A 57,671-nucleotide genomic window follows, 5' to 3' on the forward strand; every position below is an offset into this window, starting at 1 on the left:
TTGTTCTTCTAATTCTTCTGTTGTTTCCCAATTTTCTTCTAGCGTTTCTTCTTTACCTTCGTGTATCTTCACATTTGTAATGTCATATCCATTAACTTTCGATTGATATCCCGATACTGGTTGTTCTTTCACTTCATACTTATAAGCTTTTCCTGCAGAATCAAATACTCGTAAGTTTTCAAACTCATATTTCCAATCACTTGTTTCCGTTACTTCTTTCGTTTCAATTACTTTACCATTTTGTATTAAATCTACTTTAATTGCTTTTGGACGATCATTTACTTTGTCGCCTTTCCACGTTTTCGTTCCTGCAATAGATGTAGTTGCATTTAAATCCCCTTCAGCGCCACCTTCAGCTGTAATATTTTCAACTTGGGCAACTTGTGAATCAGAAACTGGTTCATTATCTGCTACCTGATATTCAATCGCATACTTATTTTCCAGTTTATTAATTTTCTTTCCATTCTCTGTTATATCAGCTTTGTAAGAAATCGAAAACCTAGTACCATTAGCTTTGTCTTTATTGAAAATAGCTTTAAGAGTCATATCATTCACAAACTCTATTGTTCCATATCCTTGACTCTCAAAATCTTTTAATGAAAGTGATTTTTGGCCTGCTGCATTATCGATACTGATAGAAAAGCTATCTTTATTAAATTTTTGGCCTTCTTGCAGACTATCGGATAACTTAATGTCTGTATTTAAAACTTCTTTGTTATAATTGACCATTAAAAACCAACGGACCTCATCAGTATTATCTGGTTGAATATCCCCAGCTTTATAAGAAAATGGCCCTTTATGATTTTCTCCACTACCTCCACCACTGCTTGGTCCAGTAATCGTTACTTTTTGCATTTCTAAATTTGTTCCTAGGTTAGTTTGAATTTCTTTCTTTTGATCTGTTTCCACATTTGTAGCTTGAACATTTATAGTAAAGTATCCTCTAATATTATTACGCGTACTTACTTTTTCATTAAATATACATTTTGCAACACCTGCGGATACTTCACAAACACCATAATCATCTAATGGTATTTTCCCATTAAATCCTTTAAGTTCTGGAGGCAATGTTAATGTCAATACATCTCCAGGCTGTAGCTTATAACCATCTTTTTCACTAAAATTGACATTGATTTTAGTTCTTTCTCCATAATATAAATCTGTTTTTTCAATGTTAAAACTATCTACAAATCCCATTGCATTTAACTCTTGTGCTTTTGCAATTGTTGGTACTAAGCTTTGAGCCATAACAACCACAAAAATTAAAAAAGTTGAAATCCATTTTTTTGAATTAATATTCATATTTCCTCCTATTATCATTAAATAATTATTGCTCCTTGCTACAACAATCGAACGAACTTACACTCCCCTCCTTAAAAATATCGCAACAAAAAGTTTTATATAAACTCCTTTTAAAAATATTAAAAAAGAGTTTTTCCTTTTCTTATCCTTTAATGCATAGCATTCTGAACTAGTAATTAAACACATTAAGTGAATTGATTCTATACGATTGTATAGACAACTTACTCTCCAAATTGATAACACCTCTCTAATTAATTAGAGAGGTGTTATCAACGTAATTCTAGCTATTCAAACATAAAGGAAATAATAAAAACTAGTTATTTTACTTCATTACAATTTTAATCATTTATAAAAACAAAAAACGGACCGAACCGTTCGGTCCGTTTTTGATTCTACCATTTGTTCTACACTATTACAATATTATTCATTAAAATACCTTTGAATATTTTAATGTAATCTCTATTTCACCAAAATAATTCTCCATATTCACTGACTTGTAGGATAGTACTACTTTTCATAAATAATTGCTATATAGCCTTTTATGTTCCCAAAAGCACACAGATCCAACGCATTTTCTTCTTTATTATTTAACAATTTTGATTACTATTCCTCAAAAGATAATTTTATCCTTAAAATCATTTTTACATAATAACCCCAAAAGATATATATTTACTCCTATACACACTATTTATTATGTATAGGAGTAAAAAATACAGAATCCATTATATTTACAAGCTTGTAACTTGCTTTAAATAAATATGTATATAATAATATGTAAGTGACGTTTACTTCTTGTAGCATGAGAGCAGAAAAAACTTATGGCTTGCTATACATTTATCATTTTAGAGTAAACATATATAACAACAAATAATCTAAAAAAACTAATTTTGAGAATATAAAAAATCCAAAAAAAGATTAATAATTTTAAATTTGAGAGGTACATTGATTATGGTTAAAGTAGATAAGGTAAAAGAAACAATAATTGAAAAATCTGTATATCTATTTAACACGCAAGGGATTTCCCGTACATCAATTCAAGATATAATGGATGCTACTTCTCTGCCTAAAGGTGCTATTTATCGACGTTTTAAAGGTAAAGAAGAAATTGCATTGGCTGCATTTCATAAAAGTGGAGAAATCATATGGAAATATTTTTATGAAGCTATAGAAAATAAAGAGAAAGTCATCGATAAAATCATTGCTATTTTCCTTGTATACCAAGATGCAGCCAACAACCCTCCAATCCCTGGCGGGTGTCCTTTACTTAATGTTGCAATTGAAAGTACAGATGTCTTTCCTGAGTTACATATGGCAGCTGCAAAGGGATATGATAATACAGTAGCACTAATGGAGTCTCTTATTAAAGAAGGAATAGAAAAAAGGGAATTTAATGATGATATAGAGGTTCTATCACTTGCTTCTTTTCTTTCTTCTTCTATGCAGGGAGCTATTATGGCTAGTCGAGTATCAAAAAATAATATACACCATCATTATTTTCTAGAACAAATAAGACAACTTCTTAATTCATATTCAATTTAAAAAGAGACACAACATATATATTATTAAAATTAAGATGGTTCAAGTCGTAAGAAGGCACCTGATGGTGTCTTTTCTTCCATCTTCAATGGAAGGAGCTATTATGGCTAGTCACTTGTTCAATAAAATAATGAATACTATCATTATTTTATTGAACAAGTGAAATATCTTCTGACTTCTTATTCTCACTTTACATCAAGTTGTAGTTGACCGCCTATCTCTGAAATAGAGTAAAACGACTACATTTTTAAAAGTAACAAGTTAGAAACACTATACATGTCCATCAACTTAAGGATATAAACTACTACAAAAAGTATAAAACGTTATTCTTTCTATATAAGTTAGAGAGAATAACGTTTTTTGTAATTGAGGGTATTATAAAATCTCTTAAGTTGTCGATGCCTTTTTATTTAAACTTCAACCGATTGATTTTCAGAAATATTTCGAAAACGTCGTTTATGCATCCATGTTAACGAAGCAATTGTACCTAGTGATAATAAAACGATAAAGATCATTAATATCCCTATATTTTGCCACATGAAGTTATAATCCCCGCTCGATACGACTGCTTTAAATCCTGATACAGAGTATGTCATCGGTAACCAAGCATTAAAGTGTTGTAAAAACTTCGGAATTAATTCTAGTGGAAATGTTCCAGCACTAGTTGTAAGCTGCATAATTAATGTTAAGATAGCGATGAAACGCCCTGCATCACCAAACGCTGTTACTAAACATTGAATTAATGCGATGAACGCTAAACTTGTAACGATGCTAAAGAGTATGAAATATGGAATGCTTTGTACTTCTACACCTAATCCGAACAGTAATATGACATCTGCTACTATTGCTTGAATAATACCGACTGATAGTAAAACGCCGAACTTACTAATAAACCAACTAAATCCTGATTTCGGAACACCAACTGTATCGCGTAATGGGTATACGATAGATAATAGTAATGCCCCAACGAATAAACCGAGTGATAAGAAGTACGGTGTAAATCCTGTTCCGTAGTTTGGAACTTCCGCCATTTTCTCTACCTTTACTTTTACAGGACTTGCAAACATATCATACGTTTTATCCGTTCCTTTTACTTCCCCTGTTTTTTCTGCACCTTCACCAAGTTTCTCAGCAAGTTCACTAGATCCATCGTTTACTTTTACGAGTCCGTCTGTCACTTTTCCTGAGCCGTCTGTTAGTTTATTTACGCCTTCGATTAGCTGGGTTGAGCCAGTTGACATTTTATTTAGACCACCATTTAGAGTACCTAAGCCAGTTGTTACTTTACCCGATCCATCTGCTAATTGATTTACGCCGCCTATCATTTGGTTTGTTCCTACAGATAATGTACCTAAACCGCCTGTCACTTGGCTTGAACCATCTACTAATTGATTTACACCACCTGCCATTTGATTTGCTCCTGCAGATAATGTGTCTAAGCCACCTGTTACTTTACCCGATCCATCTGCTAATTGATTTATCCCATCAATTAATTGACCGGATTCGTTTTTAAATTTATTTGCGCCTTCTTTAGCAGCATTTAATTTCTTACCAAATCCTTGGAAATTTTCAACAAATCCTTTTTGTGCGCTGGCTAATTTCTCAATACCATCCGTTAAAGATTGCAATCCCGCTGTATTCGGTAGTTTGTTTTGCGCATCACCTGTTGTTTGATTTATTCCAGCTTTTAATTGTTTTACTTCTTCATTTAATTTATTTGTTCCACCTGCTACTCCAATGGCTTTCTGCTGAACTGTCGCTGTACTTTTTGCCGCATTTGCTATATATGGTTGTAGCTGCTCTTGATATTCTTTTGGTAAACTCTCGATTTGCTTTTGCAAATTAGCTACATCTTGCGCTGCAGTTTTTGCATCTCCTGCTGTTGATTGAGTGAATTCATTTAACTGACTTACATTTTCTCCAGCTCCATCTATTTTCTCATTTAACGTATTTAATATAGTAGGAACTTTCGACTGCATTTCCCCTAAATTTTTCACTGTACTATTTAACTCTTGCAAACCCTTTTCAATTTTTTGAGAATATCCTTCTAATTCACTTTGTCCGCCAGCAAGTTTTTCCATACCGGTTGATAATTCATTCGTTCCTGTTTTTAATTCACCTGTTTTACTTACTAATGTATTTAAACCTGCTGTTACTTTCTGAGATCCATCTTGTAATTTCCCTATACCTGTCTGCATCTCACCTGTTTTGCTATTTAACGTATTTAAACCTGCTGTTACTTTCTCGGATCCACCTTGTAATCTACCTATACCTGTCTGCATTTCGCCTGTTTTACTATTTAATGTATTTAAACCTGCTGTTACTTTCTCGGATCCATCTTGTAATTTATTAGATCCATCTGCTAATTTCTGAACTCCATCTTTCATTTCTCCAGACTTCCCTTGAAGTGTATGAAGGCCATCCGTCACTTTACTTGAACCATCATGCAACTCACTAGCTCCATCATGTAACTTATTTGCCCCGTCCGCTCCATCTGCTAATCCTTTTGAGACGTCTTTAATAGAATCAAACATTTTCTCTGCATATGTTTTCGTTAACGTGCTTGATACTTCACTTTTAATTTTTTCAATGGCTGTTCCGCCAATTTGTGAAGATAAGAAGTTCAAACTTTCATTTGGAATATATTCTAAGTTCAATGGTTTCGGATCGTCTTTTAATAACGTTGTAGCGTTACTTGAGAAGTCATCTGGAATACGTACTAACATGTAATACTTTCTGCCTTCCATTCCCTCTTTCGCTTCTTTTTCACTTACAAATTCCCATTTAAAACTTTTATTATCTTTTAAGTTATCAATGAGCCCTTTTCCGACCTCAATTGGTTTCCCATCAAGTTCTGCACCTTTATCTAAATTGACTACTGCAACTGGTAAGTCATCTAGCTGTTCATACGGATCCCAAAAAGCCCATAAAAACATACCCGCATATAAAATCGGTACAAATAAAACCGCAATGATTGGGATTAATATTTTTTTACTTTTTATAATCTCTGCAAATTCTTTGCTAAGTAACTTATGCCATTTCATAATTTATCCCCCTTTTTAAAAATGACCAAAATCAATATTCGGTCATTTTCATGCAAATAAAAAGGCTATATTCTGTTCATACATATGCCTCATCCCCAAATTTATACTATGCAACTTTTCCTCATTATGAAATTTCTTTTTCTATTCCTCCCCTCAATTAAACTTATGACCATTTCGTTCAATCAGTCATTTTTTATAATAATAAAAGGATTATCTTAGTTTGACAATCCTTTTAATAAATAAAGTTCAAATAATTCTGCAATTTTTTCTTTTTCTAGCGGTTCATGATTTTTTTCCCAATCAAAAATAAGCGATACGTATAGGCGTAGCATAATAAATGCTGTAATTTCTGGATCACATTTGCTAATTTCACCTTTTTCAATTGCAATCTCTAAATAAGATTGAATGACAGAAACGATTTCCACATCTACTTGTTGCATCACTTCTTGTACTTCTTTCGTTCCCATATCACGCTCTTCTTGAATTAATTTAATCATGAGCTGATGGTCTTTTCTAAATTCTAATATGCTATATAATGCTCTATGTACATTTTCAAAAAATGAAATATCTGAACGAATCGCATTTTCTGCAACTTGCTTCATTTCTGTAATTAAATTAGAAATAATTTCGCCAAATAGTTCTTCTTTATTTTTGAAAAAAGTATAAATTGTTCCTTTTCCTACATTCGCTAACTTCGCAACTTGATCCATCGTCGTCGCCTTATAACCGAATGCTGAAAAAGACTTTGTTGCAGCTTCAATAATAGAACGTTTTCGATCTATCGCCACATCATCACCTCCAAAAAATGACCAATTGGATAATATAGTAAATCAGTACATATTTGATATTACCACACGCTTACATTCTATACAAGTTCTCTTTTTAGTTATTCCCAGTATAAAAACATTCCAGTCAATGTATATAATACTGTCATAGTGTATCAGAAAAAAAGGAGAAAGGAAAAGATGTTCTTCAGATATAATTTTTATGAACACCTTTTTCTTATTTCAGCGTAGAAAGCGTAATTTTGTCTAAACTAGAATTCCATATGCCCTCTCTTTTCCTTTCACTCTAACAATCTTCTTCTACAGTTAAACCTTACTTAGCAACAACAAAATTCCTCTTTTTCTAATAACCACATAAAAAAACAAGAAAATCCTTACAATTAATAGTAATATAGAAAGTAGACAGATTGATAAAAATAGTGGAGGCTTTTTCAGTCATGATGCGTGCACTTCGTTTAAATATAAAGCAAGCTTTTTGTAATCGTGTTTCTTTAATTATTATGTTTAGTGGATTAGTTCTTATTTCTATTTATCATTATTATTATGTAATTCGTTATTTAGGAGACGCAACGAACGAGACTATGGCAACTGCTTTTAAATGGATCGGGTTTCGTGATAATGAAATGGATGTTTATTTATTATTACTTCCTGTTATTGCAAGTTTACCATTTAGTACAAGTTACAATTCCGATAAATCCGATGGTTTCAAATCTTTTATAAGTAAGGAAATTTCCCTATTCTCGTATTCCTTTACGAAGTATATCGTTACATTTTTCTGCGGTGGATTTCTTTATACTTTACCGTTCATTCTTTCTTTATTACTTTGCAAATTAACAATTCCAAATGGAGATCCCACCGTTGGTACTAGCATGATAAACGGCAACGGAATGTTCGCAGAGTTATATTTCTCTTCTCCCATCACTTATATTTATCTATATATTGGGATTAATTTTTTATTCGCTGGTTTAATGGCCCTCTTAGGTTTAGCAGCGTCCACATGGTCACAAAAGGATTACATGGCACTTCTATTTCCATTTGCAGTTACTTCCATTCCTTTCGTCCTACTAAATACAATGTTCCCTACAATAGGTGGAGCACCTATTCACTTATATGATCCGAAACAACCATTACACGGGATGTCACCATACATTTTACAATGTACATTTTTCTTCCTTGTCAGCTTATTCATGTACATAAAAGGATTACAACGGGATAAAAAAAGATATATGAGAAGACTTCAAAAACGAGATCGGTGTAGAAAAGCTTTTCAAGCAATTTCAGACTAAGTGATAAAAACGAATAAGAGCGTAATTCCCTATGTGAGATGGGAATTACGCTCTTATTCGTTTACATGTATCAAATGCATACTTTCACTACTCATCTAATCACCTATTCTTTTACGGCGTACCAGCCAATCCCCACAAAATAACAACCGCCGCAAAATAAATTGCTTTAATAGCTACCACTAAACATAATGAAATAATTGCATATTTACTTAATTCTCTTCTTGCACCTACTAAAGTAAAAATAACCGCCAAACTAAACGTTATATAGGAAGTTGCTGTATTTATTAAGTAATACATACTATCTAAATTCTGGGTAAGCCCTGTTATATCGGCTACAAACTGAAGCATGACGATCGTACTAAAAAAAATTGCAAGCTGATTCATTAATTTCCCATTTATTCGTGCTTGCATCGCTGACCATCCCTCTATCAAAAACTAAATATTCGATTAATTTTATCGTGAATTTTATAAAAAGGGGTATCTATATATAATCTCCAGTAATTAGTTATATTCTCTTTTTTAAATAAAATGATCAACAATTTAAACCGAATTAAAAATTTACAATATCGTAAAAACATTTTTTCCAGTTATGATTTACATATGGATAAACATAAATAGTCCACATTACCTCGGAAAGGGGCGTTTTGATCATGCAACCTAAAATTCATACTTGGAAAAGTTATATGTTTTTAACCTTTAGCCTATTCAGTACTATTTTAATGTTTTCACTTGTTCCTGTCTTAGATCGATTTGGTCCCAATACAGTTACTCCTATGACGTACGCAATATTATGCGGAACCATTTTATCTATAATAATGGCTATCATTTCATTTATTAGTCCTTCTGAAAAGAAAGTGTTACCTATTATAGCTTTAGTGGTCACTCTTTTGAATATTTTACTTATTAGCTCTGTTCTCTTATTTGGCTACCTTTTTACTAAATAAGCATATAACATTAGCAATTGGAGGTATTTCATTATGCAACCTAAAAAGAACGCTTAGCTACCTAAGCGCTCTCCTACTTTAATAAGCCTTCTTCAAATCAATTTGAGCAAGTACTGGATCGTGGTCACTTACACGCCCATGTTCTTTCATAATGTTTGAGTTTAAGTGTACTGGGTCTACAATTGTGTGCGGTGCGATGTTATTTGTTACTAAAATATGATCTAACACTTGTGCGTTACCTTCATGAATGTACGTGTAGCGATTCTCTTTCGGCACTGTGTTTAACATATCTTGTAATATCGTTCCTTGCAGTGCTTCTAGTGGTTTAGAGAACTCGAAATCGTTCATATCACCTAATACAACAACTGGTGCATTCGTATTCTTTTTCTGAATACCTTGTACGACTTGATTCACTTCTTGTGCTAATTGAACTCGTTTTTCTTCACTCTTTAATACGAGCGGCTGCACTTTTCCAAATGGTGTTGCATCTCCTAGTTTTGAGTTTAAATGATTTGCAACGACAACGATGTTTTGTCCTTGGAACGTAAATTCTGCCGCTAACGGTTTACGTGTACTTTCAAATAAAGGATTTTCGTCTCCAATACGAACAACATTTTTATCAAGTAACTTCGGTACTGTCGCTAATTTCACACGTGATGGGTTATAGAAGAAACCGACGCGAATATTAGCTCCAGGTGCTCCCCCGTCTTGATTGTTGCTTGGCGCAATTTCTACATACTCATACTTCGGTCCACGAATTTCTAATACAGCATCAATGATACGTTTTGCGCTTAAAGATGCATCAGTCGTACCGTCATTGATTGCTCCATTATTATCTTGCATCTCTTGTACACCGATAATATCAGGCATTTTTAAATTATATTTAATAGAATAAGCTAACGCTTTTACTTTTTCATCTGTTGTTTCTTTTTTGTTCGCTGAGAAGTTTTCAATGTTATATGTAGCAACTGTTAACTTATCAAGACGCGGCTGAATATTTGCCCCTACTTGCTTAAATCCACCGTCTACTGCAGATGGTAATTCCGTTACTGGCGAAATGCGGTATGAACCGTAGTCATATCCTACTACTCCCGTTATATCTCCAGTGAACGTATCGCCTACTTTCGCGACATAATCACGCGGTACTTTTACAGAAAGGCGCTCTGGATTTAATTGCTCTTTATCTAATAAAGGTGTACCATACTTCGTTACTACTTTATCTCCGCCATTTTTTACTGTTACATATAAATTACCGTTTTTCTGCGGAGCGATAATTTTTGGCGTTGGCATCGTAACGCGCATACCTTCTACACTTTCATAAAAATCGATTGCATCTTCATTTGGATCAAATAAACCGAATGCATCATTATCGATAATTTGATCAGGGATTTTCACACCGTTTTCGCCTAATACAATCGGTGCTGGTAAAGGTTGATCTTTTGCGATTACAGCAATGCGACTCGCCTTAATTTCCGTCGTCGTTAAGTCTGTTTCAAATCGCTCTGCATATCCAGGTCCAACATATTCTTCTACTTCTCCATCAACTTGAATAAGATCTCCTACCGCTACATTCGCATCTTTTTTGTATACATACATACCTTCTGAAGTAGCTGGATCATTATCCGGCTGATTATCTTCTATATAAAAACCATTTTTATCAAGCGCTGTTACAACGCCTTCCACATTGTATACTTTCTTCCCTTTGTAAGGAGAAATATGTGATTTGCCTTGAATATCATGAATACGAACCTGTTCATTATTTACGATAATAAATGAAAATGTTGAAATGGCTGAAGAAGTAAACCCTTCTTTTTCTGCGATTGCTTTCACTACACTATTTTCATTCACTATAATTTGTCCGTTATAACGAACACTTTTATTTGTAGGATTAGAGCCATCTAACGTATAGTAGATTGTTGCTCCTTCTGTGCTCGTTGTTAATGTTACCGCTGTTCCTTTCGCAACTTCTCCGCCGCCTGGTGACGCCACTACATCGCTAACACGGTTTTGTCCTTCCCCTTGAAACTTATGAGCTGTTACCGATTTTAAACCTGGGCTACTAAAATATAATTCAAGCGTCCCTGTTAAACTAACTTTCTTCCCTATATTTTCAGGATGATCTTTCACGTTTACTGCCGATCTCACATCGCCTTTTGGCAACTGAACAGGCATGATTTTGTCTGGATTCGTTTCGTTTGGCGAATCGGCAATTGCTACGTTTGTGTCATCAAACTTAGCCGGATCCTTCGTGTATTTAGAAGGACTTTGCGTATATCCAACAATATATCCTTCCACTGCCCCCTTCGTTTTCCCTTGCTGCTTAAATACTTGAATTGCTTTCTCTACTGACATAGAAGTAGTTTCTTCTGCCTGCGCTAAAGTCCCAGTAAATGAAAGCAATAGCAAGAATGATAAAAAGACACTTAACAGTTTCTTCACAGTTATTTTCCTCTCCCTATTTCATATTTTCTCAGCATGTCTATCATAACAAATGATTCGTTATATAGAACTATATTCCGACAAGTTTTACACAAAATTTATTTAATTTACAAGTTTTCAAACTATAACACAAAATAACTTATATAGGTTTATTAACTAACAGGTATTTTATTCAATAAACAAACCGCCTTCAATCTAATTGAAGGCGGTTTGTTTGGAATATTTTAATTTGCGACTAATTCAGTCTCGATTACTTTCTCTAAATGAGTTAGCACACACTTTGCAGCTCTCTCACCTTGTTCAATGCAATCTGGAAGACCGGCACCAGCATAGGAGCTACCTGCCAAATACACACCTGGCAACTCACTCTCCATAAATGTTGTGAGCTTCTTCATTCGTTCTTTATGGCCTACTGTATATTGAGGCATCGCTTCTTTCCAGCGGCTTACAATTGTAAACTCTGGATCCTCTGTAATATCCATTGTCTTTTGTAAGTCCTCTAATACAAGCTGCACAATTTCTTCGTCCGTTTGTTCGACAATCGCTTCATCACCTGGACGTCCGACGTAACAGCGAAGGAGTGCTTTTCCTTCTGGCGTTGTATGTGGCCATTTTTTATGTGTCCACGTACACGCCGTAATCGTGTAATCACTATTTCTTGATACGACAAATCCAGTACCATCAATATCGCGCTGAATGGCAGACTTCGGGAAAGCAAGTGCCACATTCGCAACGGATGTAGATGGAATGTTACGGAAGAAACGAAACTGCTTATATTGCGCAAACATAGATGGTAACACTTTATGCGGAGCTGCGACTACAATCGCATCTGCTTCTAGTTCTTTTCCGTTACTAAGAGTAATCGTATAGCCATCACCAAGTTTTGCAACTTTCTCAATACGCGTTCCTTTTATTACCATATCATTAGGAATCTTCACTTCAAGAGATTCTACTATAGATTCTAAACCGGTTTTCACAGTTTTAAAGATTCCTTTTTTCACTTCAGCCTTCTCTTGCTTCGGAGCGAGCGTACGCATACCGAGTGAAATACTACGGTGCTCCTGTTCGATTTGATAAATTTGAGGGAATGTTGACATTAAACTCATTTCATCAATATCCCCTGCATAAATACCAGATAATAATGGCTCAATTAAATTTTCAACGACTTCATTCCCGAGGCGATGTCTGAAAAACTGCCCGAGTGATTGATCAGAAACTGGTTTTGACCTTGGCATTAATAAGTCAAAACCAGCTCTTAATTTACCAATTGGGGAGAACAATCCGGAAAATAGAAACGGCGTAATTTGCGTTGGAATTCCCATCATTGATCCGCTCGGCATTTTATGTAACCGATTATTTACAAGGATAAATGATTGACCGGCCCTATTATTTACAAGTTCATCGCCAAGACCTAATTCTTTCACTAATTTAGCTGCACTCTCTTTTCTTGCTAAGAAAGAATCAGGACCACGTTCAATTGTAAATCCATCTTTTTGAACGGTTTGAATTTTCCCGCCAAGTTTACCAGACGCTTCTATAAGCAATGTATCTATCGGCAAGTTTTTTTCGCGAATTTCTTTTTGTAAGTAATACGCTGTCGATAAGCCTGTAATACCACCGCCGACGATCACAACTTTTTTCCTCAAGTAAGCTCCCCCTTTCTTCCTACAATACAGATTCTTTTTTCTTTAATACAACATCTGCTAAACAGTCAATAAATGCATCTGATGCATTTGGCATTTCTGGACGATAATATTTTGCGCCAATTTCATCCGTTACAACTTTACACTCAAAGTCATTGTCATATAAAACTTCTAAATGTTCCGCAACAAATCCAACTGGTGCATATACGAATGAACTGTAGCCGTACTTTTCATTTAGTTCTCTCGTTAAATCTTGTACATCTGGACCAATCCAAGGATCTGGTGTATTTCCGGCACTTTGCCAGCCAACTGCATAATTTGCTACTTCAGCGCCTCTTGCAATATAGTCCGCTGTTTCATTTAGTTGATCTGGATATGGATCGCCCAGTGCGATGATTTTTTCTGGTAAGCTATGTGCAGATACGATTAACACAGCTTTTTCACGTTCTGCTTCTGGCATACCGTTATATATACCTTTCACTGCATCGACCCAATACTGAATAAATTTCGGTTCTTTATACCAGCTATCAATGCCGTGAATTGTTAAGTTTCCAAGTTTTTCTGCTTCTTCTTGCGCTCGTCCTACATACGACTTCACGCTAAAAGTAGAATAATGAGGGGCAAGAACGAGTGCAATTGCATCTTCTATTCCATCTTTATGCATAGCTTGTACTGCATCTTCAATGAACGGTTCGATATGTTTTAAGCCAAGATACATGTTGTACTCTACTTCATCTTGCATTTCATTTAAACGCGTCTCTAACTTTTTAGCTTGCTCTAATGTAATAGTAGCTAAAGGAGAAATACCACCAATTGCACGGTAACGCTCTGTTAAATCTTCTAGCATTTCAGGACTTGGCTTTCTTCCTCTGCGAATATGTGTATAGTAACGTTCAATATCTTCTTCTTTATATGGCGTTCCGTATGCCATTACAAGCAAACCAATTTTCTTTTTCATACAGCCAATCTCCTTTACTTCGCTAACTGTTCTTTAGAGTACTCATGAATAAATGTAGTTAATCGTTTTAATGTATCTGGATTTACTTCTGGGAATACACCGTGACCTAAGTTAAAGATATAACCTGGCTCTTTCATCCCTTGATCTAAAATACCTTTTACATGTTCTTCAATAACAGACCATGGTGCTAGTAAGAACGAAGGATCCATATTTCCCTGTACCGCCTTATGAACACCACGTGCGCGTGCTTCTTCAATCGGTAAGCGCCAATCTAAACCTACTACATCAAGAGGTAAGTCGTGCCATTCATTCACTAAATGTGCAGCACCTACGCCGTGCATAATCATTGGAACACCCACCTTACGAACTTCTGCAAAAATACGCTCCATCGCTGGTTTAATAAATATACGGTAATCCGCTACATTTACTGTTCCAACCCAAGAATCGAAAATTTGAACTGCTTTTGCTCCTGCGTTAATTTGCGCTTTTAAATATGTAATAACCATATCTGCAAGCTTATCCATTAAAGCAAACCAAGCTTTCGGCTCTGCATACATGAACGCTTTCGTATTATGGTAGTTACGAGAAGGACCGCCTTCAATCATATAGCTCGCTAACGTAAATGGAGCTCCTGAAAAACCGATTAACGGTACATCTAACATTTCTGTCGTTAATAAACGAATTGTATCTAGTATGTAAGGTACGTCATCTTCTGGATTGATTTCCCCTAATTTTTCTACATCTTGTAAAGAACGGATTGGATTATCAATTACTGGGCCAATACCAGATTTAATTTCCACATCAACACCAATTGCAGGTAGTGGTGACATAATATCTTTATAAAGAATTGCTGCGTCTACGTTATATTGATCAACTGGCAACTTTGTAACATACGCGCATAATTCTGGATTATGTGTAATTTCAAATAAAGAATATTTCTCTTTTATCTTTCTATATTCCGGCTGCGAACGACCTGCTTGACGCATATACCATGCTGGTACATACTCTGTACGTTCCCCCCTACATGCTTTTAAAAATGTCTCATTTATAGTTCTTACCAAGACCCTAGCTCCCTTCCTTACCAACGCTTTTTCTTTAAATACGCTCTATTCCGATATTTATCTTTTTTTACTATACAGCTTGTAAAAACAAAATGCATAACATTATGTACGTTGTTCATTAAATTGACACAAATGTTCGTAAAACCGCTTACTATTTTCACAACATTCTTATTATAGCACAGAGAAAAACTACGGTTTAGCTACTTTTGACTTTTCTCCTTCACGGTTCGTTTGTGTGTTAAATGGTACAACGTAAAAACTCGGTTTTGAGAATATGTTAATAAACTTTTCCTCATATTTCCCAGCTCCTTTTACCGTCCCAACGTGAGTATGAATTCCTTTTTCAACTTTATAAATCCGGTACATAATTCGCTCATCAGGAAGCGGCGTCCAGCTTAGTTTCATCGCAAATAAACCGAAAGGACTAAATACTAGTTTTGCTTCCACGTTTTGAATCTTATCTAAACGAATTGGCAGTCCAATTGTTTCAACACCTTTTGGCCTATGAAAACTCGCTTTATCTTGTATGTTTGCTTTCGTTAAAATCTTTTTAAACAACATCGTTGCAGATGCATTTCCATCTTGTAATTGATGCTCTTTATCGGTGCGGTCATAGCCAATCCAAACTGCCCCTACTAAATTCGGTGTATATCCAACAAACCACATATCGCGCACGCCCCGGTCATCATTCGGCAATGAAGTTGTGCCTGTCTTTCCAGCCAAAGCTCCATTATATACACCAGCTTTCGCCGTACCTTCTTTCACAACTCCTTCCAGCATCTTTGTCATGTACCATGCCGTTTGCTTTGAAAAGACTTTCGTTTCAGCCTTTGATGATTCTCCAATAACTGCACCGTGTCTATTTAACACTTTATCAATAACGTGCGGTTCAATAATATTCCCGTTCGCTAAAAAAGAGCGGTACATTTTTACAAGATCAAATGGAGAAACACCATTTTTAAGCCCGCCAAGTGCCGTGCTTAAACCTGAGTCCGCAATATGAACATTTCCTTTCTCTAAATATTGCTTTCCCTCATCTACCCCTAATTCATTTAATAAAGAGACAGCTGGCACATTTGCTGATTCTAATACCGCATCGTACATCGTCATCTCTTTCGTATACTCATGATTATAATTTCGAGGTTCATAGCCTTCAAACGAATTTTTTTCATTCGTTAATAAAGAATATGGATTATATTTTTTCGTCTCAAGTGCAGGTCCATATACGATAAGCGGCTTTAAAACAGAACCAGGCTGCCTTTTTGCAAAAACACGATTAAGCCCTCTCGGAACATACTCTCTTCCGCCAATTGCTGCTTTAATTCCGCCAGTTTGGTTATCCATTAATAAAAATGCACCTTGCGCCCCGTTTTCTTTACCAGGGAAATTTCTCGCATCTTGAAACTGGTTATATGCTACCTTTTGAATTTTTTCATCCATCGGTACGACAAACGTATACCCTCCGCGAAGCACTTCTTGATGAGACAAACCGTATAAACGTGCTGCTTCATCTATAACCATATCGATATACGGCATATATGCGAGTTCACGTTCATCTGCATTTTTATAAAGAGCGATTGTTTTCCCTTGATAACGAACACTATCTTCCGCTGTTAAATAGCCTTGTTTATGCATAAGTGACAAAACAAGATCACGGCGCTCTTTACTCTTTTCTGGAGATAAGTACGGTGAATAGCCATTCGGCGCTTTCGGAAGCCCTGCAAGCATAGCCCCCTCTTCTACTGTTAAATCTTCTACATTTTTATTAAAATACAACTTTGCTGCCGCTTGAATTCCATATGCCCCGTGGCCAAAATAAATATGGTTCATATACATTTCAAGAATTTGCTGCTTCGTATATTTTTGCTCTAATTGAAGAGAGATTGCGACTTCTTTCAATTTGCGCGTAAATGTTTTTTCACGAGTTAAAAAGACATTTTTAGCTAATTGCTGTGTAATCGTACTACCGCCTTCTACCTTCTCTCCAGCTAACGTGTCTTTATAAAGCGCCCGAAATATAGAAGGATAATCAATTCCTTGATGCTCATAAAAACGAGAATCCTCCACAGCAACAAATGCTTGCTGCACGTACTTTGGAATTTCTTCGATCGGCACAAGCTCTCTATTTTCTACATATAATTTCGTAATTTCTTTTCCTTTCTGGTCAACGATACGTGATGAAGAGTGGAAAACAAGCTGCTTTTCATCCATCATATAGCCACCAGCTAACACGATAAGTTTATAAAGTACAATTGCTACTACAAACGTTGCTAACCCGCCCAATAAAGTCCACTTTGCTTTCTTCATACATCGGCCTTCTTTCCAAATGATGGTACATTTATTATTTGAAAAAGAAGTATCTTTATGTATATAATCTTCGAAGTTTTTTAAGAGAATTGATATAATAGAGACAAACCATAAAGGGGGCATTAAAATGAAGGCTATTATTTCATACGAAACACCTCTAGAACAAGCACATTTCACTGCAAAAAATAACGAAAAAAATATGTTTTATAAAGAAAATACTGAAGAATCTGTAGAAGGATCACTTCAGTATGACGTACTAGACGCTGTTGGCGAATTTAACGGACAACCTGGCTACATCGTTTGTAACAACATTTCTGTAACAGACGAAGGTCGCCCTGTATTTGAAAACCGTTTTAAAAACCGCGCAGGCCTTATCGAAAACGAACCTGGCTTCCAAGCAATCCGCGTTCTACGCCCATTAAGTAACGATACATATGTCATCTTAACGATGTGGGAAACAGAGCAAAACTTTAAAGACTGGACAGAATCACGCTCATTCGAAAATGCTCATAAAAAACGCCCTGCACAAGCAGAAGGACAAGCTCCAGCGCATCCACATGCGGAACAGCAGAAAAGTATTTTCTCTCGTCCTTCATTCGTGACTACTTTTGATGTTTTAGTTTAATTAAAAAGTAGTACAACACCGGCAGTACGTGAAATTATATTAACGATTTCCCGAATATATCTATCACATTTTGAAATATATCAACGATTTAACGACAAAAAAGGAAACACCATTACACAGTGGTGTTTCCTTTTTCTTTATACCAATTATATATGCGAAGCGCTTCTTCTTTTCGCATATGCTTCACTTCATAACCATGTCCCGCCACCGCTACAGCAGCTGTACATAACTCGTCTTTCTTTTGAAAATAAGATTGATTGTATCCGACTACTTGAATATGCCTTCTTCGCATGATCCCTGTGTATTTCGCGAGACCTCGGTGCACCATTACTAACTGATTGTCTCGTATCATATATCCACCACTTTTATATCTAGCGTATGCAAGTAACGTAAATACGATAAATAGTGGTATCATGGTGAATAACGCAATATTTTGTTTAAAATATATACTCGCACCGGCGATCGGCACTGCGAGTACGGCACTTGTAATCCAGCCCATAATAATATAACGGCGCAATGCAGCCTTCGGTAAAGGAACGATTTTCTCTTCTACTTCATATGGCAACTGTAAATAGGCAAGTAACTGCTGTACATCTTTCTTCTTCATAAAAGGATGTAGCATCACTTCATTCCCTGCCGCTTCTATACTTTGAATGACTTCCACTTCGACAGAGCAATAACCGAAAGGCTGGCGGAGAATTCCTTCTTTCACAGTAATAGCTTGAATGCGATGTAATTTTAACACAAACTCTTTCTTATCAAATAACCCTTGAACGATGCGAATTTCATTTCCGTTTCGCTCTATTTTAAAGTTCGCATATTTTAACGCATAGCCAGCTGTCGAAACGACCCACGAAACCGCCATTAAAATCGCGGCCATAACGATTAATTCATATACACCGTTATCCATCACATACGCTTCTACTTTATTAATGAGCCACTTTGGAAGAAATTGATTAAACTCTGTGTAAATAAGAAGTAATCCAGAAAACACTAATCCGAATTTACCAGATGTAACGGATGCAACTAAAATTTCTTTCGTTGTTAACTGATACACCGTCTGACTTTCTTCTGCCACTGGCGTCTCTTCAGTCACAACGCTTCTTTCTTTATGTAATAAAGCAATGAGTTCCTTCGCTTCCTCTTCTTTAATACCCGCTAACATCACTTCTGGTTCAGTACCACCGCCCGCTACTTCTATATTTAACTTCGTAAGCCCCAGTATTTGATAAATAATGTTAGAAGACGTACTAATATTTTGCACACGATCTTTATTTAAATAACTTTCTTTCTTCACGAACACACCATGTTTTATATGTACAATATTATTTTCAACCCAGTACACTTTGAAATACCACTTTATAGCTGAGAAAATTGCCATAATAAATATAATAAACAAGATGAAAAGATAAAATAAATACCAAGGTTTCACTTGTTCTTCAGGTTTAAACATAACAAGGATAATAAGTGGAAATAAACTAGTAATCCTAATACCTAATAAAATCGTGATCGGATGTTGCCTCTTATACATCCTGATCACTCACTTTCGCAAGTTCCCCAATTTGTCTTTTCAGCTGTTCCGCCTCTTCTTTCGTTAAACCTGGAATACTATGAGAAGTTGCCGCTGTTGAAATGTGTAATTCTGCTAAATTATACTTTCTCATAATCGGTCCTTGTTCAATCGTAACGTGCTGTACGCGAATCATCGGAATAAGTACGCGCTTTACAACGAACATTCCCTTTTGAATCTCAATCTCTTCTTCATTTAATCTGTAACTATAATAACGCTGACGTAAATTTGGAAACACAAAATAATCAAGTGGGATAAATGTAATAGCTCCGGTTACTAATAGTCCAAACAACCAGCCCCACCAGTTAAAATTGATCATAAAAAAGAAATACGCAATTACGACTGCTAATATAACCGCCGCTCCAATTAAAGCGTGAATTCTCCACACTTTAAGCATATTAGAATGAATCTCTCTTTCTAACGGCTGCATCTCATCACTCCAATTATATGAATTTATTAATTATATATTAGCAGAAAATAAGTTTTTATATACAATTTTGTAAAATTATAGTTATCACATCGTATCGAGCATTTCTTTAAAATTCCCCTCATTAATGGAATACACCTGAAACTGAATGTAATCTATTTCATTCGTATTAGGACGAGCATATGGAAAAATGTTAAATTTAGAAGCAGATCTTCCTAACATATCTACAATCATTAGAGAAACGTCAATATATTCGAAGTCTACACGGAATACTACTGCTTCTCCCGTAAATTCATAATCTTTAATCGCGTCATAAGACTTATTCGCACTTATAAGCGTCACTTTTAGTAGTTGGTTTAAATTTTCTGGTTTGAAATTAATCATAGACATAACTCCTTTTCTTAATAAAACACTATGAAAACAGTGTAATCTTTTACTTTCATAGCTTCACACATTCATTATATTAAAAATAAAGCTAGTTTTTTATAAATTTTTTGATATAATTACTTACGGGAAACGGGAAGAATTTTGTCTTCCCTTGTGTTTTTATTTGCATCTAGTACTTTTGCTAGATGCTTTTTTTATACTAAAAAAGGTATCCTCCAATAAGAAGGATACCTTTTTACTTTCATTATCTCTGTTTTGTTGCTGTTAAAATCCCACTGATTAAATTTTCACTTTATTCACCGATCTTTACATTATGCTCCTTAGCCAAATTATTAAGATCCTGTTGATATTTCCGCATACCTTCTCTTCCTTTTGCTAATTTATCATTAGCTTGAGCAATGAGTCCTGTATCTTGTTTCTCTATAGCATCTAGTATAGTAACAAACCCTGATTGCTGTTCGTTAGCTGCCTTAATATATCCTTCATGAATCTTTGAAATCTCACTATTGTCCACTTTTATAGCCTCTAGCTTCTCTACAAAGTCCTTATACTCTGGAATAATTACATCTTGAAGTTCCTCATGTAGAGTTTCGTCATCCTTGTAATTACTTCCAGTTACACTTTCATAATCCTTTATCGCTTTTTCCTCCAAAGAAGCAAGAGGTTTTATATCTTTATTCATATACGTTAATAAATCTTCTTGAACTTGATCCTTACCACAACCAGTAAGGGCTAATAATAATAAACTTCCTATAATTACTTTTTTCATAAAAAATTCCCCTCTCCATGTCTAATTAACTACTATATTATGCCATCTTCATTAAATTTTATATATCTATATATATTTTTTTATAAATTTATTATTCAATTACTTATACAGTCACACATACTCCTTGTACTTGCTTTTTACAACTATTTCTCTTGTAAGTAACTTCAATTGTATATTTTTATGCAGTATAACACTTAAATATATTGGATACTTATCAGCATTATTCTCTCCAATTGTTTTTTAGAGTGTAAAGGCCATATTTAAAATACATCTGAAAAATTTTTAGCTAATAAAGTAATACTTTATTCAGGCTTTTAGAGGTTACTTACAAATTATCCAACAAAGCGATCGCTTTGTTTGCTCTATATAAGACGGCGCTAATTTTTTCATTACTACATAAGAAAATGTTATTACTCCTGTTGAATTGAGTAATAACATTTTTTATAAACTACTTAACAAATTTGCTTCCACTTCGCATCCTTCACATCTTCACTAGTCGGCTTTCTAACTGATTCAACAAAACATTCCTCGCAAGCACCAAATGCAATGAAATTTTTCTGTGCTTGCCTTAACGAAACTTCATTTGCTCCGCCTTCATAGTCATGATCACTAAACTGAACAGGATCATCTTCCCAATAACATATGTTACAAATTTCATATGTACCTGGTGGTTCTTCTTCTAATGTTTTATATCCGCAGCATGGACATGTATATTTCATTTTATCACTCCATTATTAACTTGTTTTTTCTCCAATATATTCCGGCCCACAAAGAATGTAACAGCGCAAATCATAGTTATCCCTATGAAATACATCGTTTCAAGAGTGCGAACTTCTTCATATGCAGCTGGAATTCCTACCATTACAGACACAAAGATAAAAACAATACTAAAAGCTAAAAGTAGATATAATAATAAAGATATAATATAGCTTAATTTAAATCGTAAAATGATACCTCTAAACAATAGCTCACCAAGAAGACACCCACCTAAAATAATAGGTACTCCGAAATACAATGTAAGGACTCCCATTTGCGAAGTAGATTGAATTACCTTTCCAAGTATGTTTGGCGAAGTCATCTCATCATTTTTTCCCATCCTATCATATAAATCAAGTGCCGTTGCTGAAATAAAGAAACTTAATATAGAAAATGAGTACGGAATTAAAAATTTGCTCACTCTCATTCACCTCACTTTTTTTCTTTATATATATTATTCATTATTTCCTATCATTTTTACATAAAAAAATAACCCTCTATGATAAAACATAGAGGGAAGAATTTCTATATAAAAAACCTATACCTTATCCTGAAGTGAACCCCGAAAACAGAACACATATCAAAACCCCTAAACCATCTGCTCCCTATATTCTTTAAGGTAGATGGTTTATATGTTTTATTAGAAAGTAGTACCTTCTTTTTTATAATATTCTTTTGAAATCTCTTCATAAAATGCTGCAGATGTCGTGTAAAAGTAAGGTATTGACCATAGGAAACCGATTCCAATAGTAATAATACTTAAAATGAACCAGCCAAGGAAACTTAAACATAGTAAAAAGTAATCCATTTTATGTCCATTCATCATACGGCGACTTTCGGTAATTGCTTGATTCGCTGTGTATTCTGGATGATCATTCAAAATAAAATACGTCATAGAATAAGAAAATGATTTAATAATACCTGGAATAATAAGAAGTAATGTCCATAGAATCAAATACACATTCATTAGTAAATATGTTAAAAACGATTTCATAAACTTACTTCCAGCGTTAAACCATCTAAATAAATGACCAATACTAGCATTATTCCCGCGAATTACATTTAAAACAAGGTAATAGGCACCCGTTGTTAACGGACCGATAATAAGCATTGCAATAATACTTACTGTAAGCGAATCACTTGCTTCTTTCCAACCCCAAAATATTGAGAAAACACCTGTGGTTAGAAGTTCAACAGCTCCAATAAGGATTCCAAGTAGTAAAGCTGCCCCTACTGCTAATCCCCATTTTCCTTTTAATGCATCAAGTGCTTCTCTTTTCAACTGACTTATCATATATAGCCTCCTAATATTTTTTTCTATATTAGTATACCATTTATATCAAAAATTCCACAGATTTTCCTGAAATAGAATTATACTACTTTTTTTGATATGTATTGATATATGTGCGCTGTAGCTGTACTAATATATGGATTAAGTCACTCATTTCTCTATAACAAAAAAGGCTTACCTTTCATAATAGGCAAGCCTTTTCAAATTAATTCTCACTTATTCTCTTCTTATACCAATCCTGCATTCTCTCCGCATCTTTTATTCTCGTATGCTCTAATTTATAATCCGATGATGCGTTAGAGAACTTATACGTACATAAATTTGCACGGCTCTGGAAATATGATTGTGTCTTTTCCATTGATTGGACGTGTCTTCTTCTAACAAGTCCTGTATATTTTCCGACACTGCGATATACAAGTGTAATTTGCTCTCCGTTTACACTGTAACCATTTGTTTTAAATGTTGCGTATCCAAGTGTAAAGATGAGGATCGCGAGCGGAATTAATGCCCACATGATGAAGTGCTTTTCAAAGTATATACTTATTCCAGTAAGCGGGATTGCTAGCATTGCGAAAAAGATTAAACTATCAATGAGATAGCGGCGCAATGCTGCTTTTGGTAATGAAATAATGTTTGCATTCATTTCATATGGTAGTTGTAAATGCACGAGTAACTCTTGTACACGATCTTTTCGAATAATCGGATGCAGTGTAACTTTGTCTTTCTCTTCCCCCATTCCCTTACTTTGAATGACTTCTACTTGCACAGCACAATAACCGAATGGCTGACGTAAAATACTTTCTTTTATCGTAATACCTTGAATACGGTGCAATTTTAGTACAAGTTCTTTCTTTTCAAGCAAACCTTGAGAAATACGAACTTCGTCGTTCTTTCGATTTACTGTGAAATCGCCATGTTTTAACGCATAGCCGATTGTGGATATAATCCAAGAAACGACTAGTAAAATAGCTACCATGTAAATCCAGCCATATATATCGTGGTCCATTACATAGGACTCTACGCTATTTTTAATCCATTTCGGAATATACTCATCCACTTGGTTATAAACGAAAAATATTAAAGAGAATAATAATCCAAATTGACCAGATGTAATAGACGCTAATAAAATTTCTTTCCAAGTTAACTTGTATTCTGTCGCTTGTTTTTCCTCTGTAACAATCTCTTTTTCTACTACTTCTTCTGATGTTCCTTCTACTTTCACTTCTGGAGTCGGCTCATTTAGTAAAGAAATAAGCTCCTTCGCCTCATCTTCCGTAATACCAGCTAAACTTACTTCTGCATCATCGCCTCCGCCAGCTGTTTCGATTTGAATTTTCTTTAAACCGAGCATTTGATATAACACGTTAGAACTTGTATTAATCGTTTGAACACGTTCTTTATTTAAGTAGCTCTCCTTCTTCACAAAGAGCCCTTGTTTCACATGTAATACATTATTTTCAACCCAGTATGTTGTGTAGTACCATTTTTCAAACGCTGAAAAGACGGTGAGTAAACCGAATGCAGCGGGAATTAAATACCAAAATGGAAACTTCCCATTTAAACTAAACATGAAAATAAGTAATGGTAAAAAATCTGTTATTTTTAATTCTAATAACATCGTGATCGGATGCTGCCTCTTATACATCCTCATCACTCACTTTCGCTAATTCTGCAATTCTCGTTTTTAACATTTCCGCTTCGTACATCGTTAAGCCTGGAATGCTATGAGAAGTTGCCGCTGTTGAAATATGTAATTCTGCTAATCCATGTTTTCTCATAATTGGCCCTTGTTCAATTGTAACGTGTTGTACACGAATCATCGGTACTAATACGCGCTTTACAACGAAAAGACCGTGCTGAATTTCAAGCTCTTCTTCATTTAATTGATAGCTATAATAACGTTGACGTAGTTTCGGGAATAAGAAGTACGAAAATGGTGCTAGAGCAACTGTTAACCCAACCATCACATACAAAATCCACGCCCACCAATCAAACTTTATCATGAGGAAAAGGTATACTAAGATGACGATAATACCTATCCCTTCTTCAATTACAGCACGAACTTTCCACACCTTGACCATGTCAGGATGAATTTCATTTTTCAATGGATCCATGTAACCACTCCAAATCTAGTAATCTAATATATGAATACTCTCAAACTATATTTTACATAACTTTACAGAAAATTGAAATTCAATTATCTTTTGTCTCAGGAATAAAATATCCGAACCAAAGTAACTACACGAAACCGATTAATGCAAACCAACCTTTATCCGCTTGAAAAGCTTCAATCATACCTGGGATTTTATAAATTCCGATAAAGTGAAACTTTAATCAGAGGGGGTTTTTTCCATCCCCCTTTGATTATTAGTTGAACCAATCGGGCTTTTACGGGCAGTTAATGCGGGATAAATCCAAGAAACCCGAGCCACCAGTTTTTTTGCATTTTCATCCTTATTCCCCCTTCATTACGTTTTTCACATTTCGAATCCAAATTTCTTTATACTTTAAATCGAATCCTATTAATATGTAATTACTCATATTATCAATAACAAGCGCTAACGTATGCGCGTTTTCTTCTGTTCCATGTTCTGACACAACACCAAGTTCCACACCTTGCTTCAATAAATCATGGAATCCATTTAAGAAATCTTCTTGTATTTCAAATAAACGTTTCTGATACTTTTCATTTCGCGTCGCAGTTACGATGAATTCATTTATAACGCGTAATATGCCTTCTTGGCCTTTATACTCAGACAACATTTGTAAACCATCTGCGATTAACTTTTCTGCAAAATTTTCTTTCGTATATTGTTCTTTATCGAAGTAATTTACGAAATGATATTCAGAAAAAATCTCTTCAAATAAAAAATCTACTAACGCTTCTTTAGACGAAAAATGATAATAAATAGCTGGCTTTGATATGCCTACTTCTTTCGCAATCATGGAAAGACTCATCTTCTCAATACCGTGCTCTGCCATGAGTTTAAATGATGCCTCTACAATGTTTTGCGATGTTTGTAAATTTTTTGTCATACTGTACCTCACTCAATTTTACTTACCGGTCGGTAAATAAATTATAAAATGAAACGAAATGATTTGCAAGTTAGTTAGCGCTCCAGAAGGGGTTTATTGGTAAATGTAGAAAACATAAAGTAAAAGCAACATATAACAATAAGGAGGATGTTCATATGGGACTTGGCGGTAAAGGCGGTAGTGGTGGCACTGGCGGCGGTGAAGCTGGACAAGATGGCAAGAGCGTTAGTAGCGGCTACATATTACTCATTGTGCTCTTTATCATATTAATCGTAGCTGGAGTCAGCTATAGTGGACTTGGTCTTTAACTTTCACCAGTAAGAGCACGGAAAATAGAAAGCACTGGCTGTATTAACGGCCAGTGCTTTCTATTTTCCGCATTCTTATACATCATGTGTGTTTCATTATTGATCGTCCACAATAATATAAGCTGTTCTAATTGGCCCATGTACACCTACGACAAGGTTCATTTCAATATCAGCACTATTTGACGGACCAGAAACGAAATTCACACAAGCCGGCAGTGTTTCTCCCGCTTTACTTTGATCATGAATCAGTTTTGTAGCTTGGGTTAACCTTGGTACGATCGTACTTTTAGGAACAATTGCAATATATGACTCTGGAAGCAAACTAACATGCCTTCCTTTTAACCCGTCATTAAAAAGCACAACGGTTCCCGATTCTGCCAGGGTCATATCGCTGAACGTAATACCAAGGTCAGCAGCTTTCGCAAATGCTATGTCCTCTTCTTTATGATCTAATCCCCATGTGCGAAATTGTGTTGTGCCTTCATTTTTGAAAAATGGAGTAAGACCATATTCATTAAAGCGCTCATCATTCGCACACATCGCAGATTTGATATTCCAATCTGTTATAAAAGACCCCAATGTTTCAACAAGATTTTCCTTTGTTGTTCGCTTTACTTCTGTATGAATGACTTCGCAGTGCTCCATTAACTGTAATACAAGTTCTTCTTGCGAAAGTCCGCTAAAAACATTCCACTGCGGGGAAACAGACCAGTTTGGTTTTTCCACTGCTTCTGGACGTTTCCTACCAAGCTTTTCTGATAATTGGAGTAAAAATTCCTCACGATTTTGGATGGCCATCATCGTTCTCCTTTACGTGTTTTTCAAACCATTCTCGAAACGGTTGTTTTTTCGGAACTGGAAAATCTCTCGCGTCCGTCCAAGCTTTTAACGGTCCAATGCCACGCTCAATCTTATCCCCTTTTGCGAGAGGTTTTAATGCATACGGAGCGCTCTTCGCAGCAAAAGAAAATAGTCTAGGACTCTTCACCGCTTGTTCAAAACCTTTCATAGCAACGTTCCAAGCTACGGGTGATTGTTTTTCTTCTACAATACGGCTGCGATGTTTAATTAATAAGTCGTGTAACGGGATTTTCACTGGACACGCTTCTGTACAAGCACCACAAAGGCTAGATGCATAAGGTAAATCCTTATATTCATCATATCCCCCTAAAAGTGGTGTTAATACAGCTCCAATTGGTCCTGGATAAATAGAACCGTATGCATGTCCACCAATATGCCTGTATACAGGACACACATTAATACATGCCGCGCAACGAATACACTGAAGGACACTTTGGAATTCTGTTCCTACAATATCGGAACGACCGTTATCAACAATGACTAAATGAAATTCCTCCGGTCCATCTGTCCCTCCCGGCTCAGTTAACCCTGTAATATAACTTGTTAACTTTTGTCCTACAGAACTTCGGCATAGGAGTGTTACTAGAACATCCAGCTCTTCCCATGTCGGAACAATACGTTCCATCCCCATAACTGTAATTAACGTTTTCGGAAGTGTCGTCGTAAGTCTTGCATTTCCTTCGTTTGCTACGATAGAAATTGATCCAGACTCTGCAACAGCAAAGTTACATCCAGTCACTCCTATATCCGCTGAAAAAAAAATCATCCCGTAAATATGATCTTACAAACCTCGCCATTTCCGTAGGATCAGATGTTCCAGTGTAATTTAACTTTGTTTTAAATATTTCACAAATGTGTTCTTTATCCTTGTGAAGACACGGAACAACAATATGCGAGGGAGGATCGTGGTCGTTCACTTGTAGAATAAATTCAGCAAGATCTGTTTCTAACACTTCCGCTCCAGCTTCTTGAATTGCTTCATTTAAACTAATCTCTTCTGTTACCATCGATTTTGATTTCACAATTTTTTTCGCATTTTTCTTTTTTACAATCTCTTTTACATATTCCCTTGCGTCTTCTGCAGTCTTTGCGAAATAAACAAAACCGCCGTTTTTTTCGATATTTTCACTTAGCTCATATAAATAATAATCAAGATTTTCTAATGTATGCTTTCGAATTTCTTCTCCTAAAGCTCGCCATTCTTCCCAATTCCCAAGACTCTCAGTAGCTTTTAATTTCTTGATTCTAAGACCATCTTGCGCTTTCCTGACAGCCTGTCGCATAAATTTATCCCCAATGCCTTTTTCAGTACGCTTATGAAAGGGATCGTTCCCAATTTTCATTCCCATCTCTATATCCCCCTCTTATTTTCGATCTTCATTTAATACTTGAGCAATATGTTTTACATCAATTGGATAACCATTACGTGTTAAACGTCCTTTTATATTCATTAAGCAGCTACAATCCATCCCAATTAACAATTCCGCACCGGTTTCCATAATATGCTTTACTTTTTCCTCAACCATTTCTTCAGAGATTTCTGGCATTTTCACCGAGAATGTCCCTCCAAATCCGCAGCAATCATAATTATGCGGCAATGAAACAACTTCCAGTCCCTTTACACATTTTAATAATTTTTGCGGCGGTTCCTTAATCCCCATTAATCGGCTCATATGACAAGATGTATGAACCGTTGCTTTTTTATGAAGCTCCGCACCTAAGTCTTCTTTCCCTAATACTTCAACTAGAAATTGTGTGAATTCATACGTTTTATTTGCAAGCTCAGTCGCTTTTTTCTTCCACTCCGCTTCACTTTCAGAAAATAAGGTAGAAAACTCGTGAACCATCATAGCGCAAGACCCCGATGGTGCCACAACATATTCTGAACTAGCAAAGGCTTCAATCATATGTTTTGCAGCTGTTTTTGTTTCTTTAACATACCCGCTATTATAAGCAGGTTGTCCGCAGCAAGTTTGCGTTTTTGGAAAATCAACTTCACAACCTAAATCTTCGAGAATTTCCACAACATCTTTCCCTACTTCTGGATAAAAAACATCTGCAACACAAGTAATAAATATTGATACTTTCATATTTTGCACCCCTAAATACAGTAAAGTAAGCTCAAGTAACTTATTTGTATATTATTGGTAAAAAAATAAAAAATATGAATAAAAATATAAAAAAAAGTGATTGAGGACTATCTCAATCACTAAATGCCAAAGTCGGAACAAACAACGCTCTTGCTTCTGCAAGTGTGTCAACGAGCGCACTTTGATACTGTCTCTTCTTTGAGATGTGTATGAGCCAATCCCGAAATATCGTATATTGATATATCTTGGTGTGAAGAAGGGATATGTGTCAGGGCGTGGAATATAGAAGTATCTATGCGATGAAGGGAGTTTTGCATCTTGAAGAAACAAATCGGCATGATTGTATCTGCATTCACTTGTGTATCCATCCTTTTAAGCGGTTGTGGAACAACAAAAACCAACGAAACCCCGAAAACAGAAACGGTACAAACGACAAAGGATGTAAGGGAATTGGTTTGGAACTCGTTATCGCAAGCAGAGAAAGATGAAATAGATGGCAGTTGGAAAGATGCCAAAGTCAGCAAGGTAATAGCGGATGCAACCGAATATCAACTCGATGATGCGTCATTCAAAGGAAAAGAAGTAACACTTGTTACCATTCCGTCTAAACAGCGAGAATTGTTAGGTGATATAAATAGACTGGTGGACGAACCATCAGGTAAGATCGTAGGAAGTTCGATGAGGAAGTAGGAACGAAGAGGGGTAAATCCCCTCTTCGTTTTTGCATCAAAAGCAACAATATCTACGAAAACAGCCAAAATAATAAATAGAAAAGCCTCCTAAATTACACATTTAAGAGGCTTTCTTTTTTGATAAAACAAATCAATTTCTATTAAGCAATCGCATACGATAACAATTCATCGTCACTTCTCCAAGTCTTTGCAACAATTGATAATTCGCATATGCGCCAACCGGGGCACCGATGATTGGAACGAGCTGCAGCATTTTTGCTAAATCAATATAGTCTCGGTACTCTGTTTGGAACTTTTCCCAATCCATATGATTTTCTTCTTCTGTATCCCACGTTTCGATTGCTTTCCATATTTCTTTTCGATGATCGTCACTTGAAAAGGCAAGTTGAAAAACGTGAAGGATAAAAAGGCGCTCTTCTTTATTGCTCGTATCAAATCCGTACAATGTTGCTGCATCGAATAAAAATTTAATTTTAATTCCGAGTAAAAGCGGAAAATCAGCAAGGCCAAGGAGAATACCACCTGCTCCTGTCCCTGCTCCTTCTGCCGCTGCTATTTTTTTGTACTCATCCATTTTTTTACGTACTTCGTCGTCTCGTCTTTGCAGTGACCAGTTCGTCTCTTTTAATTTCGGCTTTATAAAGTTTGATCCGGCACTAATCGTTTGCACCATCATCCGAATCGTTTCTGTTAATACTTTTTGCACTTTCGCCGGAATAAGCTGTTGTACTTTCGTCTGCACTTTCTTTGAGAACCGTGTCATCATAGAAGAATCTTTCATGAATGTAGCTTTCCACTGCTCCAATTCTTTTATAAGCTTCTCTTCATATGTAATCATAGGTTCATTCCTTTCAATTTAAACGCTCAATGCGCTTTGCACCGTATTGATAAACGAAACCAATACTAAATAATATGCTTACTACAAATAAAATGCCGGTCATAATGAAATCTTTCGTCGCAAGTGCAAATATAACTGTAAATACAACGCTGCCGATAATGAGAATCGCATTTAATAAAGTAAGAAAATCTCTCTTCTTCTCGTCTCCCCCTACCGGATATAAATCAAGCCAAACTTTCATGCGGTGATGTTTCCAAAGGGTTAAGAGCTGGTAACCGATTAAGTATAAGAAAACAAGACTTACGATAAAGCGTCCATATAAAAATGGGATGAAGTAAAGAATAATTCCCCCAAGAACGAGCAGACGCACATATAATCCGAAATAGTTACCCGATCTTAAAAATGTTCTCGTATATAAGTATAAATATGTACGTTTCTCACCGATCATCGAAAGGATGAAATCAAGCCATTTTCGGCGTGATACTCTCTCTTTTAACGCCGGTACATCAACGAACATATTCGCAATGCGGTACAGCAGCATCATTTTTTTACCTTCTTCAGAAATTAAATACTCCCAGTTCAGCGGCTTTCCCTTCACCTTTTGATGCATAACAGCGAGGTATAGCACCATTAAAAAGACAATTACACCGGTAAAAATGACTGAAGTACGTTCTACAAGGAAGTACACAAATAAGCCGTTTAAGATAAAACGAATGAACCAATCTGCTTTTTGAACGCTTTGATCTGTTAAAAATGATTTTTCCCACGCAACGAATAAATTCCACGCCTTTACAATGACGAACGCGATTACAATCCATATGTAAGCCGCTCCTGTTTGATTCATTTGCTGGAAGTATAACGGGGCAAGCGCAGCCGCTACGATTGCGATTATGTATAACTGAATCATAAACGTAAAGAGAAATGCCTTTGTAAAGTAAGGCTTTAACTTTTCTTCAACTGGCAGCAAATAAACGAGGTCCGCTTCTTTTAATAACGTTTGGATTGACCCAGCTGTTAATACGAGGCCAAGTATGACCGCCATAACGAGCACTGTCGGAAACGAAGATGTTAACGTTTGTAACCATTGCTGGTAATAATACGCTCCTGCACCGATGATAAATACGAAAATAAATTTCAAATGATCATTAAATACGTATTTACTATATGTACGAACTTCTTTTAGAAAGTGTCGAAACCGTTCTTTCCATAACGCTGTGCTATTCATAATCTTCTTCCTTTGTTAATGCAATGTAAATATCATCTAACGTTGCACCTGGCATATTAAACCCGGATTGAAGTTCTGATAATGTTCCCATCGCTCTCACTTCACCTTGATGCAAAATAATGAATGAATCACAATAGCGCTCTGCTGTCGCTAAAATATGTGTACTCATTAAAATACCCGCACCACTCTTTTTCATTTGATCCATCATTTGAAGAAGCGATTGAATCGCTAAAGGATCAAGACCAACGAAAGGTTCGTCCACAATGTAAAGAGATGGTTCAACTAAAAATGCACTCATAATCATTACTTTTTGTTTCATCCCTTTTGAGAAATGAGACGGAAACCATTTCAAACGATTTTTCATGCGAAACTCTTGTAATAGTTGTCCTACGCGTTCTTCATATTGTTTTTCATCTACACCGTATGCCATCGCTGTTAATTTCAAATGCTCTTCTAACGTTAACTCATCATATAATACTGGCGTTTCTGGAATGAAGGAGAAACTAGAACGGTACGCTGTCATATCATCACGAATTGTTTTCCCGTTAATTGTGACAGTTCCTTTTTTCGGCTCCATTAAACCGATGATATGTTTAATTGTCGTACTTTTACCAGCTCCATTTAAACCGATTAAGCCGACAAGCTCGCCTTTATTCACAGAGAACGAAACATCTTTTAGTACAGGTCGTTTCGTATATCCTCCTGTAACATTTTCTACACGCAATAACTCGCTCATACGACACCACTTTCTTCATTAGTATTCATTCTATATTCATCTTACCAAAAATGGCGCTGTACTACATAGTATCGATGCCTCCAAAAAAAATTTAAATTTATTAGCATATATTTTTACGAAAGCGGACATCATAATTAGTGAGGAAGGAACACATTGAAAAAGCAACCACCAATTGATGAGTATAACAACACAGTGAAGTCATCATGAAATGGGGTGTCCAAATTGGACAATGAAATTTACACATAACCAGATAATTTGTTTCATTTTCGAAACGGGGTGTCTCCGAAAGAGCATATACTGTTTTAAAAAATAAACAATTTCATTTTAAAAAAAGATTGCAATTCATTTCACTTGAAAATGGGGTGTCTACGGCAGAAACTTTAGCCGATTTACCGTGCATTTCTTAAATAAATGAGGTGTCTGCGAACCGTAAATTATAAAAAATGCTTTTTCAATCCCTCTTCAGAAAACAGGAAGCTGAGTCAGCTTCCTGTTTTTCGTGTTTGTTCTCCTATGTAATTATGGTAAAATACGGCTAAGGCTATTTGAAAGGATGAGATCGATGAATCATACAGCGGACAATTGTATTTTTTGTAAAATTATTGACGGGCAAATCCCTTGTTCAAAAGTATACGAAGATGAACATGTGCTTGCATTTTTAGATATTAGTCAAGTAACAAAAGGACATACTCTTGTTATCCCAAAAGTTCACAAACAAGACATTTTTGCGTTAACGCCAGAAATTGCATCACATATTTTTGCTGTCGTTCCAAAAATCGCAAATGCAATGAAAGCAGAATTTAATCCAGTTGGCTTCAACTTGCTTAACAATAACGGCGAGAAAGCTGGACAAACTGTATTCCACTTCCACCTTCATTTAATTCCACGCTACGGTGAAAACGATGGTTTCGGTGCTGTTTGGAAATCACACCAAAATGAATACACTATGGAAAATTTACAAAACATCGCAAGTACAATTGCAAATAGTGTGAAATAGTGCCACTATAATAAGAAGTAATACATAACAAGCCTTCCCTCCGGCATATATTGCATGGCTTGTTTCTTCACAAAAAATGCCGGGGATATGATTTTTTGTGCATAGCACGTACAAGAGAGAAAAGTTCACTTTTCTTCCCCTTGTTTTAAAGATATGCACAGTTTTATACATCATGAATACGAACGAAAAATAAGGAGGTTTCCTTTTATGTCAAAAGCTAAATCCTTTATTGCAGGTGTACTTTGCGGCGGAGCAGTTGCTGGACTAGCCGTTCTTTTCTCAACTCCTTCTTCTGGTAAAGCCATGCGCGGTAAGCTGAAAGAAAAAGGAACTGATATTAAAAAGACATTAGCTGATATTACAGCTGATACGAAGTTGTTAAAGCGCCAAATCGTTGAAACTGCTTCAGAAGGTAAAGAAGTATTTCAAGAACTAAAAGACGATATGCAAGACACGCTTTCTAACTGGAAACAAGATATTTCTCAAAACAAACGACATATTGAAAAAGAAATTTTAGACATTCAAAAGTCAATTGAGAAACTACAAGAAGCCGTTCCAGAAAAAGCGTAAACATATTCCTGCTTAGTTTTTTGCATATAACAAATATTTTTTATACGAATTGACCTTGACACGGCATATCACATAGATATGCCGTGTTTTTATGCATTTACAATATCTGTTATCCCTTAACATGTATGGACAACACATGTATTCTTGACTCATAAAACGCTTCCATAGTTATGCATGATTTGTATAGAATGTCATTTTTCCAAAAAATTTTCACAATTCTCACAAAAAGACTTTATTAATTTTTATTTTACTGGCATAATAGATAGTAATGAAAAAGAATGTTAAAGTGGGTGAGTAAATGAAAAGTGGAGAAAAAGATTACTCGGTAAAAGAAGCGATGATTTTCAGCCAACGCATTGCTCAATTATCAAAAGCGTTATGGAAATGCGTAGAGAAAGATTGGCAACAGTGGATTAAACCTTACGATTTGAACATTAACGAGCATCACATTTTATCAATCGCTTATCATTTAAAAGGGGCTTCTATTTCTGAGATTGCTAAGTTTGGAGTTATGCACGTATCAACGGCGTTTAACTTCTCTAAAAAGCTAGAAGAACGCGGCTATCTTGTATTCTCGAAAAAAGAAGATGATAAACGAAATACGTACATTGAAATTACAGACAAAGGGGAAGAATTACTACTTCGCTTAATGGAGGAGTATGATCCTGAAAATAATTCTGTGTTTAATGGGGCACTTGCACTTCGTAATTTTTACGGTAAGTTCCCAGAAAATATCGAACTTATCGCAATCCTGCGCAATATTTACGGACAAGACTTCATCGATATTTTTGAGAAATCATTAGAGAGTATTGAGGAGAACTTTACGGAATCCGATCAAAAATTAGTTAAAAAATAATCTTTTTATCTTTTCGCAATCATGCGTAAAAATTCATTCATAAGTGGCACAAATAAGCCTTGCTTTACTAGCGCTTCCGCAGTTTCGTTTACTTCGAGCTGATGTGGAAGCGCTTTTTCAAATTGATCTAACAGCGCATCGAACAATAGAAAGCCTTCTGCTTTCTCCTTTACGTATTGTTCGTTCAGCTTTTCACAAAGATTTAGTATACGTTCAATATCTTTTTTACGAGCTTTTTTCTTTATGATTAAAGAATAAAATGGACACTTTTCTTCATCAATCATTTTAAATAGTAGGTCTACGTAATATTCAGCTTGTTCTAGTCTTCTTACAACGTCCATTTTCTCCCTCACTTCCTAACACAAAGTCTTCTATTTCTGAATTTTGTAACACGAACAAAATATCGTATGATACAATATATAAAGTATATGTATTTTAGCCAAAAGGAGGTCTCGCCTCATGACTCTTATAACCGTTGTTTTTGTCGCATTTGCACTTCTTGTTATATTTTACACGAATTTCATGACACATACACTGTGTGAGCGAAAACAAATATCTGCGAGCCGCCAGCCAGGTGTCTTTCGAGTTATTAATGTATGTATTACCATTCTATTAATTTCTAGTTATGTAGAAATTATATTTCATGGAAAGTGAGGAAGGAAAGCCCCTTCCTCATTTTTTTCCTCTATAAGCAAATTATACCTACTATAACCAATAAAATAAACAGTACAAGTAATAAAATAAGTTGAGAATTCATCCCCCATCCCCTCCTCTTTTCTGTATATGCAGCATGCGCCCAATGTGGTACCCTTTCAAAATCTGACACAAACTGGTTAAAATTTCTTTATCAATAGGAAAACGAGTCGAAATATGATATATTAAATTTTGTACATATTGCTTATACTATGAAATAAACGACACGCATCTAAACTTTATCCCAAAGCCTCGCTAAGCCCTGTTAAGCGTGCTTTTACATATAAAAAAAGCAAACATCAGTGAGACTTAATCGGGTTCTTATGAACGAAAATAACCTATCATAAGGCGTTTCTTCATTTGTATGGGATAAATTAAAAATACATAATAGTAGGAGTGTTTATTGAATGAAGAAAGCTATGCTTGCCTTAGCCGCAACAAGTGTAATCGCATTATCAGCATGTGGAACATCACCATCATCAGACAAAATTGTTACATCTAAAGCTGGTGACATCACTAAAGAAGAGTTCTACAATCAAATGAAGACACAAGCTGGTAAACAAGTACTAAATAACATGGTTATGGAAAAAGTACTTATCAAAAACTACAAAGTCGATGACAAAGAAGTAGACAAAAAGTACGATGAAATGAAAAAGCAAGTCGGTGATCAATTCGATACACTATTGAAACAACAAGGCCTTAAAGAAGAAACAGTTAAAAACGGTGTTCGCGCTTCATTAGCTCAAGAACAAGCAATTGCAAAAGCAATCACTGATAAAGACTTACAAGCAAAATATGAAGACTATAAGCAAGAAATTAAAGCAAGCCATATTCTTGTAAAAGATGAAGAGACTGCTAAAAAAGTGAAAGAAGAACTTGCACAAGGTAAATCTTTCGAAGAGTTAGCGAAAAAGTACTCTGAAGATCCAGGTTCAAAAGAAAAAGGTGGCGACTTAGGATTCTTCGGACCAGATAAAATGGTAAAAGAATTCGATGAAGCTGCTCGTAAGCTGAAAAAAGACGAAGTAAGTGAGCCAGTAAAAACACAACATGGTTACCATATCATTAAAGTAACTGATACTCATGCTGACAAAACTTTCGATCAAGCAAAAGCTGACATCAAAAAAGAAGTAGTTCAAGAAAAATCACAAGACGCTCAATTTATGAACGATCTTATGATGAAAGAAATCAAAAAAGCTGACGTAAAAGTTGACGATAAAGATTTGAAAGATCTTTTCGAAGAACCAAAAGCTGACGCTAAAAAAGACGCAAAGAAATAATGAAGTGAAAAAAGCTTGGGTAGCCCCCAAGCTTTTTTATTTTGTAGTAGTTTTTTGCCGATACATCGATATACTCCCCCACCTTACTCCACTCAACACAAAAAAACCTTGATTCGCTCAACACGAAACCAAGGTTTATCTTATTATCATTGATTAAATGAAAAAACTATGTTAAATTAGTACAGAAACGCATTCATTAAAAACAGAAAAATGTATTTATCCGCATCTTAATTGTACACCAAAACACATCTTCAGTCAACCTCTATTTTTCACTTTTAAAGGAGTGCTTACGTATGAACAAAAAACTTGATCAAGAGCAAAAACGATTGGATAGCGTAATAGAAACTATTACGGAGCAAATTGATAAACTGGAAAGCGAAACTGGCAGACGCCGGGCAGAAGTAATCAACATTCGTAAACACTTCTGGGATGATGTAAAAGTTAACACTGATACTTTTGACGATTATCTTGAAACGGTTATCAACTTAAGACAACAAGCTCAGTCACTAGCCGTAACACAAATTACCCATAAGCACACCTTTAATCGACTTGCTGCATTACGCCGTATGCATAAAGCACCTTACTTTGGGCGAATCGATTTCAAAGAAGAAGGAGAATCTGCTGCGGATCAAATTTATATCGGCGTAGCTACACTTACTGATGCAAGCGGAGAAAACTTTCTTATATATGACTGGCGCGCACCCATTTCGAGTGTCTACTACGATTATCCACCAGGACCGGCTGAATACAGTACACCAGGAGGCGTAATCCACGGTAATGTGGAGAAAAAATTACAATACATTATTCAAAATGGCGAGATTGATTCTATGTTCGATACGAGCCTTACAATTGGTGATGAAATCCTGCAACAAGCGCTCGGAAAAGGTACAAACAAACATATGCAAAGTATTGTTGCTACTATCCAGCGCGAGCAAAATGAAATTATCCGTCACGATGAAGGGCGACTACTTATCGTTCAAGGAGCTGCTGGTAGTGGTAAAACGTCGGCTGCCCTGCAGCGAATCGCCTACTTACTATATAAATATCGCGAATGGTTAAAAGCAGATCAAATCATTCTCTTCTCCCCTAACTCCATGTTCAACAGCTACGTATCTAACGTATTGCCAGAACTAGGTGAAGAGAATATGCAGCAAGTGACATTCCAGGAATATTTAAACCATAGACTAAGCAAGTCATTTGACGTTGAAGATCCTTATGAGCAATTAGAATATATGTTAACTGAAACGAATAGCCCTATCTATAAAACGAGAAATGCTAGCATTCGATTTAAAGCATCTACTCAATTTTTCGAGATGATTAGAGCGTACAGACAATCTCTCGAATCTTCAGGCATGCTATTTAGAGGAATGAAATTTAGGGGAAAACTAATTGTCTCTGCTAAAGAAATTACAGAGCAATTTTATAATACTGATTCCTCCCTCCGCTTTCATAATCGAATTGAAAAGTTAACGGATTGGCTAAATAAGCAAATAGATGCACTTGAAAAAGCAGAACTGAAAAAGCCTTGGGTAGAAGAAGAAATTGAACTACTTAGCAAAGATGAATACCAAAAGGCTTATAAATATTTACAGAAAAAGGGTGAGTTTGACGACAACTCCTTTCATGATTTTGAGAAAGAAACGAGAGTACTTGGACGCATGATTGTCCGTAAAAAATTGAAGCCGCTTCGTAAAGGCGTTCAAACATTGCGTTTCATCAATTTCACAGGCATATATAAACAACTCTTTACAGATGCATCATGGGTTACTGGAGAAAAACCGAAAGACTGGGATGATATTTGCTCGCTAACTGTGAACACGCTCGATGAAGGAAAGCTATATTACGAGGATGCGACTCCATTTTTACTTTTAAAAGAATTAATTGAAGGCTTCCAAACGAACAGATCCATTAAACACGTACTCGTAGACGAAGCGCAAGATTATTCTCCGTTTCAATTCGAGTTTTTGAAACGTCTCTTCCCTGCTGCAAGAATGACGGTACTTGGGGACTTTAACCAAGCAATATTCGCCCATGCGAGTGAAGCAGTGAATTTCAATACACTTACTAGCTTATACGGACCAGATGAAACGAACGGCATCAACTTAACTCGTAGCTATCGCTCAACAAAACCAATTATTGAATTTACACGTGCTCTCGTACCGGAAGGCAATAACATTCATGCCTTTGAACGTGACGGTGAGAAACCTACAGTGACGAAAGTGTCTAATTTCAGCGAACTGCACGACCGTATTACTGCCAAAGTCGCTGAATTACAAAAACAACAGCACAATACGATCGCAATTATATGTAAATCCGCAGCTGAAAGTGCCGCTGCCTACGAAGCACTCAGTCATATCGAGAATATTAAACTTGTGAAAAGTAGCTCAGCCGAGTACGAGCAAGGCATCGTCGTTATCCCTGCTTATTTAGCGAAGGGCATCGAATTTGATGCTGTTATTATTTACGATGCTTCTAAAGATGTGTACAGTGATGAAAGCTTGCGTAGATTGTTCTACACTGCTTGTACACGTGCGATGCATGAATTGCAGCTTTATAGTGTTGGTGAGGTTAGTCCTTTTGTAACGGGGGCTAATTCGGAGAGTTTTGAGCTTATTACAACACCTTGATACTAATCAAGGTGTTTCTTTTTTATGCAGGATTTACACCTTTAAAGTAGAATATATCAGTTTAGAAAAAGTTAAGGAGTGAAAAGATGAATCATTATTTTATTGCGATTTATGACGGCGTGTTTCCTACCGAAAAATTACATACCATTTTACAATATAATCCTACTTTTACCGACCTAAACGTCCGCCCTCTCGAAATCTCATCACCAAGACCTTTCACATTATTAGTTGGAGAAAAAAATGATGCACTCACAACTGGACTTACAGACAAATACCACTTATTAACGAAAGAGTTGCAAGCACTTGAGCAGCAAGAAAAGTACTACTATGTATACGATTATAAAATTAGAAAAACCATCGAGAATCCCACCCAAAAATGCTTTCCATTAGCAAAAATCATTATAAGTGTTACGAATTTCCATCAGATGATTCAAACAGTAAAAGACTTAAAACGACCTGTATTTGCAGGTTATAACATCATTTCTCATGATGCAGACATACTTACGATTGATGTACTTCTTTCTTCACCTTTATTAGATCCTAACACTTCCGAAAAAGATGCGGAAGAATACTCCTATTTACAACAACTAGCTGAATCAATTTCTCGTTCTGAATTATGTACTTCTATAAAAGCAAGTGCACTTATTTAAACACGAAAAGAGGGTTATTTATCATAACCCTCTTTTGCTATCTATTTACGTTTGTACTTGATCATAATAATGAATGCTTTTATATACAACTTATAATAAGTATCAAGGTGTTTTTCTCATTCTACACGACATATCTTTGCGGCGATATACACTTAGCACGATTCCCATTAAAAGCGCATGAAATACAGTTGGTGTTAATCCATAACTAATAAAAGGTAAGGATATCGCAGCAATCGGTAATAACCCTAGAATCATGCCCACATTATAAATGAATTGAACTATAAAAAGGGTCATTCCACCAACGAGCAGTAATTTACCATACCGATCATTTATTTTATAAGATATGACCACTAACCTTGCTACGAAAAGGGAAAGGATTAAGACAAGAATCAGTGCTAGCACATATCCATAATAATAAGTCAAACTTGCAAATACAAAATCAGTATCTGGATTAGGGATGCGCTTTACATCTCCATATGTACCAAACCAACCTGCTGACGACATTACCTCTTTTAAACGTATATACATAAAGCCTGCGCCCTGTGCATCACGCTCTGGATTCAAATACCCTAAAAATCTATCCAAATGATATCCTTTTACTGAGGGCCAGGAAAAAGACGCCCTTATAATCAATAAACAGATTGGTACAATTGTAATAATTAATGCCGTTTTCTTTCTTAACTTACTCCACCAAAGCATAACGAATACCATCGTGATATAAATAAAAATCACTGAAAAAGCTGCGCCAATTAAGAATAAATACAAAGAAAATAAATACAACACTACAAGATACCTAACTTTCAATCTATTGTTATTGAAAAAAGAAGCCCAAGCTAGAAAAAGAACGGCACTGCCATTAAACGGTCAATTGTAATAGGACCAACTTTTATTATCGGTTCTCCAAGCATCCCAGCATTTGGAAAACAGTATAGCATTAACAAGATAAGTACACCAATTGTATAAAACAGCCAACCTAATCTCTCTAACTTGCGATAATCAATCAGCATCATCCCTAACGCTGTTGCAATACCAAGAACAACAGATATCACCTTATCCATTAGTAAATCATTCATATATCCAAAGGCTATAACCGGCAAAAAACCTAATCCCATCGCAGCCACTAATAAACCAATTAAGAACCAATCAATCTTTGGCTTATGCAGTTTGTTCAGTTCCTGGCCAAGTTTAATCGGACTCCCCATTTGCTCAACAGCCTTATCTTCAGCAACTTCCTCGCTTAAGCCTTTCTCTATCCACATATTCTTCGTCTGTTTCAAGTGAAAGTCTAGTTCCGTTGCCACCAAGTCCTTCGCTTCTTTTGATTTAATATGGTTCGTAACTTCTTTTAAAAAACGCTCCCCTTTTTGTTCAATTTTTTCTCACTCCTGTACTAAGCCTTTTAATATAATTCGTGCCTTCGTAGCATTCTTCTCTGCCTTTCGCAGCATCTTATTTCCTTTATCATTTAATTGATAATATTTAGCTCCCGCGTGATCCCAGCTAGATTGGATCATGTGATTCTGCTCTAGACGATGTAATACAGTGTATAGAGACCCTTCATTGCCTTCGAATTTTTGAATCCCTCTCCCACGCAGTAACTGCATCAATTCATAACCTGTTTTTTCATTCATAAGAAGTTGCAACACTGCTAAAAGGATATCTTCTTCCTTTTCGGACGATTGATTGATTTTTTCGCGCACCCGCTTTCGATGCTGATCAGAAAAACTCAAATGTTTAAAAGTTGTGTTCTCCATTGATTTTCGCAAGCCTTTTAATCGATCTTCCATTTGATTATTCCTCCAATCCTTCCTTCAAAAGTTCCTTTGCTTTTTTCAGTCTCGTTTTTATTGTGTTTTCCTTTATTTCTATTACCGTAGCAATCTCTTTAATTGATAACTCTTCATAATAAAATAGATAAATCACTTCTCGATATTTTATCGGTAAATTCATTACAGCAGAAGCCAGCTTACGGTCCTCCGCATTTTGAATGACAGTTTGTTCAACGCTCTCTTTTTGACTCCCAACATACGTAAATTCATCCTCTGTCACGATTACCTTTTTGTTATACCAACTTTTTATATAATCCTTACAATGATTAATCGCAATTCTCCACAACCATGTTTTCAAATTCGATTTCCCTTTATATGTATGAAGAGATTTATAGCATTTCACAAATATACCTTGCGTTAAATCCTCCGCAACCTCTTTATTATTCACATATGAATACACAAGCTGTAACACTTCTTGTCCATACTTGTTCATTATTTCGTCGATAAGGTCCTCCTTATCTTCTATTTCAAACGCTTCTACCGTTAATTCATCCACATCATTTCCTCCTTTCCATATATTAGACGACGCACTGTATGGAAAAGTTTTATAAATACATAAAAAAATACGGATGGCAATGTCCGTACCGTTTTTTACCTTTATTTTAAATCTAATTTTCTTTACGAAGAGTAAACCTTTTATTCATTTGTATTAGCTCAACCAAAGAGCAAAATCCCTTTGCTCATTTTTGTTACGGAAAACTCTAACTCGTTACCTTAATAAAGATTATGAGTATACCATTTAATAGACGTATCAATATTTGTAGTTGGAATATAATTATGTCCTATCAGTGTAAATAAAAACTGTTTTAACATTCATTTCTATAAACTTTCATAATTATCCGAACGAAAAACATATCGCATACATTCTTTAAAGTTAATTTTAATACCCTCAAATATAAAAAAAGCGTTATCCTTTCGCAAGCTCAGTTTACTTTCACTCTTACTTTGATGGATGTGTAAGGTCTCCCCTACAAAGAACAATATAAAAGTAACATCCATAATTTTGCACTCACCCTATTTTACATTTACTCTGATTCTGTCATTTCATCCATATGAATCTGTTTTCCTGTGAATAGTTTGTAAAACAGATGTGTGCGAATATCTAACAATTTATGTAGCGCATACCGATATCCATCTCCCACCTAAAATTAGTGTTTCACATTTTTGAGGAAGGAGTCTTTTGTCAGAAAACAATAAAATCTTATTAATTTTTATAATTAGTAGAATTTTTATAGAAATAATCTTCTTAATCTATTAAAATTATATCGAATGATGTCAGATTATATCATATGATGTCAGATTGTAATAAGGGGAGAGAAAATTTTATGTTGAAAAAAATCATTCCAGTTGCTTTAGCATTAAGTACAGTTACTTTTTCAAGTGTATTTGCTGCGCCTTCGGCTCAAACAAATACAGAACCAAACCGCTACATAGATGTACAAATGCTCGGTATTAACGATTTTCATGGGCAACTAGACACTGTAAAGAAAATTAACAATAAAGATGCAGGGGGAATCGAGTACTTAGCGGCTTATTTACGTGATCGTGAAAAACAAAATCCAAATACATTAAAGGTTCATGCGGGCGATATCGTTGGAGCAAGTCCTCCCGTTTCAGCATTATTACAAGACGAACCCACGATTGAATTTCTAAACGATTTAAAATTTGATGTTGGAACCATCGGAAATCATGAATTTGATGAAGGCGTTGAAGAAATGCACCGCCTTATTTATGGTGGATACCATGAAAAAACAGGGAATTTTAAAGGAGCAAAATTCCCATATGTTGCCGCAAATTTCTATAATAAATCCACCGGTCATCTATTTTTACCACCATTTACTATAAAAAAGGTACAAGGGGTTCCTGTTGGCTTTATCGGAGTCGTAACAACAGATGTTCCTAACCTTGTTATGCCTACTATGCTAAAGAATGTAGAAATTACAGATGAAGTTGAAGCCATTAACAAATCCGTAAAGCAATTGAAAGAACTAGGCGTTAAATCTATCGTTGTTCTTGCGCATAACGGAGGTACAACAGATGCGAACGGCGTAACAAATGGTGATCTCGTCCGATTAGCAAATGAGACTGATCCAGAAGTCGATGTTATTTTTGGGGGGCATAGCCACACCTATGTAAATGGAACTGTTAATAATAAACTTGTCGTACAAGCAAATTCTTATGGAATGGCTTTTGCTGATGTTGATGTAAAGATTGATCGTAAGACAAAAGATATTGTCGAGAAAAAAGCAGAAATTGTTACAACTTACCATGAAGGCATAGAGCCTGATAAAAAAATAAAGAAGAAGATGGAGAAGTATCAAGCTAAAATCGCACCTCTTGTCAATGAAGTTGTTGGTAAGTCTACCACTCCACTAGATCGCAAACTAAATACGGCTGGTGAATCTACTCTCGGCAATTTAGTTGCTGATGCCCAGCGTGCAACAATGCAATCCCAAATTGCTCTTATGAACCCTGGTGGTATTCGTAATGACTTAGATGCTGGTGATATTACATGGGGAGAAATATATGGCATTCAACCATTCGGAAATCAATTAATAAAGGTTAATTTAACGGGTCAAGACATACGTGATATTTTAAATCAACAATGGCAAAAAGACATCACAAGAATGCTTCAAATTTCAGGGATCCAATACACTTGGAATGCGAACAAGCCAAATGGAGAAAAAGTCACAAGTATTCGCTTAACAAATGGAGAAGAAATTATTCCTTCTAAAACTTACAGCGTTGTTGCGAATGCATTTCTAGCTTCAGGTGGCGATGGATTTGTGTCCTTTAAAAATGGGAAAGATGCTGAAACAGGACCAACTGATTTTGAAGCATTAGTAGATTATATAAAACAAGCAAAAGAACCAATTCAGCCTATTATTGATGGAAGAATCCAAAAAATAAATTAGCTTTCATTAATCTCAAAACACCTAACCTAGATTACCTGTTCGCTATACTTTTTAGTGTGCAGGTAATCTTATTTTTCTTGTGTGGGTTTGAAACAAAGTCCTACCGTGGTCAACGAATTTACCATCGATATGCAAAGCACCAAAAAAGTAAAGTCAACGTCAAATAATTTGAGCTGATTTGAATTATCTGGATATGTTTTCCACCTACAATACTGTATAACTCTCACCTGTTCAGAAAAACGGGTTTTTCTTTTAATAACTTTGCTTAGCGTACGAAATTCGCGTTTTGTTGGCGCTACCACATCACCATCAAGCTATGAAAAGCAAATACCCCAAAACGAAAATATAAGCCGTTTTCTTTCAAAAATACATGGAATTTTTAGCCTGTGTTGTTATAAAATTCTTAAGTTGATGGGTATGGGGTACCGCCAGCATGGTAGGAACATATAAAAATATAGTTATAGAAAAAGAGAGAGTGGATTCCTTTTGAGAGTATGGATCCGCTTTTTTCTTGCTACTGATAATGAGACACTATATCTGACTTACATAAATATCCTATTTGTTCAAATTTGTCCTTGCTGATGGTACAATTAAAGTCATGGAGGGATATTATGTTAAATTTTTATGTAACACTGTTTCTTATATTCGGCACTGCAATATTCTTATTTTTTAAGTCTGGTTCACCAAAAATTAAGGCTAAAAACCTATCGTTGATAATGGTCTGTTTAGGGATAAATCTACTCACAAGTCCAATGGCTTTTTTTATAGGCGGGATGGCAACAGCCCCTCCAGATAGTACTGCACTTGATTTTTGGGGAGGATTTCTCTTCATTCAGGGAATACCGCTTCTCATACTACTTGCAGCTTTTTTGAAGTTGGCACTAGCACTAGCAAAGAAAACAAAACAAGTATAGAAGCATATAATGAATAGGTGGATTCCTTGTGAGAGTAGGGATCCACTTTTTTCTTGCTATCAATAATGTTACGTTATGTTAACTTTATATGAATATCCTATTCATCCAAATGTACACAAAATAGGCCTTGCTAATGGTACAATTAGGATAACGGAGGAATATTATGGGATATCTTAATCAGCTTTATGTAATACTGTATTTTATAATCGGCCTTGCAGTATTCTCATTCTTCAATTCTGATTCACCAAAAACTAAGGATAAAAATCTAACATTCATAATGGTCAGTTTAGGGGTAAATCTATGCACAATTCCAGTGGCTTTATTTATAGGTGTGATGGCAACAGACTCTCCATATAGTACTGAACTTGATTTTTGGGGAGGATTTCTCTTTATCCAGGGAATACCGCTCCTCCTACTACTTGTAGCTTTGATATGGTGGTTTATCCGCAAGGGCAAAGAAAAAATCGACACATAGAATTTTAAAATGACTTCCGCTAACGATAAGTATGTAAATGAGCTGCCGATATGGGCAGCTCATTTTACTTTGCTTAACATGTTTTTTCAAAAATGATATCAGTTAAAAGAACAAAAAACTAAGAATCTTATCTCTTTCTATTCATTCTTCAATTACCATCCACCTTTAGGTACAATCGTAAAGTCAATGTTGTTTACTGGGTCTTGACCTACCTTTAGTTGGTAGTAGAAACCCCTCCCATCTTTTACCTCGTTTAAGTCTACCCCACTATCTATTAGCTTATTTACCTCTTCAATAGTGAGTTTTGGGTCTGCAATACGAATGATGATTTCCATTAGTTTTCGATACTGCTCATTAGCTGTCTTATCCTCAAATACCAGTTTTTCAGTTGTAATCGAATAGGAGTTTGACAGCCAATCACTTTTACCCATTTTGGAATAAATTTCAAATCCTTTCCAGTCTGCTTTATAGATACGATCGTTTTCTTTATCACGATACTCTATATTTGAATCTTCGATCTCAATCATGCCATTTGAGTATTCTTTTAACTTATTTTCAAAGTCTAATCGATGTGTGAACCCGTCTTCAATAGTATCCTTAGTTAAAATATCTCGTCCGCAACTAGAGAGAATAAGTAGTAAAAAGATAGAGAATAAAATAGTGCAAAGATTTTTCATAGAATTTACCTCATTTGGTGTATTTTTAACATTTATATTTAAACATAACTTGATTTTAAGATAAAGGGTGTATACAACTTTGTTTCAAATTCACAATAAAGATACAAAATAAAAAGTACCCCTAATGTAGTGGTACTTCTGTTGTTTTATAATTCCGTCAGCAATTCGAATTTTCTTTTTTGATCCGAAGATAGTTCATTTTCTACATAACTTTTTATAAGTGGATCAATTATTTCATGAGTATATTTGGTATTTGGGGTACCGCCACAATTACTACTTTGACATCATTTACCGTATTCGTGTTTCCCCTACATTTTAGCTCCTTGGTTAAAAAGTCCTAATTGATTTTTGTTCCATAAAAGGGACATATAATGTAGTAACTGATCGCATAAATATAATCATAATATTTCCGCATTTCCATTGGATGTAATACTAATAAATTATAAAATGAAACCGTATATAAAACTATACGGTATTCAAAAAGATTGCTATTATCCCTCATAATGAAAGGAGTTATTACAATCAAAAACAATAATAATCAACATCCGCTGGACAAAATCGAGAAGTGGTTAGTTTTTACTGGTTATGCAGCTTTTGTTTGGTCAGCTCTATTCGGGTTAATTCACATTTATTGGGCGGCAGGAGGTACTTTAGGATTTGAAGGCAGGACAATGGGCAAAGTGTTATTCATCATTAATCTAGTTGCAATTGCTCTATGTATAGTTGCTGCATTTACTGCACTTGCACTTGTTCAAGCATGGGGACGAAGATTTCCCTCCTGGTTGTTGCTCACTGCAGCATGGGGAGCATGTGCGATTTTAGGTTTGCGGGGTGGCGTAGGGATAACTCAAAGCTTGTTGGACTCAGAATCCCTTTCTTTACTATTGGTAATTGTTGAACCGTTTTTCTTGTTAGGAGGAATCTTATATGGGCTTCTCGCTTTTCTTTATATTTACACCTCCAATAATAAGAAAAAAATAAAACAAGACGGGATAAATCTATAACAACATGGCTGGCTATGTCCATACCGTTTTGTTATACCTTTATTTCAAGCTTATTTCCCTTTAGGAAGAGTAAAACACAACACTTTAATCGATATTTTAGCGCATTCATAATAAAACAAAAACCACCTAAAGGCTCCCCTTCAGGTGGTTTCTATTTTACGCTAACGCAGCTGCCTGTTCTTGTTGATCTACAGGAATTACAGCGTCTCTTAACGCTTTTTCTAGTTCAGCTGTGTATTTCATTTGCTCTTCTTTGCTCCAGCCAAGTTTTGCAGCCATGTAGTTGATTACTGCTTCTTTCCACTCGTATACCCAGTGGATGTTGAAGAATACAGCGCCTCTGCGGCGTACGAAGAAGTCAACTGGTTTTGCTGTCATTTCGTAATCCATTGCGTATACAAGAGGGACTAGAACGTCAAGCGGCATGTTGTATTCTTTCGCTTCGTCTTTATGTTTTTTTGCTAAGTCGAACAGTACGTCTACGTTAGAGCCATAGAATTTCGCGAATTCTTCTGCTTGTGCTGCCGTTAAACCGTATTTCGTACCTTCGCCTGCTTTTTTCGCAACGAATGCTGAGAATCCATGTGAACCACTTACATGTCCACCAGAGATTGGCATATGTTTCGTGTCGCTCTTCGGATATGCGCTATGTCCTTCTTTTTGTAATAGGTTCGTTACGTAGTCTACTACCATTTCAGCCATTTTGCGGTATCCTGTTAATTTACCCCCTGCGATTGTAATTAAACCAGATTCAGAAGTCCAAATTTCATCTTTACGAGAAATTTCAGATGCATTCTTACCTTCTTCGTAAATTAACGGACGTACACCAGCCCAGCTTGATTCCACATCTTTTTCTGTAATTTTCACGCTTGGGAACATGTAGTTAATCGCATTAATGATATATGTGCGATCTTCTGTTGTCATGTGCGGTACAGCTGCGTCTTTATCATAGAACGTATCTGTTGTACCTACGTACGTTTTTCCTCCGCGTGGAATCGCGAACACCATACGTTTATCTGGTGTATCGAAGTAAATCGCTTGACCTAATGGGAAACGTTTTTGATCAATTACTAAGTGAACACCTTTTGATAACTGCAGTACTTTACCTTTTTTCGAGTTATCTTTTTCACGAAGTGTATCTACCCAAGGACCAGCTGCGTTTACAATTTTCTTACCGTAAACTTCGTATACTTCACCGTCTAGTAAATCGATTACACGTACACCGCATACTTTTCCATCTTTATATAAGAAACTGTCTACTTTTGCGTAGTTAACAGCTTTCGCACCATGCTCAATCGCTTCTTTCATTACTTCAATTGTAAGACGCGCATCGTCTGTACGATATTCTACGTAGTAACCGCCGCCTTTTAATCCTTCTTGTTTTACAAGAGGCTCTTTATTTAGCGTTTCTTCACGGTTAAACATCTTTCTGCGCTCGCTTCGTTTTACACCTGCTAAGAAGTCATATACACGAAGACCAATTGATGTACTGAATGATCCGAACGTACCGCCTGTATGGAACGGAAGTAACATCCACTCTGGTGTTGTTACATGGGGACCGTTCTCATATACGATCGCACGCTCTTTCCCCACCTCTGCTACCATTTTCACTTCAAGTTGTTTTAAATAACGTAAACCGCCATGTACAAGTTTCGTTGAACGACTTGATGTACCTGCTGCAAAGTCCTGCATTTCAAACACAATTGTTGATAACCCGCGTGTTGCCCCATCTAATGCAATACCAGAACCAGTAATACCTCCACCAATTACGATCACATCTAACTCTTGTTTATTTACTCCATTTAATACGTCTTTACGTTGTTTACTTGAAAATTTCATGGTAATTCCTCCCTTTGATAACGAAAAAAGAGACCACAAACTCCGCTATAGATTTCGCCTCTATAGCGCGTTGTGGTCTCTCCAAATCTCCTACCGAATTATTAACTTGTCACCATTATAACACTGTTTATGATTATTTGAAAGCTTTTGTTGCTTCAATTGCCTTTTTCCATCCAGCATATAGCTCTTCGCTTGTTTCCGCTTCCATCGTTGGTTCAAAGCGTTTGTCCATATGCCACTGCGCTTTAATTTCATCTTGGTTTTTCCAATATCCAACCGCAAGACCTGCTAAATATGCTGCACCTAAAGCTGTCGTTTCATTGATCACTGGACGCTCTACAGGAACGTCTAACATATCACTTTGGAACTGCATTAAGAAGTTATTCTTAACCGCACCACCATCAACACGTAATGTGTTCAGTTCAATACCTGAATCTGCTTCCATTGCGCATAATACGTCTTTCGTTTGGTATGCTAAAGATTCTAGCGTTGCACGAATGAAGTGCTCTTTCGTCGTACCGCGTGTTACACCAAACATAGCGCCGCGTACTTCACTATCCCAATACGGTGTACCTAAACCTACGAATGCCGGTACAACGTATACACCTTCAGTTGATGCAACGCGTGATGCGTACACTTCACTCTCGCTCGCATCTTTAAACATGCGCATTCCGTCACGTAACCACTGAATTGCAGAACCTGCTACGAAAATACTTCCTTCTAATGCGTAATTTACTTTACCATCTAAACCCCATGCAATTGTTGTTAATAGGCCATGCTCAGAAGCAACTGCTTTTTCGCCTGTGTTCATTAACATGAAGCAACCAGTTCCGTAAGTATTCTTCGCCATACCTTCACCGAAACAAGCTTGTCCAAATAATGCTGCTTGCTGGTCACCAGCTACACCTGCAATCGGTATATTTTGGCCGAAGAAGTGATAATCAATTGTTTCTCCATATATTTCAGATGATTGACGTACTTCTGGAAGCATACTCTTTGGTACTGTTAACATGTCTAGAAGCTCATCATCCCATTGTAAGTCGTGAATGTTAAACATTAATGTACGTGATGCATTTGAGTAATCTGTTACGTGCGCTTTACCGCCAGATAATTTCCATACAAGCCATGTATCAATTGTTCCGAATAATAACTCGCCGTTTTCCGCTTTTTCTCTTGCACCTTCAACGTTATCTAAAATCCATTTTACTTTCGTACCAGAGAAGTATGCATCAATTAAAAGACCTGTTTTTTCGCGAACCATCTCGCTATAACCTTTTTCTTTTAACTCATCACAAATTTCAACTGTTTGACGAGATTGCCATACGATTGCGTTATAAATTGGTTTTCCAGTTGTTTTATCCCATACAACCGCTGTTTCACGTTGGTTCGTAATACCGATACCAGCGATTTGTTCTGGTTTTACATCCGCTTCACTTAAGCAAGTTGCGATAACCGCTAAAATAGATCCCCAAATTTCTTGTGCATTATGCTCAACCCAGCCCGGCTTTGGAAAATGTTGTGTAAACTCTTTTTGAGCTGAATGAACGATTTTTCCTTCTTTATTGAAAAGAATTGCGCGTGAGCTTGTTGTTCCTTGGTCTAATGAAAGAATATATTTTTTCATATCGGTTTCCCCCTATGCTACTTTTCTACTTTTTGTAGTAGTTCCACTTTTTTTACTTGTCATATAAGAGATTGCTAGTACAATCACAGTTGCAATAATCACATAAATAAGTGCTGGATTTTGTTTTCCTTCAAATACAACTTGATGGAATAAACCTGCAAGTGATCCGCCTAGAATCGGACCAACTACTGGAATCCATGCATACTTCCAATTTGAACCGCCTTTTCCTGCAATCGGAAGGAAGAAGTGTGCAATACGCGGACCTAAATCACGAGCCGGATTGATTGCGTATCCTGTTGTTCCACCTAATGATAAACCAATACTTACAATTAAGAAACCTACGATAAATGGATTTAATCCATCTGCAAATTTATTTGCTCCAATTGCTAATATACCAAATACTAAAACGAATGTTCCAATCATTTCACTCAAAAGGTTTGCAAATGTGTTCGGAATTGCTGGACCTGTTGCAAATACACCTAACTTTGTTCCTGGATCTTCTGTTTCTTTCCAATGTGGTAAGTAGTGTAAATATACGATAACTGCCCCGATAATTGCCCCAATCATTTGTGCTGCGATATACATAGGTACGTCACTCCATGGGAACGCTCCCTTAAAAGCAAGTCCTATCGTTAAAGCCGGATTCAAATGTGCCCCACTAATTGATCCAACTGCATACGCTGCCATAGCAACCGCTAAGCCCCAGCCCATTGTAATTACAATCCAACCAGAATCTTTCGCAAACGATTTCTTTAAACTTACACCAGCACAAACGCCGCCACCAAGTAAGATTAACAACGCTGTCCCTATTAATTCCCCTAAAAATGCTGACATAAAATCCCTCCACAATCAATTTAAATGCTTTCAAAAAGTGATAGAGGTAAAATGAATGGCCATTCGTTTTTTTTCAAAAGAAAAAGATCCACAGCTTCCATGCTTCTATATAATATATATAGAAACAATAAAATGTGGATCTCTTCTTTTCTCCGTCACGTTTATTAACTTGTCTATAATGTTAACCTCTAATGAAAGCGGTGTCAACAGAATTTTTTCACATTTTCGTCACTTTTTTTGGTAATGTTTCCATAGTTCTTTTTTCGATGTCGTAATTGCTGTCGCACCAGCATTTAACGCTCTTTCAACATCCTCAACAGTACGAATAAAACCACCCGCTAAAATCGGTACACCTGTACGCTCTTTCACTTCAGCGATCACATCCGTTAGCGCACCAGGAAGCACCTCTATATAATCCGGCTTCGTCTTTTCTAGCAAATTACAGCTCTTTTCCATCGCGCTAGAATCAATTAAAAAGATGCGTTGAATTGAGACGACACCCTTTTGCTTCGCCTTCATAATTACGCTCGCCTTTGTTGACAATAACCCGTACGGTTTATACTCTTGGCATAAAAACTCCGTCGCATGCCCATCACTTTGTAATCCATGGATCAAATCAACATGTAAAAACACCTTTTTCCCATGCTGCTTTGCGAGCGACACAACACTCTTCAATTGACCGACATGAATATCTAAAATAACAATATACTCATACGAACTATGTAATAGCTTCTCCAAATCTTTAATTTGCCTCACTGCCGGCAAAATCTTCTGTTCATGAAATTCCATTCTAAATGTCCCCTTCTTTATGTCATCCTATCCTTTATAGTACACAATTTGAGTGGAAAGAACAGCTAGTGTAGGGGATTTCTTTCAAATCTTTCCTCTATTTATATATTTTCTTCAACTTATCAGATCCCATACCACCTATAACCATTAATATGAGAGGTAAAAAATTCATTACGTATGGTGCATCCGCTATAATTGTAATGCTTGCTCCTGCAAATTTATTTAGCATCCATACAACGATTTTTGCAATAAACAAAAATACTCCTATCATAAATAGACTATCAAAAAACACCTTCCATTTTGGATATGCCAATTGCTTACTATCTTCAATTACTTTCTGCGTCAATTCTTCATCACTCCTTAGCAGTTCATCAATCGTAATCCCGAACAGATCACTTAAATGAATAATAATTTCAATGCTCGGATAGTTCTTTCCCGTCTCCCATTTCGAAACAGACTGCCTACTTACATGAAGTTTTTCAGCCAAATCATTTTGCGACCAATTTCTTTTTTCCCTTTCTTCTTTCAAACGTTCACTAAAAATCATACTGTGTTTATCACCTCTCTACGTCTAGTATGGTCAAATAAATGATGAAGAGTAAAGCTAGTTATCGTTGCATAACCTGTGCAACTTGCGCGTTACACCTTATACTAGCGCCGTTTTGTATTTTATATCATGCAGATTTCATATACTTTTCTTCTATAATAATTTCCCGAACAATAATACAAAGAACGAATACTAGTAAAGACTAGATTAGGCATAAAAAATACGCCATCCCTTCTTATCAGTCTCTAGAAAGAATAACGCAAATTTTCATTTTTACTCATCATTTTTCGGACTATATGAAAATCCCGGATATTTCACAACAGGCCATTTCTCTTTACGTAAAGAATCCATCACTTGCGGCCCAACATGTATATTACTTTCCACTATTTCTTTAGGAGTCAATGCCATCCATTGATTTAACGATACATCTTCAAAACGATTACTTCTGAACATCTCTAAAAACCACAATGTTTCAGTACCTGTATTTTGAATATAATGCCCAGTCGCAAACGGTACATATCCGACATCACCAGCTCGATAATCAAATGTACGGGCTGTACCATTTCCAAGAAACACAGTCATTCTCGCTTGCCCGGTAAGATAATACTGCCACTCATCATTGTTTGGATGCCAATGAAGTTCTCTCATTCCACCAGGCTCAACCTCAACGAGCGCCGCTGCGATTGTTTTTGAAATAGGAAAATTCGTAGAATCTACAATTCGGACACTACCACCAGGGGTCTTAATCGGCTTTTGTTTTAACAGTTCATGTTTAAATGTTAAAGGAACTTCCCCTTTCGGTGATTGAACTTCCTGACTTTCAAGCGAGCCTGGTACCTCTCCTTGATAAATATAAACTTGATCTGAAGGAATGGAGTTAAAAGCACTCTCCGGTACTCCGAAATTAGCTGTTAAGACTTCTTTTGGCGTATGTGCAAACCAGTCTGAAATAGCTAAAGTAGATAGATCAGAAAAATGTCCATCATCGAAAACGAGCAGGAATTCACAATGTTCCAATCCTTGAATAGAATGCGGAATACCAGGCGGGAAATACCAAAGATCACCCGGACCAACATCAGCAATAAAATTCCGTCCGTTTTGATCAACAGCAGTTATTCGTGCCCGTCCTAAAAGCATATACGCCCATTCTGCTTCTTTATGCCAATGAAGTTCACGTATCCCGCCCGCAGTTAAACTCATATTTACTCCAGCAATCGTAGTCGAAATCGGCAGTTCCCGAGCAGTAATCTCCCGAGACCACCCGCCTTGCTTCAAAATCATAGAAGTGTCCGAGAATGAAAACTTCAAGTTAGGAACTAACCCCGCATCAGTTATAGGCGGAACGAGCATATTCGGATTTTGAATATCCCGCATAACATTACGCGGGCCAGAATCAATCGCACCTGCTCCATCGCTACGGATTGGTTGTGGTATACTTCCTCCCGCTTCATTAACAGTACGTTTCCCCATCATTACACTCCTTTTTCATCGGATTATTAGGTAAAAAAACCTCTATCCTAGTGTATGAATTGGGGTTTGGATGGTTACTGTTACTATGAAGTTACATCGAGAGAAAGATCTTCCTATCATTATCGTTTTGTGTTGATAAATCGATATCTCATGTCGAATCGTTGCTATATTTTGGAAAGTAAAAAAGTGGATAACCAAATGTCATCCACTATCCTGATTACACCCTTTTTTAGAGTAGCAATATTAACACCCTCTTTTTAAAATTCCGTATCAAAACCCTTTATATTATTAGCAGGGATAAAAAAAGAATGCCCATTCTATTCAAATAAAACGGCATTCCTTTTTTATAAACAGCATTTAGAAATTATTATTTAAGGTATTTTCCCAAATCATCTAAGTTTCTCGTATGATTTAGAATGATTACATACTCAACTTCAACTTCTGTTACTACCATTTAGCAAATCTTCCGTATATATGATTTTAAAAATAATTACATATATGATCAAAGGTATTTATAGTCTTTAAAGGTAAATTTACTAGATGAAAAGAAAATTTTTATTTTGGTTTTTTATCTCTTCATCCTCTAAAAGTTTCATTTTCAAACCTTTTCATCACAAGAAAAAGAAGCTAACAATAAATTGTTAACTTCTCAAATAGTATCTTTCCTTATCTTCTACTATCTAGATTGTGATTTACTATTTGTAAGATGAGCATCAAACATATCAATTATTTCCAGAAATCTATCAGCTTCACGGAAAACATGGTCTGCTAATAATGGATGAATGATACTCTTTATTTTACATTGCTCAATTAAATCACGTGCCGTTTTCTTAAAATCCCGAAGAGATGTAACTGACACACGATTTTGATCTAAAAATTGATCTAAAAGAGGAACAGTTTGAGATTGTGGTTTCATAGATTCTAAATCAATTGCTTGATACATCAATTCATCAAAATCATTGCTAAAATTCCGGGCTGTATCTACAAGCTTTCTTTCCGATGGATCAAGAAGATGACCAATAAATTTAGCATGGTCTGCCATAATCCTTAAAAAGAAAACATTTTCTTTAATAATAGCATCAGGAAGAGCATCTAATTTACCTTCATTTAATTCAATTAAACGTCTTCTAAAATAATCAGCTTCCCTACTTGTGTGGTCAACTAACAGTGGAAAATTATTTTGTCCTGGCAATTTACATGTGAGAATTAAACCTAAAATTTTTCGCTTAAATCCCCAAATATTAGTTGCGGCTTGTTGTACTTCTGAATTAAATCTTTTTATTTGCCCAGGATCTGTTTCATTTGTATAGGAGTATGCTATTTGTTCGATATGTTCAAACAATCGATAAAATTGATTAGCCTCTTCGATTAGTTGGGTATCCTCGCATCTAAACCCCAATCGAAGAAAAAAAGAATGCTCCTTCATGATTCTAGACCAAAAACGAATTTCATTTAATGAACGTTCAACAAACATTACAGACGTAACACCCGTATCAGGATGTAATGAGGTTTCATCCCTATTCATTCTTAATCCCCCCAGTAAATACTAAGCTAGTTCCATTCTTATGAGTAAATATATATATAAATACCATCAATAAAAGTTCATGATGAATCTCGTATATATGTAAAATTAAACTTATATAAGCTTAACTTGATGGACATGCACTTGCTTCCCTCAAAAGAAAAAAAGACTACCAACCTAGATGTAAAGTTCTACTAAGTGGTAGCCTTTCAAAATTTCTATTAAAGCAATACTGAATCTTTATCACTATCCTGATTACGTTTCTCGCGTTCTTCTTCTAAACGCTTCATATAAACTTCGCCTTCTTTTTCGATAAAATCATTATCCATCTCTTGCTCTTTTTTCGAAGTATATAAAACCATGTAGCCACTTAGTACAATCCCAATGATCACAAGATAAATCCACCATGGTAAAGTTTCCACTTTCGTTCATTCCTTTCCTTAGACAAGCCTTATTAGTTTCACTCTATGAGGAAAGAAGTGGATTTATGCTTGAAAATTCATTTTATCCTTGTGGATGCTTCGCGAAAAACGCTTGTACATATTCCATAAATTCGATTGGTTCCTGGCGAAACGGTGCGTGGTATCCTTTTTCAATGATATGAAACGTACTATTTGTAAATAACTGATGATACAGTTCACCA

54 protein-coding genes and 2 pseudogenes (1 of these 56 running past the window's edge) are annotated in these 57,671 nt (G+C 35.9%); 17 read left to right on the forward strand and 39 right to left on the reverse strand.

Annotated features, from left to right (window positions below; all coding sequences use genetic code 11):
- Window positions 1-1,302, reverse strand: a 1,302-nt coding sequence (locus tag CDB3_RS18865) for a Cna B-type domain-containing protein (RefSeq protein ID WP_179139723.1), incomplete at its 3' end; no start/stop codon positions are given.
- A gap of 948 nt (window positions 1,303-2,250) precedes the next feature.
- Between CDB3_RS18865 and CDB3_RS18870 the strand changes: the two genes are divergently transcribed.
- A complete protein-coding gene (locus CDB3_RS18870) occupies window positions 2,251-2,841 on the forward strand; it encodes a TetR/AcrR family transcriptional regulator (protein ID WP_128855548.1) in 591 nt (196 codons plus the stop codon).
- 407 nt (window positions 2,842-3,248) lie between these two features.
- Here the strand turns inward: CDB3_RS18870 and CDB3_RS18875 are convergent, their stop codons facing one another.
- Complete coding sequence (locus CDB3_RS18875) at window positions 3,249-5,882, reverse strand: YhgE/Pip domain-containing protein (RefSeq protein ID WP_128855549.1); 2,634 nt, start codon at window positions 5,880-5,882, stop codon at window positions 3,249-3,251.
- Between the two features lie 215 nt (window positions 5,883-6,097).
- On the reverse strand, window positions 6,098-6,670 hold the full coding sequence (locus CDB3_RS18880; RefSeq protein ID WP_128855550.1) for a TetR/AcrR family transcriptional regulator: 573 nt from the start codon (window positions 6,668-6,670) through the stop codon (window positions 6,098-6,100).
- Window positions 6,671-7,104: 434 nt separating this feature from the next.
- Here CDB3_RS18880 and CDB3_RS18885 point away from each other — a divergent pair, with 434 nt between their 5' ends.
- On the forward strand, window positions 7,105-7,953 hold the full coding sequence (locus CDB3_RS18885) for a hypothetical protein (protein ID WP_128855551.1): 849 nt from the start codon (window positions 7,105-7,107) through the stop codon (window positions 7,951-7,953).
- Between the two features lie 111 nt (window positions 7,954-8,064).
- Here CDB3_RS18885 and CDB3_RS18890 read toward each other — a convergent pair whose 3' ends face one another.
- A complete protein-coding gene (locus CDB3_RS18890) occupies window positions 8,065-8,364 on the reverse strand; it encodes a hypothetical protein (RefSeq protein ID WP_128855552.1) in 300 nt (99 codons plus the stop codon).
- A 239-nt stretch (window positions 8,365-8,603) separates the two neighbouring features.
- On the opposite strand from CDB3_RS18890, the gene CDB3_RS18895 reads away from it, so the two are divergent.
- Window positions 8,604-8,897, forward strand: a complete 294-nt coding sequence (locus tag CDB3_RS18895) for a hypothetical protein (protein ID WP_128855553.1) — start codon at window positions 8,604-8,606, stop codon at window positions 8,895-8,897.
- 78 nt (window positions 8,898-8,975) lie between these two features.
- Here the strand turns inward: CDB3_RS18895 and CDB3_RS18900 are convergent, their stop codons facing one another.
- The 5 genes from CDB3_RS18900 to CDB3_RS18920 all read right to left on the reverse strand — a co-directional run bounded on the left by CDB3_RS18900 (window position 8,976) and on the right by CDB3_RS18920 (window position 17,305).
- The gene (locus tag CDB3_RS18900) at window positions 8,976-11,342 is read right to left on the reverse strand and encodes a DUF6359 domain-containing protein (RefSeq protein WP_128855554.1); all 2,367 of its coding nucleotides are present in this window, start codon (window positions 11,340-11,342) and stop codon (window positions 8,976-8,978) included.
- 218 nt (window positions 11,343-11,560) lie between these two features.
- Window positions 11,561-12,982, reverse strand: coding sequence for a protoporphyrinogen oxidase (hemY, locus tag CDB3_RS18905; protein ID WP_128855555.1), 1,422 nt, complete (start codon window positions 12,980-12,982; stop codon window positions 11,561-11,563).
- A gap of 19 nt (window positions 12,983-13,001) precedes the next feature.
- Window positions 13,002-13,937 carry a ferrochelatase gene (gene hemH / locus CDB3_RS18910; protein WP_128855556.1) on the reverse strand — a complete coding sequence of 312 codons (936 nt, stop codon included), beginning with the start codon at window positions 13,935-13,937 and terminating at the stop codon, window positions 13,002-13,004.
- A 14-nt stretch (window positions 13,938-13,951) separates the two neighbouring features.
- Complete coding sequence (hemE, locus tag CDB3_RS18915) at window positions 13,952-14,998, reverse strand: uroporphyrinogen decarboxylase (protein ID WP_128855557.1); 1,047 nt, start codon at window positions 14,996-14,998, stop codon at window positions 13,952-13,954.
- Between the two features lie 189 nt (window positions 14,999-15,187).
- Window positions 15,188-17,305 (reverse strand): transglycosylase domain-containing protein, encoded by a 2,118-nt coding sequence (locus tag CDB3_RS18920; protein ID WP_128855558.1) that lies wholly within the window; start codon window positions 17,303-17,305, stop codon window positions 15,188-15,190.
- A 127-nt stretch (window positions 17,306-17,432) separates the two neighbouring features.
- On the opposite strand from CDB3_RS18920, the gene hmoB reads away from it, so the two are divergent.
- Window positions 17,433-17,930, forward strand: a complete 498-nt coding sequence (gene hmoB, locus CDB3_RS18925) for a heme-degrading monooxygenase HmoB (RefSeq protein WP_128855559.1) — start codon at window positions 17,433-17,435, stop codon at window positions 17,928-17,930.
- A 112-nt stretch (window positions 17,931-18,042) separates the two neighbouring features.
- Here hmoB and CDB3_RS18930 read toward each other — a convergent pair whose 3' ends face one another.
- The 10 genes from CDB3_RS18930 to CDB3_RS18975 form a co-directional block, all read right to left on the reverse strand.
- Window positions 18,043-19,461 (reverse strand): PH domain-containing protein, encoded by a 1,419-nt coding sequence (locus tag CDB3_RS18930; RefSeq protein ID WP_128855560.1) that lies wholly within the window; start codon window positions 19,459-19,461, stop codon window positions 18,043-18,045.
- Entirely contained in the window at window positions 19,454-19,930 is a 477-nt protein-coding gene (locus CDB3_RS18935) for a PH domain-containing protein (protein WP_128855561.1), read from the reverse strand. The genes CDB3_RS18930 and CDB3_RS18935 overlap by 8 nt, the downstream gene beginning before the upstream one ends.
- 84 nt (window positions 19,931-20,014) lie before the next feature.
- Window positions 20,015-20,311, reverse strand: a complete 297-nt coding sequence (locus CDB3_RS18940) for a protoporphyrinogen oxidase (RefSeq protein WP_128855562.1) — start codon at window positions 20,309-20,311, stop codon at window positions 20,015-20,017.
- Window positions 20,312-20,606: 295 nt separating this feature from the next.
- On the reverse strand, window positions 20,607-21,083 hold the full coding sequence (locus CDB3_RS18945) for a hypothetical protein (RefSeq protein WP_128855563.1): 477 nt from the start codon (window positions 21,081-21,083) through the stop codon (window positions 20,607-20,609).
- Between the two features lie 452 nt (window positions 21,084-21,535).
- Entirely contained in the window at window positions 21,536-21,802 is a 267-nt protein-coding gene (locus CDB3_RS18950) for a CPCC family cysteine-rich protein (RefSeq protein ID WP_128855564.1), read from the reverse strand.
- Window positions 21,799-22,260 (reverse strand): hypothetical protein, encoded by a 462-nt coding sequence (locus CDB3_RS18955; RefSeq protein WP_128855565.1) that lies wholly within the window; start codon window positions 22,258-22,260, stop codon window positions 21,799-21,801. Before CDB3_RS18955 ends, CDB3_RS18950 begins: the two co-directional genes overlap by 4 nt.
- A gap of 219 nt (window positions 22,261-22,479) precedes the next feature.
- On the reverse strand, window positions 22,480-23,133 hold the full coding sequence (locus CDB3_RS18960) for a DUF975 family protein (protein WP_128855566.1): 654 nt from the start codon (window positions 23,131-23,133) through the stop codon (window positions 22,480-22,482).
- Between the two features lie 202 nt (window positions 23,134-23,335).
- Entirely contained in the window at window positions 23,336-24,775 is a 1,440-nt protein-coding gene (locus tag CDB3_RS18965; protein ID WP_128855587.1) for a PH domain-containing protein, read from the reverse strand.
- Window positions 24,768-25,244 carry a PH domain-containing protein gene (locus CDB3_RS18970; RefSeq protein WP_128855567.1) on the reverse strand — a complete coding sequence of 159 codons (477 nt, stop codon included), beginning with the start codon at window positions 25,242-25,244 and terminating at the stop codon, window positions 24,768-24,770. The genes CDB3_RS18965 and CDB3_RS18970 overlap by 8 nt, the downstream gene beginning before the upstream one ends.
- Before the next feature lie 340 nt (window positions 25,245-25,584).
- Window positions 25,585-26,166 carry a TetR/AcrR family transcriptional regulator gene (locus tag CDB3_RS18975; RefSeq protein WP_097829923.1) on the reverse strand — a complete coding sequence of 194 codons (582 nt, stop codon included), beginning with the start codon at window positions 26,164-26,166 and terminating at the stop codon, window positions 25,585-25,587.
- Window positions 26,167-26,321: 155 nt separating this feature from the next.
- Between CDB3_RS18975 and CDB3_RS18980 the strand changes: the two genes are divergently transcribed.
- Window positions 26,322-26,474 (forward strand): sporulation protein YjcZ, encoded by a 153-nt coding sequence (locus CDB3_RS18980; protein ID WP_097829922.1) that lies wholly within the window; start codon window positions 26,322-26,324, stop codon window positions 26,472-26,474.
- Window positions 26,475-26,570: 96 nt separating this feature from the next.
- On the opposite strand, the gene CDB3_RS18985 is transcribed toward CDB3_RS18980, so the two are convergent.
- The 3 genes and pseudogenes from CDB3_RS18985 to CDB3_RS18995 form a co-directional block, all read right to left on the reverse strand.
- Entirely contained in the window at window positions 26,571-27,272 is a 702-nt protein-coding gene (locus CDB3_RS18985) for a LutC/YkgG family protein (RefSeq protein WP_128855588.1), read from the reverse strand.
- Window positions 27,253-28,684: pseudogene (locus tag CDB3_RS18990) on the reverse strand (LutB/LldF family L-lactate oxidation iron-sulfur protein). Before CDB3_RS18990 ends, CDB3_RS18985 begins: the two are co-directional and overlap by 20 nt.
- Before the next feature lie 15 nt (window positions 28,685-28,699).
- A complete protein-coding gene (locus CDB3_RS18995; protein WP_128855568.1) occupies window positions 28,700-29,425 on the reverse strand; it encodes a (Fe-S)-binding protein in 726 nt (241 codons plus the stop codon).
- Window positions 29,426-29,743: 318 nt separating this feature from the next.
- Here CDB3_RS18995 and CDB3_RS19000 point away from each other — a divergent pair, with 318 nt between their 5' ends.
- A complete protein-coding gene (locus CDB3_RS19000) occupies window positions 29,744-30,115 on the forward strand; it encodes a hypothetical protein (RefSeq protein ID WP_128855569.1) in 372 nt (123 codons plus the stop codon).
- A 132-nt stretch (window positions 30,116-30,247) separates the two neighbouring features.
- On the opposite strand, the gene ecsC is transcribed toward CDB3_RS19000, so the two are convergent.
- Genes ecsC through ecsA form a run of 3 tightly spaced genes read right to left on the reverse strand, consistent with a single transcriptional unit; the run spans window position 30,248 to window position 32,916 of the window.
- Window positions 30,248-30,955 carry an ecs operon protein EcsC gene (ecsC, locus tag CDB3_RS19005; RefSeq protein WP_128855570.1) on the reverse strand — a complete coding sequence of 236 codons (708 nt, stop codon included), beginning with the start codon at window positions 30,953-30,955 and terminating at the stop codon, window positions 30,248-30,250.
- 13 nt (window positions 30,956-30,968) lie between these two features.
- On the reverse strand, window positions 30,969-32,180 hold the full coding sequence (locus tag CDB3_RS19010; RefSeq protein ID WP_128855571.1) for an ABC transporter permease: 1,212 nt from the start codon (window positions 32,178-32,180) through the stop codon (window positions 30,969-30,971).
- Window positions 32,173-32,916, reverse strand: a complete 744-nt coding sequence (gene ecsA, locus CDB3_RS19015; RefSeq protein WP_097829915.1) for an ABC transporter ATP-binding protein EcsA — start codon at window positions 32,914-32,916, stop codon at window positions 32,173-32,175. Before ecsA ends, CDB3_RS19010 begins: the two co-directional genes overlap by 8 nt.
- A gap of 562 nt (window positions 32,917-33,478) precedes the next feature.
- On the opposite strand from ecsA, the gene CDB3_RS19020 reads away from it, so the two are divergent.
- The 3 genes from CDB3_RS19020 (at window position 33,479) to CDB3_RS19030 (ending at window position 35,339) form a co-directional block, all read left to right on the forward strand.
- Window positions 33,479-33,913 carry an HIT family protein gene (locus CDB3_RS19020; protein WP_001016832.1) on the forward strand — a complete coding sequence of 145 codons (435 nt, stop codon included), beginning with the start codon at window positions 33,479-33,481 and terminating at the stop codon, window positions 33,911-33,913.
- Between the two features lie 207 nt (window positions 33,914-34,120).
- Window positions 34,121-34,483, forward strand: coding sequence for a YtxH domain-containing protein (locus CDB3_RS19025; protein ID WP_128855572.1), 363 nt, complete (start codon window positions 34,121-34,123; stop codon window positions 34,481-34,483).
- Between the two features lie 298 nt (window positions 34,484-34,781).
- Window positions 34,782-35,339: an HTH-type transcriptional regulator Hpr gene (locus CDB3_RS19030; RefSeq protein WP_000834922.1), complete on the forward strand. Its 558-nt coding sequence runs from the start codon at window positions 34,782-34,784 to the stop codon at window positions 35,337-35,339.
- Between the two features lie 5 nt (window positions 35,340-35,344).
- Here the strand turns inward: CDB3_RS19030 and CDB3_RS19035 are convergent, their stop codons facing one another.
- Window positions 35,345-35,680, reverse strand: a complete 336-nt coding sequence (locus CDB3_RS19035) for a DUF1878 family protein (protein ID WP_071747306.1) — start codon at window positions 35,678-35,680, stop codon at window positions 35,345-35,347.
- Window positions 35,681-35,798: 118 nt separating this feature from the next.
- Between CDB3_RS19035 and CDB3_RS19040 the strand changes: the two genes are divergently transcribed.
- From CDB3_RS19040 to CDB3_RS19055, 4 genes are all read left to right on the forward strand, one after another.
- On the forward strand, window positions 35,799-35,993 hold the full coding sequence (locus CDB3_RS19040) for a hypothetical protein (protein ID WP_000172693.1): 195 nt from the start codon (window positions 35,799-35,801) through the stop codon (window positions 35,991-35,993).
- Between the two features lie 446 nt (window positions 35,994-36,439).
- On the forward strand, window positions 36,440-37,312 hold the full coding sequence (gene prsA / locus CDB3_RS19045; protein ID WP_128855573.1) for a peptidylprolyl isomerase PrsA: 873 nt from the start codon (window positions 36,440-36,442) through the stop codon (window positions 37,310-37,312).
- Window positions 37,313-37,605: 293 nt separating this feature from the next.
- The gene (gene helD, locus CDB3_RS19050; RefSeq protein WP_128855574.1) at window positions 37,606-39,939 is read left to right on the forward strand and encodes an RNA polymerase recycling motor HelD; all 2,334 of its coding nucleotides are present in this window, start codon (window positions 37,606-37,608) and stop codon (window positions 39,937-39,939) included.
- An 86-nt stretch (window positions 39,940-40,025) separates the two neighbouring features.
- Window positions 40,026-40,589, forward strand: coding sequence for a hypothetical protein (locus CDB3_RS19055; protein WP_128855575.1), 564 nt, complete (start codon window positions 40,026-40,028; stop codon window positions 40,587-40,589).
- A gap of 102 nt (window positions 40,590-40,691) precedes the next feature.
- On the opposite strand, the pseudogene CDB3_RS19060 reads toward CDB3_RS19055, so the two are convergent.
- From CDB3_RS19060 to CDB3_RS19070, 3 genes and pseudogenes are all read right to left on the reverse strand, one after another.
- A pseudogene (locus CDB3_RS19060) lies at window positions 40,692-41,962 on the reverse strand (FtsW/RodA/SpoVE family cell cycle protein).
- Between the two features lie 6 nt (window positions 41,963-41,968).
- A complete protein-coding gene (locus tag CDB3_RS19065; protein ID WP_128855576.1) occupies window positions 41,969-42,376 on the reverse strand; it encodes a PadR family transcriptional regulator in 408 nt (135 codons plus the stop codon).
- A 4-nt stretch (window positions 42,377-42,380) separates the two neighbouring features.
- Entirely contained in the window at window positions 42,381-42,914 is a 534-nt protein-coding gene (locus CDB3_RS19070; protein WP_128855577.1) for a sigma-70 family RNA polymerase sigma factor, read from the reverse strand.
- A gap of 829 nt (window positions 42,915-43,743) precedes the next feature.
- Here CDB3_RS19070 and CDB3_RS19080 point away from each other — a divergent pair.
- From CDB3_RS19080 to CDB3_RS19090, 3 genes are all read left to right on the forward strand, one after another.
- Entirely contained in the window at window positions 43,744-45,333 is a 1,590-nt protein-coding gene (locus CDB3_RS19080; protein ID WP_128855578.1) for a bifunctional metallophosphatase/5'-nucleotidase, read from the forward strand.
- Between the two features lie 611 nt (window positions 45,334-45,944).
- Window positions 45,945-46,247 carry a hypothetical protein gene (locus CDB3_RS19085; protein ID WP_128855579.1) on the forward strand — a complete coding sequence of 101 codons (303 nt, stop codon included), beginning with the start codon at window positions 45,945-45,947 and terminating at the stop codon, window positions 46,245-46,247.
- A 163-nt stretch (window positions 46,248-46,410) separates the two neighbouring features.
- Window positions 46,411-46,722 (forward strand): hypothetical protein, encoded by a 312-nt coding sequence (locus CDB3_RS19090; protein ID WP_071747296.1) that lies wholly within the window; start codon window positions 46,411-46,413, stop codon window positions 46,720-46,722.
- Between the two features lie 152 nt (window positions 46,723-46,874).
- On the opposite strand, the gene CDB3_RS19095 is transcribed toward CDB3_RS19090, so the two are convergent.
- Window positions 46,875-47,399, reverse strand: a complete 525-nt coding sequence (locus CDB3_RS19095; RefSeq protein ID WP_071772336.1) for a hypothetical protein — start codon at window positions 47,397-47,399, stop codon at window positions 46,875-46,877.
- A 503-nt stretch (window positions 47,400-47,902) separates the two neighbouring features.
- On the opposite strand from CDB3_RS19095, the gene CDB3_RS19100 reads away from it, so the two are divergent.
- On the forward strand, window positions 47,903-48,403 hold the full coding sequence (locus CDB3_RS19100) for a DUF3995 domain-containing protein (RefSeq protein WP_128855580.1): 501 nt from the start codon (window positions 47,903-47,905) through the stop codon (window positions 48,401-48,403).
- A 156-nt stretch (window positions 48,404-48,559) separates the two neighbouring features.
- Here CDB3_RS19100 and glpD read toward each other — a convergent pair whose 3' ends face one another.
- The 9 genes from glpD to CDB3_RS19145 all read right to left on the reverse strand — a co-directional run.
- Window positions 48,560-50,242, reverse strand: a complete 1,683-nt coding sequence (gene glpD / locus CDB3_RS19105; RefSeq protein ID WP_128855581.1) for an aerobic glycerol-3-phosphate dehydrogenase — start codon at window positions 50,240-50,242, stop codon at window positions 48,560-48,562.
- Window positions 50,243-50,375: 133 nt separating this feature from the next.
- Window positions 50,376-51,866 (reverse strand): glycerol kinase GlpK, encoded by a 1,491-nt coding sequence (gene glpK / locus CDB3_RS19110; protein ID WP_128855582.1) that lies wholly within the window; start codon window positions 51,864-51,866, stop codon window positions 50,376-50,378.
- A gap of 12 nt (window positions 51,867-51,878) precedes the next feature.
- Window positions 51,879-52,700, reverse strand: a complete 822-nt coding sequence (glpF, locus tag CDB3_RS19115) for a glycerol uptake facilitator protein GlpF (protein ID WP_128855583.1) — start codon at window positions 52,698-52,700, stop codon at window positions 51,879-51,881.
- A 228-nt stretch (window positions 52,701-52,928) separates the two neighbouring features.
- Window positions 52,929-53,489, reverse strand: a complete 561-nt coding sequence (gene glpP, locus CDB3_RS19120) for a glycerol uptake operon antiterminator GlpP (RefSeq protein ID WP_000394290.1) — start codon at window positions 53,487-53,489, stop codon at window positions 52,929-52,931.
- Window positions 53,490-53,586: 97 nt separating this feature from the next.
- The gene (locus tag CDB3_RS19125; protein ID WP_128855584.1) at window positions 53,587-54,036 is read right to left on the reverse strand and encodes a helix-turn-helix domain-containing protein; all 450 of its coding nucleotides are present in this window, start codon (window positions 54,034-54,036) and stop codon (window positions 53,587-53,589) included.
- 273 nt (window positions 54,037-54,309) lie between these two features.
- Window positions 54,310-55,506 carry an oxalate decarboxylase family bicupin gene (locus CDB3_RS19130; protein WP_128855589.1) on the reverse strand — a complete coding sequence of 399 codons (1,197 nt, stop codon included), beginning with the start codon at window positions 55,504-55,506 and terminating at the stop codon, window positions 54,310-54,312.
- Between the two features lie 676 nt (window positions 55,507-56,182).
- Window positions 56,183-57,031 carry a DUF2935 domain-containing protein gene (locus tag CDB3_RS19135; protein ID WP_128855585.1) on the reverse strand — a complete coding sequence of 283 codons (849 nt, stop codon included), beginning with the start codon at window positions 57,029-57,031 and terminating at the stop codon, window positions 56,183-56,185.
- A 218-nt stretch (window positions 57,032-57,249) separates the two neighbouring features.
- Entirely contained in the window at window positions 57,250-57,450 is a 201-nt protein-coding gene (locus tag CDB3_RS19140) for a sporulation YhaL family protein (RefSeq protein WP_002087191.1), read from the reverse strand.
- A gap of 82 nt (window positions 57,451-57,532) precedes the next feature.
- Window positions 57,533-57,671, reverse strand: partial view of an alpha/beta fold hydrolase gene (locus tag CDB3_RS19145; RefSeq protein ID WP_128855586.1) — the 3' end only. Its footprint extends 737 nt past the window's final position; 139 of the gene's 876 nt are visible here — the last part of the coding sequence; its start codon lies beyond the right edge, outside the window; its stop codon occupies window positions 57,533-57,535.

Source organism: Bacillus sp. CDB3 (genome assembly GCF_002081505.1).
In the GTDB taxonomy this organism is placed as follows: domain Bacteria; phylum Bacillota; class Bacilli; order Bacillales; family Bacillaceae_G; genus Bacillus_A; species Bacillus_A cereus_AT.

What these genes read in the sequence shown, in the direction of transcription:
- CDB3_RS18870 (WP_128855548.1), top strand. Translation starts at nt 2,251, where the DNA reads ATGGTTAAAGTAGATAAGGTAAAAGAAACAATAATTGAAAAATCTGTA.
- CDB3_RS18875 (WP_128855549.1), bottom strand. Translation starts at nt 5,882, where the DNA reads ATGAAATGGCATAAGTTACTTAGCAAAGAATTTGCAGAGATTATAAAA.
- CDB3_RS18885 (WP_128855551.1), top strand. Translation starts at nt 7,105, where the DNA reads ATGATGCGTGCACTTCGTTTAAATATAAAGCAAGCTTTTTGTAATCGT.
- CDB3_RS18890 (WP_128855552.1), bottom strand. Translation starts at nt 8,364, where the DNA reads ATGCAAGCACGAATAAATGGGAAATTAATGAATCAGCTTGCAATTTTT.
- CDB3_RS18895 (WP_128855553.1), top strand. Translation starts at nt 8,604, where the DNA reads ATGCAACCTAAAATTCATACTTGGAAAAGTTATATGTTTTTAACCTTT.
- hemH (WP_128855556.1), bottom strand. Translation starts at nt 13,937, where the DNA reads ATGAAAAAGAAAATTGGTTTGCTTGTAATGGCATACGGAACGCCATAT.
- CDB3_RS18920 (WP_128855558.1), bottom strand. Translation starts at nt 17,305, where the DNA reads ATGAAGAAAGCAAAGTGGACTTTATTGGGCGGGTTAGCAACGTTTGTA.
- hmoB (WP_128855559.1), top strand. Translation starts at nt 17,433, where the DNA reads ATGAAGGCTATTATTTCATACGAAACACCTCTAGAACAAGCACATTTC.
- CDB3_RS18930 (WP_128855560.1), bottom strand. Translation starts at nt 19,461, where the DNA reads ATGTATAAGAGGCAACATCCGATCACGATTTTATTAGGTATTAGGATT.
- CDB3_RS18935 (WP_128855561.1), bottom strand. Translation starts at nt 19,930, where the DNA reads ATGCAGCCGTTAGAAAGAGAGATTCATTCTAATATGCTTAAAGTGTGG.
- CDB3_RS18940 (WP_128855562.1), bottom strand. Translation starts at nt 20,311, where the DNA reads ATGATTAATTTCAAACCAGAAAATTTAAACCAACTACTAAAAGTGACG.
- CDB3_RS18945 (WP_128855563.1), bottom strand. Translation starts at nt 21,083, where the DNA reads ATGAAAAAAGTAATTATAGGAAGTTTATTATTATTAGCCCTTACTGGT.
- CDB3_RS18950 (WP_128855564.1), bottom strand. Translation starts at nt 21,802, where the DNA reads ATGAAATATACATGTCCATGCTGCGGATATAAAACATTAGAAGAAGAA.
- CDB3_RS18960 (WP_128855566.1), bottom strand. Translation starts at nt 23,133, where the DNA reads ATGATAAGTCAGTTGAAAAGAGAAGCACTTGATGCATTAAAAGGAAAA.
- CDB3_RS18965 (WP_128855587.1), bottom strand. Translation starts at nt 24,775, where the DNA reads ATGTATAAGAGGCAGCATCCGATCACGATGTTATTAGAATTAAAAATA.
- CDB3_RS18970 (WP_128855567.1), bottom strand. Translation starts at nt 25,244, where the DNA reads ATGGATCCATTGAAAAATGAAATTCATCCTGACATGGTCAAGGTGTGG.
- CDB3_RS18975 (WP_097829923.1), bottom strand. Translation starts at nt 26,166, where the DNA reads ATGACAAAAAATTTACAAACATCGCAAAACATTGTAGAGGCATCATTT.
- CDB3_RS18980 (WP_097829922.1), top strand. Translation starts at nt 26,322, where the DNA reads ATGGGACTTGGCGGTAAAGGCGGTAGTGGTGGCACTGGCGGCGGTGAA.
- CDB3_RS18985 (WP_128855588.1), bottom strand. Translation starts at nt 27,272, where the DNA reads ATGGCCATCCAAAATCGTGAGGAATTTTTACTCCAATTATCAGAAAAG.
- CDB3_RS18995 (WP_128855568.1), bottom strand. Translation starts at nt 29,425, where the DNA reads ATGAAAGTATCAATATTTATTACTTGTGTTGCAGATGTTTTTTATCCA.
- ecsC (WP_128855570.1), bottom strand. Translation starts at nt 30,955, where the DNA reads ATGATTACATATGAAGAGAAGCTTATAAAAGAATTGGAGCAGTGGAAA.
- CDB3_RS19010 (WP_128855571.1), bottom strand. Translation starts at nt 32,180, where the DNA reads ATGAATAGCACAGCGTTATGGAAAGAACGGTTTCGACACTTTCTAAAA.
- ecsA (WP_097829915.1), bottom strand. Translation starts at nt 32,916, where the DNA reads ATGAGCGAGTTATTGCGTGTAGAAAATGTTACAGGAGGATATACGAAA.
- CDB3_RS19020 (WP_001016832.1), top strand. Translation starts at nt 33,479, where the DNA reads ATGAATCATACAGCGGACAATTGTATTTTTTGTAAAATTATTGACGGG.
- CDB3_RS19025 (WP_128855572.1), top strand. Translation starts at nt 34,121, where the DNA reads ATGTCAAAAGCTAAATCCTTTATTGCAGGTGTACTTTGCGGCGGAGCA.
- CDB3_RS19030 (WP_000834922.1), top strand. Translation starts at nt 34,782, where the DNA reads ATGAAAAGTGGAGAAAAAGATTACTCGGTAAAAGAAGCGATGATTTTC.
- CDB3_RS19035 (WP_071747306.1), bottom strand. Translation starts at nt 35,680, where the DNA reads ATGGACGTTGTAAGAAGACTAGAACAAGCTGAATATTACGTAGACCTA.
- CDB3_RS19040 (WP_000172693.1), top strand. Translation starts at nt 35,799, where the DNA reads ATGACTCTTATAACCGTTGTTTTTGTCGCATTTGCACTTCTTGTTATA.
- prsA (WP_128855573.1), top strand. Translation starts at nt 36,440, where the DNA reads ATGAAGAAAGCTATGCTTGCCTTAGCCGCAACAAGTGTAATCGCATTA.
- helD (WP_128855574.1), top strand. Translation starts at nt 37,606, where the DNA reads ATGAACAAAAAACTTGATCAAGAGCAAAAACGATTGGATAGCGTAATA.
- CDB3_RS19055 (WP_128855575.1), top strand. Translation starts at nt 40,026, where the DNA reads ATGAATCATTATTTTATTGCGATTTATGACGGCGTGTTTCCTACCGAA.
- CDB3_RS19065 (WP_128855576.1), bottom strand. Translation starts at nt 42,376, where the DNA reads ATGGAAGATCGATTAAAAGGCTTGCGAAAATCAATGGAGAACACAACT.
- CDB3_RS19080 (WP_128855578.1), top strand. Translation starts at nt 43,744, where the DNA reads ATGTTGAAAAAAATCATTCCAGTTGCTTTAGCATTAAGTACAGTTACT.
- CDB3_RS19085 (WP_128855579.1), top strand. Translation starts at nt 45,945, where the DNA reads ATGTTAAATTTTTATGTAACACTGTTTCTTATATTCGGCACTGCAATA.
- CDB3_RS19090 (WP_071747296.1), top strand. Translation starts at nt 46,411, where the DNA reads ATGGGATATCTTAATCAGCTTTATGTAATACTGTATTTTATAATCGGC.
- CDB3_RS19095 (WP_071772336.1), bottom strand. Translation starts at nt 47,399, where the DNA reads ATGAAAAATCTTTGCACTATTTTATTCTCTATCTTTTTACTACTTATT.
- CDB3_RS19100 (WP_128855580.1), top strand. Translation starts at nt 47,903, where the DNA reads ATGAAAGGAGTTATTACAATCAAAAACAATAATAATCAACATCCGCTG.
- glpD (WP_128855581.1), bottom strand. Translation starts at nt 50,242, where the DNA reads ATGAAATTTTCAAGTAAACAACGTAAAGACGTATTAAATGGAGTAAAT.
- glpK (WP_128855582.1), bottom strand. Translation starts at nt 51,866, where the DNA reads ATGAAAAAATATATTCTTTCATTAGACCAAGGAACAACAAGCTCACGC.
- glpF (WP_128855583.1), bottom strand. Translation starts at nt 52,700, where the DNA reads ATGTCAGCATTTTTAGGGGAATTAATAGGGACAGCGTTGTTAATCTTA.
- glpP (WP_000394290.1), bottom strand. Translation starts at nt 53,489, where the DNA reads ATGGAATTTCATGAACAGAAGATTTTGCCGGCAGTGAGGCAAATTAAA.
- CDB3_RS19125 (WP_128855584.1), bottom strand. Translation starts at nt 54,036, where the DNA reads ATGATTTTTAGTGAACGTTTGAAAGAAGAAAGGGAAAAAAGAAATTGG.
- CDB3_RS19130 (WP_128855589.1), bottom strand. Translation starts at nt 55,506, where the DNA reads ATGGGGAAACGTACTGTTAATGAAGCGGGAGGAAGTATACCACAACCA.
- CDB3_RS19135 (WP_128855585.1), bottom strand. Translation starts at nt 57,031, where the DNA reads ATGAATAGGGATGAAACCTCATTACATCCTGATACGGGTGTTACGTCT.